We start from the raw sequence: 57,671 nt of genomic DNA, 5'->3' as shown, positions 1-57,671 counted from the left end.
AGTTTATCACAAGATTCAGTTGTTTTTGATAATGGAAAGTTGCTCATCTATGTACAGCAACATGATGCTGAAAAAAATAAAGTAGTATTGAAAAGATTTTATTATCAACAGTGTAAACAATTAGTGGAGCAAAGTGTTTCTTATTATCAACGCTATTTTAAAACCAAGCCGCGTTCTATCCGTATTACGGACAGTAAAACGACATGGGGAACCTGTGATAGTAAGCATCAATTAACCTTTAATTGGAGGCTGGCTATGGCACCTCGTGAAGTGATCGATTATGTAGTTGTTCACGAGATGTGCCATATGGTCCACCTAAATCACGACCGCTCCTTCTGGCGCCTTGTTGGAAAGATTGTACCTGATTTCAAAGAAAAAGAGCGTTGGTTGGCTTTAACAAACTGGAAAATGACTGTTTAATCAATATAAGATGAAATACGAAGAAGCTTAAATTCATGGAGGATTTAGGCTTTTTCTGTTCCTTATTAGTGAGACATGATACTTCAGTTTCAGATATTTTAACCAATGAATAAATCATAAGAACAGATAGAACACCTCGTTTGTGTTAAACTGTAGAAGTTGATCATTATTTGTCGATGAATGTAGATGTTTCTTAAAATGTTTTGGTTGGCTATGGAAAGGGTATTTTAACATTACTTTTCTGCTATAAGGTGTTTAAATAAACGAAGGAATTTTCAAAGTTCAGACTTACAAATAAGATGACATAAAGAAAATATTCTAAAAGTATCATAGGTAGAATATGAGATTAATAGGATTTTTCTTTGAATTTAAATTGAATAAAGAAAGGAACATTCGATGAAGAAAATATCAAACGTGTTTTGGATTACTGTGGCAATTGTCCTAGCGGCAGTAATATTTGGTGTTTCAGCACCAGAAAGTTTTGAAAAGGCTGCGGGCAATCTACAGGCATTTTTTACAACAGCCTTTGGATGGTATTATCTAATATTGGTAACGATTATTGTGATTTTTTGTGTTTTTCTTATTTTTAGCCCGGTTGGAGCAATTAAATTGGGTAAACCAGATGAAAAGCCTGAGTTTTCGAAAGGTTCATGGTTTGCCATGTTGTTTAGTGCTGGTATGGGAATCGGTCTTGTATTTTGGGGAGCGGCAGAACCCCTTTCCCACTATATAAATCCTCCATTAGCAGAGGGAGCTACAGCAGTTGCTCATAAAGAAGCAATGAGATACACTTTTTTCCATTGGGGGATCCATGCTTGGGCAATATACGCTATAGTGGCTCTGGCGCTAGCTTATTTTCAATTTCGCAAGGATGAACCAGGACTTATTTCAGCTACTTTAAAACCTGTATTAGGGAAAAGCATGGAAGGGTCTTTAGGGACGGTTGTAGATGTGCTTGCAGTTTTTGCCACAGTAATAGGGGTTGCAACAACTCTTGGGTTCGGGGCAGCGCAGATTAATGGTGGTTTATCTCTTTTATTAGGAGTACCTAATAATTTTACCGTTCAATTTTAAATTATCCTAGCTGTTACAGTTCTTTTTATGATTTCAGCGTGGTCGGGGTTAGGTAAAGGAATAAAATATTTAAGTAACACAAACATGGTTTTAGCCATCGCATTATTTATTTTAATGTTCATAGCAGGACCTACAATTCTTATATTAAACATGTTCACCGATACAATTGGTGGATATATACAAAATATTGTTTCTATGAGTTTTCGAATCGCTCCGCTAAATGAGGAACATCGCTCTTGGATAAATGGTTGGACCATTTTCTATTGGGCATGGTGGATTTCCTGGTCTCCATTCGTTGGGATCTTTATTGCTCGGGTATCAAGGGGTAGAACGATTCGAGAATTTATTATTGGTGTATTATTACTACCCGCACTTGTAAGCTTTTTATGGTTTGCCGTCTTCGGTAGTTCTGCGATTGAAGTTCAAAATGCTGGAAATGTAGATTTAACAAGCTTTGCTACAGAAGAAGTCTTATTTGCGATATTTAATGAAATGCCTTGGTCAACACTTTTATCAATTGTAGCGATAACACTTATTTGTACATTTTTTATCACATCTGCCGATTCAGCGACTTTTGTATTAGGAATGCAAACAACATATGGCTCGCTTACACCTCCAAATTCCGTGAAACTTACTTGGGGAGTTGCTCAGTCTGCTGTAGCGTTGATTCTTTTGTATAGCGGAGGACTACAAGCTCTACAAAATTCATTAATTGCTGCTGCGTTTCCGTTTTCGATTATCATTGTTTTAATGATGGTATCTCTGTACCGTTCATTATCAAAAGAAAAAAAGGAACTTGGTTTATATTTCAAACAAAAGCCGATTAAGAGTAAAAAACTTTAATAGATAGAAAGGGTGCAGTTCATGATGAACTGCACCCTTTTTATCTTTAATTTTTATTTATCTTACACCTTTCATGAAGACCTGAATTTTTGGTGAGAGTAGGAAAAGAATAATCGCAAGAAGAATTGCTACTCCTCCAATCGTCCCAAAGTAAAGGTTCTCAGTTTCTGGTGTGTAGAATCCTACAATTTGTGCATTAATAGCCTGTGCAGCTGCACTAGATAAGAACCATAAACTCATTGTCTGTGCTGAAAAGGCATTAGGTGCTAACTTAGTCGTTGCTGATAATCCTACAGGTGATAAGCATAGCTCACCAAGAACAACAATGAAATAACTTAGAACAAGCCATAGTGGACTAACTAATGCATCTTCTCCAGATAGGTAGCCCGGTACGAGAATAACGATAAAAGATAAACCTGCAAACAGTAACCCAAGTGAAAACTTTTGAGGAACAGATGGTTGGCGGTCCCCAAGTTTTACCCAAAGCCCTGCAAATACTGGTGCTAAGATGATGATAAACAATGGGTTTAATGATTGAAACCAGGCAGGTGAAATTGTAAATCCTAGAAATTCTAGATTAGTTCGTTTATCGGCATAATGGGCAAGGATAGTTGAACCTTGTTCTTGTATAGCCCAAAACATAACAGCAGCGATAAATAACGGAATATAAGCGATAATTCTTGAACGCTCAGTTTCAGTTGTTTTCGGACTACGATACATAACAATGAAATAAATTGTAGGAATTAAAATTCCTAAAATACCTATAAGTGCAATAAATGTCTCAATTGTAAGAATCCCCATTGAGATCGTAACTGCAATTAGTATCGCTAATACAATAGCACTGAAGCCTATTGTAGAAAAAACTTTTTTCTTTTCAGAAGCCGATAATGGGTTTGGGACCACTGTACCAGCAAGACCAAGGTTTTTCTTTTTAGTAAAAATAAATACTAATAATCCAAAAAACATTCCAATAGCCGCGATACTAAAACCTAAGTGGAAGTTATGTTTCAATCCAACTTCTCCAACAATTAGTGGCGATAGAAATGCACCAAAGTTAATGCCCATGTAAAAGATACTAAAACCTGCATCACGGCGGTGATCGCCTTCGCTGTAAATATCACCAACAACGCTTGATACGTTTGGCTTTAGTAAACCTGTACCAATTACAATCAACACCATGGAAACAAAGAACATCGACACACTTCCAGGTATTGCTAATGCAATATGACCAAGCATAATAAATATGCCACCATAAAAAATAGACTTAGATGTACCGAATATCCTGTCAGCAAGCCATCCGCCTATAATTCCTGACATATAAACGAGCGCTCCGTAAATAGACATAATGGCCAAAGCGGTGTTTTCGTCCAGTCCTAATCCGCCTTTTGACACTTCATAGTACATATAGTAAACGAGAATAGCACGCATCCCATAATAAGAAAAACGTTCCCAAAACTCAGTGAAGAAAAGAGTGAACAAGCCTTTAGGGTGTCCAAAAAAACCTTTTTGGGGAACGCTTGCCACAATTTTCTGTTTATTTATATCTGACATTACTATAACCTCCTTATTCTATTAATATAGTATATTTTGTGGTTTTAGTTTGTCAAAAGACAGAAAATTGGAAAATTATCTCGATTTTAACTTGTTTAAATACTTTTCTGGAAAAGTAACTGCCTTGGTGGTGTCCCAGGCTTGGACATCAAAGTACTTCCAAAATCTTATATAGTGCTTTCGGAATATTATATTAGTTTTTTGTTGAAAGCGTTTTACAATAAAGGTGCGGTAAATACTGAAAATATGAGGAGGTACTTATGTTTAAAAAGCATCTTAAAAGATTAATTTTGAATGTATTTTGTTTGTCCCTGGTTTGTTTTAGTTTTGCTTTTTTTGGGTCACAAGAAAGAGTAGAAGCATCATCATTTTCTTACGGAGCAGATATAGGCTGGATGAAACAATTAGAGGATGAAGGTGTAACTTGGGTAGATGATAATGGAAGCCTGGCAGATCCATTACAAATTCTCAAAAATCATGGAATCAACTCTGTGAGATTAAGAGTTTTTGTGAACCCTCCGAGTGACTATTATTGGTTAAAGGATGGAACAACTTGGACTATGCTTGGTTATAGTGATAAAGATGGAGTACTTGCAGCGGCAAAAAGGGCTAAGAATTTAGGTATGAGAGTTATGGTTGATTTTCATTATAGTGATGTTTTTGCAGACCCAGGACATCAGATAAAACCAAAGGCCTGGAGTAGCTACTCGCATACTCAGTTGCAAACAGCTGTATATAACCATACACATGATGTTATGAATGAACTAGCGAAAAATGGTATATATCCTGAATGGGTACAAATTGGAAATGAAATGAACTCTGGTATTATGCATCCAGATGGTAGCACAGATAATTTTAGTAAGTTAACTGCCTACCTTAATAAAGGTTATGATGCAGTTAAGGCTGTAAGTCCATCTTCAAAGGTTGTTAGTCATTTAGCTCATGGGACTGATAACAGTTTATTTAGATGGTGGTTCGATCAGTTTTTTAGCAATGGTGGAAAGACCGATGTAATTGGTGTATCTTTTTATCCATACTGGGATGGTCAACCTTATTGGGAAATTACAGATGAATTGTCCTATAACTTGAATGACATTGCTTCTCGTTACAATAAGGAAGTTATGGTTGTAGAAGTAGGTGGGGATGAGAGCAATCCTAATGATTCTTATTGGACGATTAACGATACAATTAATGTAGTAAAAGGTGTACCGAATGGGAAAGGGATTGGAGTATTTTATTGGGAGCCTCAGTCACACTCAAGTGTTCTCCCTGATGGTTATCCATTAGGTGCAAGCAAAGAGGTAGCAACAAATGTCTTACAATATACTACAGCAATTGATGCTTTTCTTGATGCGGCAACTAGTCAAGGGGTGAACCTTGTTATTAATCCTGGATTTGAAACTGATGGAGCTACACAGACTCCTTCAGGCTGGTCTACTTGGTCAAATTCAAATGATAATGCCAATTATACTGAATTTGGAGGGTATTCTGGAAGCTACAGGCTTTCTCATTGGAAAAGTACTCCTTATCAGGTCAGTACCTATCAGATTAAAGCAGGGTTAATGAACGGGACCTATACAATGAGAGCATGGGTAAAGAGTGGTGGGGGCTTTAACACGAGTCAAATGTATGTAAAGAACTTTGGAGGGACAGAAAAAAATATTGCAATACCCACAACAAATACTTGGACTCAACTTACTATAAATAATATTAATGTTACTAATGGTCAAGCAGAATTTGGATTTTGGACAGATGCTAATGCAAATAATTGGATTAATGTGGATTATGTTGAGTTCTATAAAAATTAATCATGGTATTCGGATATACATTTAAAAGGTAGAGGAGGTGTCGAGATTTTCGGCTCCTCTTTTTTACGATGTAGGGACATGGTACCTGTCCCTATTTATATAAAAAAATGAAAGAATTTCAAAGTAGGCTTATAAGAATATGAAATAGGGAATTACTGCTTTCATATTCTTATATTATTTAAATAGAATCTTATATTTTAATCTAAATGTAACCGTTTTATAATGAGATCAACCTTAATAAACAAGGGGTAATGAAACAGACGTTAGTAAGTTAGTTACCTTAAGTTTTTTATAGTTATAACAAAGAGGGGGAAGAAAGTATGAAAAAATTATCACCATTATTTAGTTTTATTTTAATTGCAATTCTTTTACTTGGTGGTTGTAGCAGTGGGTCTTCAGGATCATCTGAAGAAGGAAAAGGAGAAGGTGCGGAGGCATCTAGTGAAGAGCTTACAATTTGGGCAACAAATATCAATGTGCCAGTATTAGAAAAAGCTGGTGAGTTATATAAAGAAGAACATCCAGACTTTAAATTAAATGTTGTTGAAATGAATAATACGGATATTGATCAAAAATTAAAGATTGGCCTGCAAGCTGGTGGAGAAGGTTTGCCAGATGCAATGTTAAATGTTGATGATGGTTTATCAGGTTTATTTAGTAAGTTTCCAGATTCATTTGTGAACTTATCTGAAAAAGGCTTTGATGAGCATAAAGATCAATTCCCTGAATACAAACTGGGGAGTGTAACTCATGATGGAAGTATCTATGCATTTCCGTTCGATGCTGGCCCAGTTGGATTATTCTACCGCACAGATTTATTTGAAGAAGCTGGTGTAGATGCTAACTCAATTAAGACGTGGGATGACTACATTGAGGCAGGAAAGAAGATTAAAGAAAAAACAGGTGTAAGCATGTTAAGTTATGATGCTAATGAGTCTACAGTTTACACAATTTTATTAAGTCAACAAGGATTAGGTTACTTTGATAATGATGGAAATGTCGTATTAGGTTCTAAAGAATCAGTTAATGCTTCTACATTAATGAAAGATTTAGCAAAAAATGATCTATTACTTGGAACAAATGGTTGGAGCCCATGGGTTGCTTCACTTGCAGATGGACAAACTGCAACAGCAATGGCTGGTGCTTGGTTAATTGGTACGCTACAACAACAAGTTCCTGATTCAGCAGGAAACTGGGGAACGATGGCTCTTCCAACTTTCGGTGAGGGGGGAGCTGGAGCTGCTAACCAAGGTGGTAGTTCATTTACAATTACTTCAAATAGTCCAAATGTTGATTTAGCTTATGATTTTCTAGCATTTTTCACAACTTCATTTGAAGTTCAAGAGCTTGCTATGGAAGGTGGCTTATTCCCAACATACGCACCAGTTTATGAGTCTGAATTATTTAGTCAACCTCTAGAGTACTTTGGTGGTCAAAAGGCATGGGAATTCTTTGCTGGTCAAATGGAAAAAATTCCAACTGTAAATTATACGGAAAATGATGTTGTTGCTCGTGAAGAAGCAATTAAATCCCAGGCAGAAGTTGTTAATGGTTCAGAAGTAAAAGAATCACTTGAAGGTGCAAAACAAAGAGTTGAAACTCGTCTTCAATAGTTTGTTACTAAGTTAGTAAAGAAGTTATCAAAAGAGATATTTTCTTTTGATAACTTCCCTTTTATCTGTACGGTAATGGAGGATCTGATATGTCATCTAATAGGTATACACCTTATTTGTTCTTAGCTCCAGCACTCATATTGTTTCTCGTTTTCACGGCTTATCCTATACTGTCATCTTTATTATTAAGCTTTCAAACTTTAGAAAATGGAACATATGTCTTTGCTGGTCTATCAAACTATGCACGTTTAATGAAAGATACTGTCTTCTTTGAAGCGTTAAAGAACACTTTTATATTTTTAATCATTCAAGTTCCGATTATGTTAGGTTTAGCGTTAATTCTAGCAAATGCTCTGAACAGTAAGCTGCTTAAATTTAGAGGTTTTTTCCGTGTTGGTTTCTTTATGCCTGCTGTAACCTCTTTAGTTGCATACGCTATTTTATTTTCGATCATGCTGCAAGATTCAGGTTTGATTAATCAGTTTTTGTCTTATTTTGGGGTAGACCAAATTAAGTGGTTATCTCACCCGTTTTGGGCAAAGGTTTCTATTATTATGTCCATGACTTGGAGATGGACTGGATATAACATGGTTATTTATTTAGCCGCCATGCAAAACATACCAGATGAGCTTTATGAAGCTGCTTCTTTAGACGGTGCTGGTAAAGTAAGACAATTTATAAATATTACTGTCCCGCAATTAAAACCGGTCATTTTATTTACAGCAATCATTTCCACTATTTCAACACTACAGTTATTTGATGAACCATTTAACTTAACAAAAGGTGGACCTGCTGATTCTACCTTAACATTAGGATTGTATATTTATCGCGTAGGTTTTAGTTATTTTGAATTTGGCTACGCATCTGCTGTTGCCTATGTCATTGTATTGATCGTGGCAGCTCTATCAATTTTTCAGCTAAAAGTAATGGGAGATGAATAGAATGGCTGAGAACAACCGTAAAAACAAACAACGATTACAGAAGTTTTTCTTATATTTTTCACTTATCATCTTTCTAATCATATCCATCTTTCCGTTTTATTGGATGTTTGTTGGATCGACAAACCATACGAGTAAGATGTTCACGAACCCTCCGACATTAACAGTTGGTAATGAATTTATGACTAACTTAACAAATTTAAATGATGCTATAGGAATTAGTCGTGTTGTGTTCAATTCCTTGTTCGTATCGTTGGTATTTGTCTTCCTTTCTTTAATTATTAGTACATTAGCTGCATATGCATTATCAAAGTTTTATTTTAAAGGAAGGAATGTCATCTTTTTAGCCTTTATGTTATCAATGATGGTTCCGTATCAAGCAACGATCATTCCTTTGTTTCGAATGATGACACATTTTGAGTTACTTAATACTTATTTCGCTTTGATTGCACCACAATTGTGTTTTCCATTTGCGATTTTCTTAATGAGACAAAACTTTTTGGCTTTTCCAAGCTCATTAATTGAGTCTGCACGTATTGACGGCGCAGGAGAGCTGAGAATTTTTTTAACAGTCGTTTTACCTTCTATGAAACCGGCACTAGCGGCTACAGCCATATATCTATTTATGATGCAATGGAATAACTTTATGTGGCCTTTAGTTGCAACTACATCTGAAGAAATGTACACCATCCCGGTTGCATTATCGAGTTTAATAGGTATTTCTATGATTGACTATGGACAGATTATGGTAGGAATTACAATTGCGACAATACCAATCATTATCTTTTTCTTGTTGCTGCAAAAACAGTTTATTTCTGGAATGCTTGGTAGTGCAGTGAAGGAGTAGTGCTTAACTAAATACAGAATTTTTAGCATGAGGAGACTTATATATGGTAAATAGATATCCAACCATTCATGAACGAGTAAAAGGTTTTATGCATGGTGGTGATTATAACCCGGATCAATGGCTACGTTATCCTGAAATCATTCAGGAAGACTACCGATTAATGAAACTTGCAAAATGTAATACATTTTCTTTGAATATTTTTGGTTGGAGTGCAGTTGAACCAGAAGAAGGTGTCTATAACTTTGCGTGGCTTGATCGAATCATGAATGATTTGGCAGAGCAAGGCTCTAATGTGATATTGGCAACTCCAAGTGGAGCAAGACCAGCTTGGTTATCACAAAGGTATCCAGAAGTGTTGCGTGTTGAAAAAAACCGCAAGAGAAACTTACATGGATTAAGACATAATCATTGTATAACATCACCCGTTTACAGAGAAAAAACATTGCAATTAAATAGACTATTAGCGGAGAGGTATAAAGATCATCCAGCCCTTGTGATGTGGCATGTATCCAATGAATATGGTGGGGAATGTCACTGTGATATGTGTCAGGAGGCATTTAGAAATTGGCTTAAGGAAAAGTATAATCATGATCTAGATGAACTAAATCATGCCTGGTGGGCCGGCTTTTGGAGCCATGCTTTTAATGATTGGTCACAAATTGAATCACCTGCTCCGCATGGAGAAAACCAAGTACATGGACATAATCTAGACTGGAAACGATTTGTATCTGATCAAACAATTGATTTTTACAAAAATGAAATCATACCACTAAGAGAGATCACTCCGAATATTCTAGTTACTACTAACTTTATGGGGAATTATCCCGACATGGGGCCATATCTTGGTTTGGATTATAATAAATTTGCAAAAGATGTTGATGTTGTCACATGGGATAGCTACCCTGCTTGGCATGGGGATTATCAGGAAACATGGGAGCTTGCAGCAGATGTTGGTTTTGTTCATGATATTTTTCGTTCTTTAAAAAATGGAAAGCCATTCTTAATCATGGAATCCACGCCAAGTTTAGTAAATTGGCATGATGTGAACAAAGCGAAGCGACCTGGCATGCACTTGTTATCTTCTATGCAATCAATTGCACATGGTGCAGACTCTATTCTTTATTTTCAATGGAGAAAAGGTCGTGGTGGTTCTGAAAAATTTCATGGGGCGGTTGTAGACCATGTTGGAAATGAGTATAACCGAGTATTTCGTGAAGTTGCTGAGTTAGGAGATGCTTTATCCCGAATTCAGGAAGTGGTAGGAACATCCGTAAAACCAGAGGTAGCCATCATTTTTGACTGGGAAAATCAATGGGCTATTGATGATGCGCAGGCTTTAAGACGAGCTAACAAAAAGTATATAAAAACTTGTCAAACTCATTACCAATCCTTCTGGAAAAAAGGAATACCTGTAGATGTGATCTCAATGGATAAAGATTTCTCGCAGTATAAGCTATTAATTGCTCCAATGCTATACATGGTTAAACCAGGCGTTGCAGAACGAATTGAAGAATTTGTAGCAAATGGTGGGACATATGTAGCAACGTACTGGAGTGGCGTTGTCAATGAAAATGATCTTTGCTTCTTAGGTGGCTTCCCAGGTCCTCTTAGAAAGGTGCTTGGGATCTGGTCTGAGGAAATTGATACACTCTATGAAAATGATTATAATGAAATTAAATTTGTTTCGGATAACTGCCTTGGTTTAGAGAATATCTATCAAGCTAAAGATTACTGTGAAGTGATTCATACGGAAGGGGCTCAAGTTTTAGCCAAATATGAGCATGATTTTTATATGAATACACCTGCTGTTACAGTGAATCAATTCGGTAACGGTCAAGCTTACTATCTGGCATCAAGAAATCAAAGTGATTTTTATGATGCATTCTACGGGAAGTTAGTAGATCAACTAGGAATAAATTCAATAGTCGGTGAAGATCTTCCAAATGGTGTAAGTGTACAAGTGCGAACGGATGGAAGCGAAGCTTATATTTTTGTTATGAATTTTAACAATACAGTTAAAAAGCTTACTTTAGTAGATGATCATAAATATTATGATTTACTAACACAAAAATATATAAATACAACTTTTGAAATTAAACCATATGGTGTTTATGTTTTAAAGAAAAATAATTAGAGATTATTAAAAAGTAAGAACTTCTATGAACTAAGCTTCCTATTAGTTCTTGCTTTTTGTTTATTTTGTAATCGGTTACTTTTGGGAGGGGCTATTATGAAGCAAGGTAAAATACGCTATACATTCTCTTCCTTTGACAAATCATTACCTTTATTTATTGAGAGTATTGGCTATAATCCACAAGAAGAAGATTTTGCTCGACCAGAAGGATATCCATATTTTCATTGGTTGCAAACAGTAAGAGGGGAAGGGACTTTTTCATTTTTAGGGGAAAGACATTTATTGACACCCGGAAGAGGCATTTTATTAACACCTTTCACTCCTCATTCTTATTACTCCACGCACACAGAGTGGTCAACTTTATATATAACATTTGGAGGCGCTTCAGCTGAGTCTATATTAAATTCTTTGGACATAAATTTTAATGCGTTATATTCAGAATCAAAAGAATTACCGTTTTCTAAACAGGTTGAAGGGATATTAAAAAATGTCGAAAGAGATACAGAATTTTCGAAGCTGGATCTATCAAGTGATTTATATAGTTTTATTATTATGCTAAAGAAATATGGAAAACTTAAGAATCAACAATCATTATCAAATAATTATGATAAGGTAAGGCCGGTTGTTGAGTGGTTAGAGCATGTTTATCAAGAAAATATCGGGCTTAATGAGATGGCTAAAAAAGCAAATATGAGTCCGCAAAATTTAAGTGCTTTATTTAGGAGTACATTCGGTACAAGCCCATATTCTTTTCTTATTAACCTTAGAATTCGTGAAGCAAAGAAGAAATTAGTATCTAATTCAGAACAGTCACTAAAGGAAATTGCCAGTTCAATTGGTTTTAACGATGTTAGTCATTTTGTGGCAACGTTTAGAAGAGTAGAAGGAATAACCCCGAAGAAATATCGAAACTTATACAATGAAAAGCTAATGTAAAAGAACATAATAAAGGAGGAAAGGAATTTAAGGCCTTTCCTCCTTTTATGTTTGGAGGATTCGTTTCATCTGTACAATTTTTGTGCTTGTAATATCATTGCATTTTGGTAAATATCGCTTTAAGAATGGTAGAATAGCGTTTACATATTCTTCAACATTTTTATTTTGATGATCCTCTGGAATGTATAAACAGAACTTTGCTAGTACATTTGTTTCAAGAGCTTGATTTTTCGGATTTATCTGTGGATCAGAAATGGAGACAATTTTTTCTGTGATAATTTCGTTTGAAAGATTCATCAACATGTTTGTTACCAATTGTTCATAATTTTCTTTTATGTTTAATCGTAGAACACACTCTGCATAGGTAATTACTTCAATCATCAAGATCCCCTCCGACACTTTGTCTACTGCTTATTATACTATATATTGAAGCATTTTCTAACAAAAAAGAAAAAAGTGATAACGTTTCTCACCTCTTTTTTATTTGTTGGTAATTATCGGGAAAATATATAGGTATGCCACTAAGCAGTGAAAAATATTATCTCTAGTATGTATACAATATATTAAAATAGCAGGTTAATTATCCGATATAATAAATAGATTTATATGAGCTTACTTATAAATTATGAAGACTAGGAGAGTACATCTGTGAGATTAGCAATAAAAAATACAATCGTTATTAGTGTGTTAATTACAATTTCAATGATTAGCATCTCGGTATTTGGCTATATGAAGGCAAAGGATATCATTTATGATAGATTTGAAGACCAAGCATATAGTCAGCTTGAGTCAGTTAAAGCAAATATTGATATTTGGATTAAAGGGAAGCAGGAAACGATGCAGTACATAGCCGAAGCAGGTGGATTAAAAGTGGGAAATGTGGAAGAAGCTGACTCGCTAGGTACTAGAATCGCAGAAAGATTGGATAATCCAGATGCATTTGCCTTTATGGATGCTGCAGGATTTCTTTATCTTGGAGGAGCGAAAATCCCTGTTTCAGATTATGAACATTATAAAGGTGGAATGAGTGAGCTTACAAAAACTTATAATCCAGTTCCATCTCAAACACCGAGCTTAAATGGAGCTCCAATTGTTTTATCATCATCACCAATATACGGAAATGACGGAAAGGTTGTTGGGGTTGCTTCGGGTGGCCATCAAATTGAAAGTTTAATGAATATTATTTCGAACGTGTCTTTAGGTGAAAGTGGATATGTCACGATTTTCACAAAGGATGGAACGATTGTTGCGGGGCAAAATAAAGAAGATGTTCTTAATAAAAAAATAGCAGACTATAAAAATAGCGACTTAGACAAGTTGGTTGAAACAAGCATGAATGGCGAAACTGGTGTAACCGAGACTGATTTTAATGGTGAAAATAGTTTGGTTTTCTATAGTAAGGCATCAGAAATGGACTGGGGAATCATGATTTCAGTACCAACAAAAGAAGCTTATGCTGATGCGCAGTCACTGTTGAATTATTTCATTATTATTACTCTTATCTTTATCGTGATAAGTGCCGTCATTAATTATTTTATTAATAATAAGTCATTAAAACCGATAAAAGAAGTTAATGAGAAAATTGAAGAGCTAGCCAACAATGAGGGAGATTTAACGCAAAGATTAAATATAAATAGAAGAGATGAAGTAGGTAAATTAGCAACTAACTTTAATACATTATTAGATAGTTTACAAGATTTAATGGGTGATATTCTTAACAAGGGAAAAGTTGTTTCTGAAAGCACGTTAATTTTATCAGAGAGAGCTGAAGAAATGGTGCAAACATCTGGTATTGTAACGGAAAATGTGCAACAAGCAGCAGAGGTTTCAACTGAGCAGGAAACAGGGAATAAAAAGAATCTGGAATCTATAAATGATATCACAAAAGGTGTGTCAGACATTAAAGACCACTCTTCTATTGTTTCAGTTAAAACTAAGAATGCATATAAAGAAGTTGAGCAGGCAAATGAACAGATAAAAACATTGATGCATCAAATGACTGATATTCAGCAGTCTGTTCTTAGTTCATCTATGATTGTGAAGAAATTAGGTAATAGATCTTCTGAAATTGGGAATATTGTTGAGATGATTACTGATATTACGTCACAAACTAATTTACTCGCACTAAATGCTTCAATTGAGGCCGCTAGAGCAGGTGAACATGGGAAAGGTTTTGCCGTTGTTGCAAATGAAGTGAAAAAACTAGCAGAACAATCAGCTCAATCAGCAAATCAAATTTCTGAGTTAGTAAATGAAATAGTAACTGAAACTTCAAATGCTGTAGTTCAAATAGAATCGAGTACAGATCAGTTTGGAACAGGAATGCAAAAGCTAGAGGGAGTAAATGACCGCCTGCAGCTTGTTCACCAATCCTCTGAAGAGAGTTCATATGAAGTTGACAAGATTTTCATTGAAATTGAAAATCTGCTTTCGAAAGTTAATGATGTGGAACATGTTATTAAAGACAATTCTCAGAAATCAATGGAGTCATCAAACTATATTCGCGAAGTTGCTGCTTCTTCAGAAGAACAGTTACTATCTATTCAAGATATTACGACTTCTATTGAAAAGACAGCCCAATTTGGCGAAGAATTAAGAGAGTTACTGAATCGATTTAAGATATGATGTTTTCATAAGAGAGATGAAGACCACAATAAGGTGAAAAGTCAGCTGAGATGGTCTTCATGAGAGAGATGAAGACCACAATAAGGTGAAAAGTCAGCTGAGATGGTCTTCATGAGAGGGATGAAGACCACAATAAGGTGAAAAGTCAGTTGAGATGGTCTTCATAAGAGAGATGAAGACCACAATAAGGTGAAAAGTCAGCTGAGATGGTCATCATAAGAGAGATGAAGACCACAATAAGGTGAAAAGTCAGCTGAGATGGTCATCATGAGAGGGATGAAGACCACAATAAGGTGAAAAGTCAGCTGAGATGGTCTTCATAAGAAGGATGAAGACACAACAAGGTGAAAATGGTCTTTTTAAAAGTGCTTGCAAATTTGCAGGTGCTTTTTTGTATGTATGAAAATTTTTCTTGTATATTAATCGCTTACAAATCCGATTAAGCAAAAGGAATGATATTATTAGAATATTTAAATATTTAAGACTTTTTAAAATTGACCAAAAAGTATTGTAATATATCAAAAAACTCACTATAATACTACTTATTGAAAAGACATTTGTCTTTGTGCAGTGGAATATATTTCTGAAAGTCCACTTTAAGAATAACAAGGTAATAGATTTTAAAAGGATTTTCAATTTTATAGTGGGGGATTATTGTGAAAAATTTATTAAAAAACTGGAATCGGTTAAGTCTAGTTAAACAAATCATTATCGGCTTACTCATTGGAATTATCTTGTCTGTTACAATTCCAGATGTAGCACAGCCTGTTGTTATTTTAGGTTCGTTATTTGTAGGTGCTTTAAAGGCGATCGCACCTGTTTTAGTTCTTTTCTTAGTTATGTCTGCGATCACTCAGCATAAAAGTGGTCAGCAAACAAATATGAAATCGATCGTAGTACTGTATCTTGTTGGAACGTTTTTAGCAGGATTAGTGGCAGTTATTGCAAGTTTCATCTTCCCGGTCGGCTTAACACTAGCGAATAGTCCTGAGGGTTTCACAGCTCCAGGTGGTGTGTCAGAAGTTCTTAAAACGTTGCTTTTAAACATAGTGGATAATCCGGTTAATGCTATTGCCAATTCAAACTATATTGGGATCTTAACGTGGGCTATTCTAGTCGGTTTAGCATTAAGAAGTGCACCTGAAACGACAAAAACAATGATCTCTAACTTCTCTGAGGCAGTATCTAAAATTGTAACTTGGGTGATTAAGTTCGCTCCGTTAGGTATCATGGGTCTAGTATTTGAATCAATTTCAACAAATGGAATTGACTCATTATTAAGCTATGGAAAATTACTTGCTGTTTTACTAGGATGTATGGCTTTTGTTGCATTAGTTGTTAATCCAATTATTGTGTTTTTAGCTATAAGACAAAATCCGTATCCACTAGTTTTGAAATGTATAAAGGAAAGTGGAATTACAGCTTTCTTTACTCGTAGTTCTGCAGCAAATATCCCTGTTAATATGAAATTGTGTGAAAACCTTGGCTTAAATAAGGATAGTTATTCAGTATCGATCCCACTAGGAGCAACAATCAATATGGCTGGGGCAGCAGTAACAATTTCCGTATTAACATTAGCGGCAGTTCATACTTTAGGTATTGAAGTAGATTTTGCTACAGCCTTAATTCTTAGTGTATTGTCAGCTGTATGTGCTTGTGGAGCGTCCGGAGTTGCTGGTGGATCTCTACTACTCATTCCTCTTGCATGTAGTTTGTTCGGAATTCCTGCAGAAATTGCGATGCAAGTGGTTGGTGTAGGCTTTATCATTGGTGTTTTACAAGATTCTTTTGAAACTGCTCTTAACTCATCAACTGACGCCATTTTTACAGCAGCTGCTGAATTCAAGGAATGGCGTAAAGAAGGCAAGAAAATAGATATTTCAAAAGTAGCATAAAAATAGAAAGCACTTCATTGTAGCAAAAGAGCTAGCAGTGAGGTGCTTTTTTAATTGGGGTTCCTTTTACCTCTGTGCGACGGTCATAAAGATCATACATTTAGCTTATATTTAAATATACTGATAGTATGATAGATAATAACTGAATCGAAAATGAGTTTAAACTGAGGGAATGAATACATGAATGAAAAAATAATGTTTGATACTGATAAAACTTATCAGAAGGCGGAACGAAAGGCTTTAGATTATTACCAATCTCTTTATGAGCAAATCACCCGCAAAACCTATATTCCTGCTTTAACAAAAGATTTTCAAACCTGGAAGCAAAACCATGTTTACCGAAAATCACTATTCTCTGTTTTTACACGTAAAAATAACAAGCCAGAGGCACATGATTATGACATATATATTCAATGGCTCAAATATACAGGCAAGCTAACTCCCTACTTAGAACGAAGCATTTCTTACCTTTTTTTGCGTGATCTAGGAAAAGACTTAAGCTCAACTAAAACACAGGAAAGAGTTAACCGAGTAGTTAAAAGTTTAACAAAACATCTAACGAAAAAAACAGATAAGACAGATACGTTCAACATGGCTGGATTATACCGAATAGCTCAAAAGGAAAGCATTGAAACGACCATGATCTGGCTCGTCAATAAGTTAAAGACAGTAACATCAAATATTCCTGAGGAAATTGACCCTGAGCAAGCACGGAGAAAGTTAATGAAAATCATTGCAGGGGTTGTCATGCATGTTGTGGAAGAAATGGATGATGGGGTTAAACCTACTGAACGTGCTCTGAAACTCGATCAGGCCATTCGCTTAGGGTATTGTTATGGTTTAACTTATCCTTTTATTGATGATTTGCTTGATGTGAGTCTGTTATCGCTTGAGGAAAAGAAGAGATATTCAAACTTGATACGAACAACACTTATCACTGGTTCTGTGCCAGAACTAGGGCAATGGGACGGAAATAATGCCGGGTTACTAAAATATATTCATTCAGAACTACGAGAAGCCTTTGAATATATTAAAGGAAATCAGCAGTCGGAAAATGTGCAATCATTTTTGGAGCAAGCATATATATTTTTTCAATCACAGGAAGTGGACCGTGTAAAGGACCTTTCTAACCCAGATTACACAAATGAAGACCTTTATATTCCAGTTATTCTAAAATCCGCATCTTCACGATTAATTGTTCGTTCGGTTCTTAGTGCCTCTGAAGACGAGGGTTTCAATGATCGAACGTTTTATTATGGAATTTATAATCAGCTTGCTGATGATTTCGCTGACATGTTTGATGACTTAGAGGCAGGTGCTGTTACTCCTTATACGTATTATTTGAAATATCATGTTCAACGTCCCGACCTTATTAATCCGTTTGAATTATATTGGACGGTTATATCAAACTTAATCCACAATGTATACAAATCAGATTTCAAGACACGTGAGGTAATCCTTAATCGGGCAATAAACGGTTTAAAACGATATAAAAGTAAAATGGGAGCGGAAAAATATAATGAAGTGATGGAGTTATTTTCAACCAATTCTTCAAGTTTTACACAGCTAATTCAGAAGATGGTGAAAAAAGCAGATGATGTAGATTTCTTTGATAAGCTACTACGCGACCATATGTTGAATAATATGAGAAATGAACGGAACGAACAGGAAGAATTTTTAGAAACAATTAAATTTGTTCGTAACCAATTAAATGCTACATTGCATGTTTCTGAGGGTGATAAAAGGTTATATAGTTCCATTGTTGAGGCTGCAAACTATAGTCTTGAAGGTGATGGAAAGCGATTGAGGCCAATTGTGACTTGGATAATGGCAATAAAGGTATACGGTTTAGATCAATCTGTGATTATGCCATTACTTAAATCATTAGAATACATGCATACAGCGTCTTTAATCTTCGACGATCTCCCATCACAGGATAATGCATCGATTCGAAGGGGGCGTCAAACACTGCATCAGGCTTATAATACTGCCATTGCCGAACTAACCGGTCTTTTTTTAACTCAGAAAGCTACCTGGGAACAAGCATCACTTACAAAATTTGATCCAAATACTGTCCTGAAATTAATACAATATTCCTCATATATGACAGCCGAGATGTGCAAGGGACAGGCAATGGACTTGGAATCGAAAGGCAAGCTGTTATCTCTAGATCAATTAAATTTAATGTGCTTTTATAAAACTGGAATGGCATTCGAAGCATCTATTATTATGCCGGCGATCCTAGCACATGCTGATGAAACAGAGATAGAGGCATTAAAGAAATATGCGTATCATGCGGGTATTGCTTTTCAGATTAAGGATGATTTACTCGACTTTGAAGGAGATCCTGCACTGCTTGGAAAAACAGTTGGAAAAGATAGAGAAAATCAAAGTTCAACATTTGTGTCGATCTTAGGCCGAGAAGAAGCGAGAAAAAAGATGTGGGAACATTACTGTCAAGCAATCGAAGTTCTACAGAAAGTACCACGAGACATTCCTTTTCTAAAGCATTTTTTGAATTATATTATCAACCGAGATCATTGAGGATAATAACGTTTATAAAAGTAGACAATATGGATATGTTTAAACAACGAAAAGAAAAATATATATAAGGTAAAAAGGAGATCACATGACAAAGGAACAAGACTTAAAAACAGGTTGGAAAATAGACAATAGCTATGCTCGCCTACCAAAAAAGTTTTTTACTGAACAAAAGCCAACTCCTGTTAGCAATCCTGAGTTAATCATACAGAATGATCAGCTGGCATCATCGCTAGGTCTAAATGTCGAAGAGTTACGAAGTCATGAACAAGTAGAGGTTTTTGCAGGTAATCGAATTCTAGAAGGTTCAACACCTCTAGCACAAGCATATGCGGGACATCAATTCGGTCATTTAAACATGTTGGGAGATGGTCGTGCAGTTCTGCTTGGGGAACAAGTAACACCTCAAGATGAGCGGGTTGATATCCAACTTAAAGGCTCAGGAAGAACACCTTATTCACGAGGTGGAGATGGAAGGGCTGCACTTGGCCCAATGCTTCGAGAATACATTATTAGTGAAGCGATGTATGCCTTAGGAATACCGACTACGAGAAGTTTAGCTGTAATAACAACTGGTGAGAATATTCTCCGAGAAACAGAACTTCCCGGTGCCATTTTAACTCGTGTTGCTGCAAGTCATATTCGTGTTGGAACGTTCCAATTTGCTGCACAATTAGGAACAGATGAGGAGCTTCAAGCTCTCGCTGATTATACAATAGAGCGTCATTATCCGGAGATTGAAAGAGATGATAACAGGTATTTTTCATTGCTTCAACAAATGATACAAAGGCAAGCTTCATTAATTGCAAAGTGGCAACTTGTTGGTTTTATCCATGGAGTAATGAACACTGATAATATGACAGTTAGTGGAGAAACGATTGATTATGGTCCTTGTGCCTTTATGGATACGTATGATCCTGAGACTGTTTTTAGCTCAATTGATGTTCAGGGCCGTTATGCCTATGGTAACCAACCATTCATAGGTGGATGGAATTTAGCACGATTTGCCGAATCTCTTATCCCGATTCTTCATGAAGATCAAGATAAAGCAGTTGAAATAGCTCAGGAAGAAATATCTAAATATATGGATATTTATGAAACAAATTGGATTAGTGGAATGAGAGCTAAGTTAGGTCTTTTTTCTGAAGAAAAAGACGATAAAACATTAATAGATGACCTTCTTACCTTAATGCACAAGCATAAGGCAGATTATACAAATACCTTTGTTGCTTTAACGTTCGACAAACTGGACGGAATGGAGCTTTTCCGTTCTTCTGAATTTGAACAGTGGAAAGAGCGTTGGCATGAAAGATTAAGTAAGCAAAAAGAACCTAAAGTAGAATCACAAAAGTTAATGAGGGATCATAATCCTGCAGTAATTCCTCGTAACCATCGTGTGGAAGAAGCACTGGAAGCTGCGGTAAAACATGGGGATTATACTGTAATGGAAAGATTATTAGATGCTCTTACCAAACCTTTTGCACACACTACTCAACAGGAAAAATACTGCAGTCTGCCTCCTTCAGGTCAGCCTTACCGGACTTATTGTGGGACTTGAGCGGTGAGAGTAGAGGAATTGATAGGGAGCTTGTCATTCAGATGATTATGAACGACAAAAGTGAAATAGAAGATAGAAGAAATGTCGTTCATCGAGCTTATGAACGACATTTTCAATGTAGATAGCTTTTAAAAGGAGTTTAAGTTATCCTATCAAATTATATTTCAACTAAATAAGCAAAAAGATTTGACATTACCAATGCTACTCTAATAACATTATCTAGACCGGTTGTTATAATTTTGTGAGGTGCAAACGTAAAAATGGCAAAAAAGGAGAGTACAAAGGAAATTATCCTTAAAACAGCAACATGCTTATTTCAGCGCCAAGGCTATCATGGAACTGGATTGAATCAAATCATTGAGGAAAGCGGGGCACCAAAAGGCTCCATCTATTATCACTTTCCAAATGGTAAAGAGGAAATTGCCTTGGAGGCTATTCATCAAATGAAACGGGATATATTGGAGCGGGCACAGGAAGATTTGAGTGGGGGAGAAACAGCTGCTGAAGCATTTCAATTTTATATTAATAAGATTGCGTCTATTTTTGATCACCCTAAAACAATGGAAGGATTATCAATAGGTCTTATTGCTTCAGAAATATCATCAACACACGAAAATCTAAGGTTAGCATGTGAAGCTGCTTTTATGGATTGGCAAGCTTTGTATATTAATAAGCTTAAAGCTTATGATATGGAAACAGAGAAAGCAGAGGAAGTAGGCTTAACAATAACTGCATTGATTGAAGGAGCCTGTACACTATCTGCTACGTATAAAAATGGGGAACCTTTACGTGTAATTGCAAAACAGTTGCCGTTATTGCTTTCATAAAGAGAAAAGATAGAAATAAGTAGGAGGAAACAAAATGGAAATGAATGCACAAGCAAATGGTAAGGGAGTAACTGCGGCAAATGAGTTGAAAGTTGTTCCTATTATCATTTCTTTTGTTGTTGCTGGTTTTATTGGTTTGTTTAGTGAAACAGCCTTAAACATGGCATTAAATAATTTGATTATAGGTTTTGGTATTAAAGAAACCACTGCTCAGTGGTTAACGACAGGTTATTTACTTACACTTGGAATATTAGTTCCAGTTTCAGGACTTATTTTACAATGGTTTACGACGAGGCAGTTGTTTATAACTTCACTAATTGCTTCTATTATCGGTACATTCATTGCGGCGGTCGCTCCAACCTTTAGTGTACTTATGATTGCCCGAGTTGTTCAAGCGGTAGGAACAGCATTACTCCTTCCTCTAATGTTTAATACAATTCTATTAATTATCCCTCCGCATAAACGTGGTAAAATTATGGGGATCATCGGGCTTGTGATTATGTTTGCTCCTGCGGTAGGACCTACTATTTCAGGGTTAATACATAGAACTTTATCATGGCATTGGATCTTTTGGATTTCATTACCATTACTCATTGCAGCACTTATTTATGGTATTATTTTTATGCAGGATGTAACAAAGCCAACCAAACCTAAAATTGATATCTTATCAATTATCTTATCTACTATTGGATTTGGTGGAATTGTATTTGGTTTTAGTAATGCCGGAGAAGGTGGCGGTTGGGGAAGCCCAACTGTTATTGTTTCAATGGTTGCTGGAGGAATAGCCTTAGTCTTATTCTCTATTCGACAATTAACAATGAAACAACCTATTTTAAATTTACGAGCTTTTAAGTATCCGATGTTTACAGTTGGCTTACTAATGGTCGTTGTATGTATGATGGCCATTCTTTCTTCAATGATTCTATTGCCACTTTATTTACAAACATCGTTGGCTCTAAGTACGTTTGCAGCTGGTCTTCTATTACTTCCTGGTGGAATCATTAATGGAATATTATCACCTGTAATGGGAGGACTATTTGATCGTTTTGGTCCTAAATGGCTAACGATTATAGGAATGACCATAGTAACAGGCTCAATGTTTGGTTTTTCTACCATATCAATGGAAACATCTTCATCCCTTATTATAGGACTTCATATTGTCATGATGGTTGGAATTTCTATGGTTATGATGCCTGCGCAGACGAATGGATTAAATCAATTACCACCTGAGCTTTATCCAGATGGAACGGCTATAATGAACACACTACAGCAAGTAGCCGGAGCAATTGGAACAGCTGTTGCAATTTCAATCCTATCATCTGGAACAAGTAACTTTATGGAAACAGTAGAAGATAAACAAAATCCATTAAACCAAGTACTTGCCTTCACTGAAGGTGTCCAAGATGCTTTTGTATTTGCGATTATCTTGTGTATTGTAGGGTTTGTTATTTCGCTCTTTATTAAGCGAGTGAAGGTGGAGCATCAAATGTAGGCTATAGAGGTGCCTGTCACCACCCGAATTTTCTTGTTTCACATGTGAAACAGTGTGATCAACTGCTACCCAGCTCTGGGTAGCAGTTTTCGAGTTGAATAGGGTTAAGAGAAAACTAGAGTAATAAATAAAGGGAGGAAATTTTTACCTTGACTAAAGCAGAAACAATGATTGCTGAAATACGTCATTTAGATGACAGGGGTTCAGGACAAGCTGTTATTTGGCGGGAAAACGAACTTGGTAATCCGAAGAAATTAAAACTAACTATTCCACAAACGCTTCCAGGGGAGAAGGTACGTGTAACGGTTGATCAACCAGAAAGAAGAAGAAGAAAGGTTCTACCTGAGGAGATCTTAGAAGCTCATTCTGATAGATTGGCACCACCATGTCCTCATTTTGATAAATGTGGTGGATGTGTGTGGCAGCATTGGCAATACACAGCCCAATTAAAACAAAAAACTGAGCATGTAAAACATGCAATCGAGGAACAAGGATTTAATCCTGTGCTAGTTAAAGAAACAATTGGGATGGATCAGCCTTGGCACTATCGCAATAAAATGGAGTTTACATTTGCTCCTGATGGTTCTCTTGGGTTACATGAGCAAGGGAATTTCCGTAAAGTAATCTCGCTTGAATCATGCTTAATTGCAAGTAAAGAAATGGTCGAGGCTGCTATGGAAGTAGCAGTTTGGGTAAAAGATTATCAATTAAAAGGCTACAATAAAGATACCCACGAAGGATTGCTTCGTCATTTAATGGTTCGACAATCTTTCGCAACTGGAGAAATGATGCTAGGGCTTTTTGCAACAGAAGGACCAAATGATACCCTTCAAAAGGCTGTGGAAGATTTGGTTTCGAGAATTGAGGCAAAGTATCCACAAGTAAAAAGCTTGTTATGGCTTGAAAATACGCAATGGGCAGATCGTACACAGTCCGAAAAAAGTCATACTTTAGCAGGAAGAGATTTCATTTATGATGAAATGGATGGCTACCGTTTCCGTCTGTGGTTTGATACATTCTTTCAAACAAATCCAACTCAAGCTCAAAAATTAGTTGATTTAGCAATCGAAATGGGTCAACCGAAAGAATCAGAAAGCATGATTGATCTTTTTTGTGGAGTTGGGACATTTTCTTTGCCATTTGCAAATAGAGTCGGAAAGCTTGCAGGTATTGAAATTGTAGAGAGTTCTATTGAATCAGCTAAAAGAAATGCAAGTGATAATGGAATATCTAACACGTATTTTTTAGCTAAGGATGCAAGAAAAGGGATTGATTCAATATTAGAAACGTTTGGCAGTCCTGAACTTCTCCTTTTGGATCCTCCTAGATCAGGTGCTGGCGGAAAAGTCATGAGAAGAATTGGACGTTCTAAACCAGAAAGAATTGTGTATGTATCTTGTAATCCTGATACATTTGCGACAGATATTAAAGAACTTGAACAATTTGACTATGAGTTAAAAATAGTACAACCTGTTGATCTATTTCCTCATACAGTTCATGTGGAATGTGTAGCATTATTAGAGCTAAAATAAGAATCTGTTTTGTTTTTAAGGTGGATACCCATAGCGGGTTGTCTGCCTTTTTTGTGGTGCCTGTCACCACCCGAAATTTGTAGAATCATGTCGTTTGTTAAATAATATTATCCAGTACCTTGCATTGTTCACTAGGATGGTATATTATGTTAATTGTAGTTATTGAATAATGTCTACTACCTTATAATGTTCAGTACCGGGTTATACTGCTTAGGAGGAATATAATGAATGTGCAATTTAAAAAAGGAGCATTGGAGCTATGTGTGTTAATTCTAATTTGTAGAAAAGATCAATACGGTTATGAATTGGCTCAAAATATATCGAGTAAAATTCAAGTGGCAGAAGGAACGCTATACCCTTTATTAAGAAGATTAACAAAAGAAGAATATGTGACAACGTATCTAGCCGAATCATCAGAGGGACCTCCAAGAAAATACTATTCACTAACTGATAAAGGTAAGGGGTATATGAATATTCTTATTGAAGAGTGGACTCAATTTTCAAATGCTGTGAATGAATTTATTTTGGAGGGTACCAAAAGTGAAGAAAAATAACTTTATGAGGAAATTAGAGGAGCTTTTATCAAGTGTTCCAGAGGTAGATCGAAAAGAGATGCTCTATGATTATGAAGAGCATTTTACTGTAGGCCTAGAGGATGGCAGAACAGAGGCTGAGATTGTCAATGAATTAGGTGATCCACATTCTATTGCTAGGGATTTGCTTTCGGAATACAAGTTAACAAGATTGGATCATCAAAAACAAGGAACGAATACATTAAATGTCATTTTAACGGCAATTATGATGGGCTTTTTAAACCTGGTTTTTGTTTTAGGGCCTGCGTTGGGTATTTTTGGAGCATATATTGGTTTAGTTGCAGCATCATTCATACTTATTATTTCACCTTTAGCTATTATAGGATCAGTTATATTTAATGGACTTGAAGATCTTGCAATTGTTTTCTTTTTATCTATGATTACATGCGGATTAGGTATTTTACTAGGGATTGGCATGTTGAAAACAGGGAAGTTCCTATTAAAAGCATTCCTTAAGTATATGAACTTTAATAAAAAAGTAATTTACGGAGGAAAAGGGGTAAAAGCGGCATGAAAAAAGCGGTGATGTTTGCATTTTTCTTAATTGTTGTTGGTATTGCAGGTTCTGTTGTTACGGCAGCTACGACCGATGTATTTTCACTTGAAAAGAGAGAGATTGTTCAACAGGAAGAGGTAAAAGGGACTGAAATTCAGCAAATAGAGGTTGGTACATCTTCAACAAACATAAAAATGGTTCCTTCAAAGGGAGATTCTATCGAAGTAAAATTAACTGGGAAAGTTAGTGAGAAGCTTAAAGATAAATATAAGCTGGTTATTACAGAAGAAGGAGATAAAGTAAACATTCATGTGAAAAATCAGGATTTATACTTCTATGTTGGTTTTTCCTTTATCGAACTGAATTTAGAGATTGAAGTACCTGAAAAGGATTACCAGTCCTTAGTTGTTGAAAGCTCTTCAGGAGATATAGACATTTCTCAGCTTAAGGTTGAAGAATTTAGTGCAGAAGCTAGCTCTGGTGATATTACGATTGATCAAATGTCAGTTAGCACTAATAATAAAATGGAAGCAAGCAGTGGAACAATAAATGTGAAAAATTCATCAGCAAAAGCTTTTGATGTAGGAGCTAGCAGCGGAGACATTATTCTCCGGAACGTTGACGGTCATGTTGAAGCTGAAACCTCTTCAGGTAGTATTGAGATGAACAATAAACAGGTTACTGGTAATATAAATGCAGTGGCATCAAGTGGAGATGTTATTATAGGTTTTGATGAATCTCCTAAGTCGCTTTCTGTTGACTTTAGGGGAAGCTCAGGAGATGGAATCATTGAGCTGGAAGGCTTCAGTTATGAAGACAAATCAGAGAATAGTATTAACGGGAAGATTGGTAGCGGGGAATATGAGCTTAAGGTAAGAACATCATCCGGTGATTTTCAATTGAAGTAAGGTATTTTTTATAAAGGGGTGCTACTATGCGTGGCATCCTTTTTGGGTCATGTATCACTTAAAATAGGCTATTATTTAGTTCACAATCATACTGGACTTTCATACTTTAAATTAGTTATTACCCTAGGGATTAAAAAGCAAAGAACAGCGCTGTTTCTTTTAAATGTTGGAGGCCTATTAATGAGTAAAACGTATGCTTCATCGAGATATTGTTCGTTACTAAGTTTAGTAGAAACAGAAGAGGCAATAAGGAAGCTTAAGGATTTTTTTGTTATGAACCTTTCCCAATCGTTAAATATCATGAAAGTTTCTGCCCCGATCATGGTTAAATCGGGAAATGGAATAAATGATAATTTAAATGGAATAGAACGTGTCGTTTCCTTTGATGCCTTAGATTCTGACAGCAGCATTGAAATTGTGCAATCTTTAGCAAAGTGGAAAAGGATGGCAGTAACTCGCTATGGCTTTCAAAATGATGAAGGCTTATATACGGATATGAATGCGATTAGAAGAGATGAAACCTTGGATAACACTCATTCTCTATACGTTGATCAGTGGGATTGGGAAAAAGTAATCTCAGAGGGACAGCGGAATGAACAAAAATTAAAGGAAGAAGTCCAAAAAATTTATGAATCAATTAAGATAACTGAACAATATATGTTCGGTTTATATCCAAAGCTTACTCCGACTCTACCAAACAATATTGCGTTTATTACAGCTCAGGAGCTTGAACAACTATATCCTCAAATCTCCCCGAAAGAAAGGGAGGATGAGATTGCTAGAAAATATGGGGCTGTATTTATTATGGGCATTGGTGGAGATTTGCCTTCAGGTGAAAAGCATGATGGGAGATCACCAGATTATGATGATTGGACTTTAAATGGCGACATTATCCTTTGGAATCCTGTATTAGAAAGAGCGTTTGAGGTATCTTCTATGGGGATTAGAGTTGATCGGCATGCACTTTTAAAGCAATTAAAAGAATCTAACTGTGAAGAACGTAAATCACTAGACTATCATAAAGCCATCTTGAATGAAGAACTTCCTTCTACAATTGGAGGAGGAATTGGGCAATCAAGATTATGTATGTTCTTATTGAAAAAAGTTCATATTGGCGAGGTGCAAGCTTCTGTTTGGAGTGAACAAATAATAAAAGAATGTGAGGATAACAATATTCCATTACTATAAATTAAATGAACGTGCCTTAATAGGTACGTTCATTTAATTATTAACTTTTAACGGAGCAAGGGATATAATAATGTATTGAACGTCTTTGTGAAAATTAACTAGACGATCAAATTATGTGTTAGTTAACCTCTTTAAGGAAATACTTAATGAGGTCAAATAATCAAAAAGGTGTTTTTATGAAGAAGTTAAAATTACATATCAATAAAACTTTATACTATATTTCAATTCTAATAATTATTCTAGTTATGGTTACGGGGCTGATGGTCGGAAACACTCATCTTGATACTTTTAACTCTGGGATACTGTTACATATAATTCTTGTTACTATGTTTTCAATTTGCTTGATACTCTACCCGAGCTTTGAAACACACTATTTTAGAATGGTGATCATGCTAACAGCTTCTGCATATTTCTATGGTCTCTTTTTCATATACCCGGAAACCTGGTCAACATTTGTGTTTATTTGTTTAATTCCAGCAATCTCAATTTTATTTTTTGATGCAAGACTTTTTTATTTCTCACTTTTTTTAAATGTAGTGCTAACATCAGCAACATTTGCTTATATTATTTTTATTGATCAAGGTAAATTATATCCTCATATAAAACTTGATATTGTAGGAAATGTTATTAATTTTGTTGGTATACAGGCAGTTCTCTATCTACTTTTTTACATTTCCTATTTTAGAATTAAGCAATTAAAAGGCTATTACGAGCAAGTTCAGCAGTCTGAACGGTTAAAGACGGCGGGTCAACTTGCTGCTGCGGTAGCCCATGAAATTAGAAACCCTTTGACCGTTGTAAAAGGGTTTCTACAGTTGTATAAAAAAGAGGAATCATTCGATGAACAGGTAAAGAGAAATTTTTCTTTAATGATTGATGAATTGGATGCTGCTGAGCATGTTATTTCTCATTTTTTAACGATAGCTAAACCAGACAAAGAGGTTAAATTAGAGAAAATAGATGTAAGGGATGCCCTTCAAAGTGTGGCTGATTTACTAAATTCCTATGGCCTTTTGAATGATAACAAAATTGAGTTGCATGTAGAAGACAACTGTTATATTGCTATTAATTTAATAGAATTTAAACAGTTAACAATCAATTTAATGAAAAATGCAATAGAAGCCTCCAGTCATGGTTCCAAGATTTCTGTAGTAGGCAAAAAGGTAAAGAATTCAGTTGAAATAAGGATTGTTGATGGAGGGATAGGTATGTCTGAGTCAGAAATTAAGAATCTCGGCACACCTTTTTATTCGTTAAAAACGAAGGGTACTGGATTAGGGTTGATGATATGCTTTAACATAGTTGAGAAGTATAACGGAACAATTGAGTTTGTGAGTGTTGAAGGGGACGGAACAACTGTTATCATTCGTTTTCCTTTCGTTCGTATAAATTAAAAAGGAGGGTGAAGACAATCACCCTCTTACCTTGACATTAAATTTGGAATCGTCGAATTTGTTCTGAGAGTTGATCAGATATCTGTGATAATTCACCCGCTCTATTTGATACTTCTTCCATTGAGCTTGTGGATTGCTGTGAAGAAGCTGCTGTTTGTTCAATACCTGCCGCTGCTTCTTCTGAGACAGAGGCAATTTCTTCAATAGAATTGTTCATTTCACGGCTGCTATCAACAATTATTTTTAAATTAGTCGAGATGTGTTTAATATTTGTGACCATTTCTAATACAGATTGAGAAATGGTTTCAAATGTTTTACCTGTTAACTCAATTTGTCTAGAACCCTCATCAACCTCTTTATATCCTACCTGAAGTGATTGTACAACATGAGAAGATTCATTTTGAATTTTATTTACGATGTTTGTAATATCAACGATAGATGCTTTTACTTGCTCTGCTAGTTTTCTTACTTCATCGGCTACAACGGCAAATCCCTTTCCGTGTTCACCTGCTCTGGCTGCTTCAATCGCAGCATTTAGAGACAATAGATTTGTTTGTTCTGCAATTTCTTGAATGACTAGAACTAATTTTGAAATTTCTTTTGATTGTTGATCTAGACCTTGTACTTTATTGACAGCATCCTTAACAATACTGTCAATTGTCCCCATTTGATCAACAGACTGACTCATTAATAGGCTTCCTTCCTTTGTCATAGACAGAACTTCATTTGATGTTTCAGAAACATTTTCACCACTTATGTTTGCTTCTTGTATTTTTCCAACGAAAGTTTCCATCATTTCTAATAAGTTTGTTGAGCTTGTAGCTTGGGATTCTGCTCCAAATGAAAGCTCTTGCATTGTTGTAGCAATTTGCTCGCTTCCCTCTTTTACTTCATTTGCTGAGTGGGTTAGCTCAATACTTTGATTGGATAAATTCTCTGTCACATGTGTAACGCTCTCAATCATTTCCTTTAAGCTTCTTTGCATTTCATTTAAAGCAATAGCCAATTGGCCAATCTCTGTTTTAGGATTGAAATTTAATTCATTGTTCGTTAAATTTCCATTAGCTATCTCTTGGATATGTTTCAGGATCTTCTTAATCGGCTCAGTAATGGAACGACTAGTAAAGATTCCGAATAAAATAAGAGCAACTGTTATCACTAGTAAAACAACAATGTACGTAATTAACTCAGCTTTTGCACTGCTTTGAAGGTTATTGGATTGATCTGTAAGGGATTCGGCAATCGCATCTTCAACCTCTTTGAAAAGATTGATTTTAGTTGTCATTTGTGTGTACCAATTCTCACTATCAACATTAAAATTTTCAGAAGTATTAAATGCTTTTTCCCTCATCTGTTTAACATCTTCTACTACTTGATTGCTTAAATGCTGTTCAAGCAAAGATAATACTTTGTTATTGGTTTCAGCATTTTGAAACAAGGATAAATATGTATCCTGTTGAGCAATAAGTGAGATAAACTTTTGATATTCCCCGCTTGAAAATGAATCTCTTGCAAAAACATTACTCATTAGAGCACGTTCAATACCTGTTTTTTCCTTAGCATTCATAAATAACACATAAGCATTTACTGATTTTGCAAGATCAGCATTAGGTGAAATTTTAGAAATATAGCTCATAACACTAAGCATTTTTTCGTTATGATGAGTGTAGTAGCTAATCCCTATCGAATCCTCAATTTGTTGATTACTTACATTTTCCCTGTGCTCGGACAATTGATCTTTAATTTTTATCGCTTCTTGTAGTTCTTTTGTAAAATCTTCACCATATGGTTTTGGATCAAAGCTACCGAGGAATTTATTAAGATCATTTAGTTTTGTATCTGTTACTTTTCGCTGTTGGGCTACCTCTGAACTGAATTTCTGACCATCACTACCCATGAATACCCCGGTAGCACCTCGTTCTTTTTGCATTTCATGAACAAATGCACTGATTGTTGTTGAAAGGTTGATTAACTCACCTAACTGTGATGCTTCTTTGACTGTTTTACTTCGTTCAATTGTACTAATACCTGCTAGTGCTAATATAACAAGTAGAGGTATCGTAATAAGAATAAATAACTTTCTGCTGATTTTCATTGACTTTCCCCACTTATCGTAATGATATATGCATATTATAAATGCAATAAAATCATATCTGATTTATGTGTAAAAAGTAACGGGAATAGATTCCTATTATGAGGGTTAACTAGTAATAAGGTACTATTAATTCTTTAGGTGCATCAATAAAATTAGCAGAATAGCTGCTGCAGTTTCCGAATACAAAAAACGAAATCAGCACACTTAAGTTTTTGTCAGCATAAAAATTCGCAAACTCACTGTTATTCCAATTGGGTGCTAAAAATAATATCTAACTACCAGAGGGTGGGTTATGATTCTGAGAGGCGGATAAATAAAGCAACCTTCTTGAATTAAGTAACCATTATATAAATAAGCGGAATTTTTCTGGTTAGACTGAAGGATAGAACCGATTTTTGGGATATAAGCGGAGTTCTTCCGGTTAAGCAAAGGAAAATGGTCCATTTTCATCTTTTTTGATTAAATAGGCGGAATCTTTCCGTCTATTTAATCTGTTTTTCATGATATTTCCTCAATAAAAGGAATTTCTCCACTTATTTTCTGGAGATTGATGAAGGTTTGCAAATTGCTTTCTTTTTAATTTTAGTACGACGAAAAGCAATGTAAATTCGATTTTTGTACTTCATCATTGAACCTATTAGTGGCAAATACGACTGTTTTACTAATACAATATTAGTAATAAATAGAAAAGGAGTTGAATAAATGTCCTATCTTTTATTAATCGTAGGTATTGCTTTACTTATTAAGGGGGCAGATTTTTTCGTTGATGGGGCATCAAGTATTGCTCGTGCTTTACATGTGTCGCCATTACTAATTGGGTTGACGATCGTTGCTTTTGGAACTAGTTCACCGGAAGCAACTGTAAGTATCATTGCTGCATTAGAGGAAAATGCAGGAGTTGCAATAGGGAATGTAGTGGGAAGTAATATTTTGAATATCACCTTTGTTGTTGGGGTAACAGCACTTATAAACCCCTTAAAGGTAGAAAATGAAACAATTAGAAAGGAAATTCCTTTTACATTATTAGCGAGTGTGGCCCTCCTTATTTTAGTAAGTGATGTGACGCTTCAATCCTTAGAAGCTAATTTCATTACAAGAAGTGACGGATTAATATTCTTGTTATTTTTTGCAGTGTTTTTATATTACATTTTTGAGGTAGCGAGAAATAGTCGGGAAAAGATAAAAGAAGAAGCTTCAGTATCTAAAACAAGTCCACCTTCATGGGGGAAAAATAGTATTTACACAATAGGTGGCTTAGTAGCTATTATTATCGGGGGAGACTTGGTCGTTGATCATGCCACTGTTATTGCTTATTCATTTGGGATGAGTGAAACATTAGTCGGTTTAACGATTGTAGCGATTGGTACATCATTGCCTGAGTTAATAACTTCAATTACGGCTGCTATTAAAAAAGAAGGAGATATTGCACTTGGTAACATTGTTGGAAGTAATATTTTTAACATATTATTTGTCCTTGGTGCAGCCTCTGTTATTTCTCCATTAGCCGTGGATAGCAAGATATTTGTTGATCTTATCCTTATGATTGTCTTAACGCTTATTTTACTTGTGTTCTCAAGAACAAGCTTCAGAGTCGGCCGTCGTGAAGGGACATTTCTTGTAGTGGCATATATTCTCTATATGATTTATATCATAATTAGAAATTAAAAATTCAAAGAGGGGATTGATCCCCTCTTTGAACCTAAATTGAACGTAAAGCGTCATCTAAATTATCAAACCCGCTAACATCGTCAGTGTTTGCCTCATCTGTTTCAACAGTCCAGAGATCTCTACCAGGAGCTAATTGTCCTTCTTCGTTCTTAAGATACGGGGTATGTATCATATACGTTTTTCCTTCTTTTCGTATTGTGTAGCCCATATGATAAATATCTTTCTGTCCTTGCTCTTCAAACACACCAATATCCTCTATCCCATATTTAGTCATAAGAGGCTGAAAAGAATGCTGTAACTCTCTAACTACATCGTCTCGATTAGTATATTCCATCATCATTGCTCCTTTCATCTAGCTATTCTTAATATGTCTGACAAGCCTTGATTTCATAATGAAAACTTAGGTGTTTTAAGAAAAAAGAGTTGCCCATTCCAACACAGTTGATATAAAAGATTGCTTGTTTTCTGTGAATTGTTTTATTCTATGTCCATTTGCACCAGATGGATGGGGAAAATTAAATAAATAAATATGATCATTAAGCTTATTATTTTTTATTAGGTTTTTCAAAACCTCTTCCACCATTTTGCCTAAGGGAATGACTAATGCAGGTGCTTTTATCTGTGATAGCTCCTTGGGAAACATTTCATATGCGTAAGAAGTTAATAGTGAAGAATGGTTAATTTTGGGTCGATGTCCAGTATAGTTTCTCCCTTGATAGAAAACAGGGTATTTTATGATTGATGTTGTATGGAGAAAGTCGCGATTTTTGCTAAACAAATAAGAAGAGCTTTTTATTTGAAAAACATTTTGAATTCCACAATGATCGAGCATGTTGATTAAATTCTTCCTCATAGCTCCTGAAAAGCTTGCAGCTATTTTAGCTTTTTTTAGTGTCTGTTCGAGTGTGGAAGACTCTGAAATAGGTAAGCAGTCAATAACTTGTTCAAAGGCTGCCTTCATTTGAGTCCAACCTGGTGTAATTCCTATTATGACAATCTTAGCTTGATGGTTGATGTATTCATTATGTGGTGAATAGTACATGGTCAACTCGTTATCTCGGTCGTGATCAATCAAAAATGACGTTGTTAATAAATCTTGTTTTTTTAGTGGTTTAATAAGATTTGATGATTGGATAACAGGTAAGAAGGATTGTAGCTTGGATTCCATGATTTCTCTCCCATTTGTTATTGAAGTCTTATTTTATGTACTTTTCTAAAAGACATACATCCAAGGAATCTGGGGGAATTTGCTGTAGGGTTATTTCTGAAATTGTCGAAAAAAGGTTTTAATATAGGCTCGATGTGGAATGAAAGAAACAACACCCATAATAAAGGAGCTGTTGATATGAAAGCATTGTATTTAAATACATCATTAAAAAAGAGTAATCAGGAATCTAACACAAGTGCACTTATGAAAGAGTCAAGATATTGGTTGGAAAATAAAGGTGTTACAACCGAGGAATTAAGATTAGCAGATTATCAGATTGCATACGGTATGGAATCCGATATGGGTGAGGGAGACCAATGGCCTGAGGTATTAGAAAAAGTAAAAGAAGCAAATATTGTTGTCATTGGGACACCGATTTGGTTAGGTGAAAAAAGTAGTATTGCCACTTTATTAATGGAAAGATTATATGCTTCAAGTATGGAAAAAAATGATAAAGGGCAGAGTATTTTTTATAATAAAATTGGTGGAGCAGTTGTAACGGGAAATGAGGATGGTGCAAAGGAGTCTGCAAAATCACTTCTGTACGGACTTCAGCACATTGGTTTTACTGTTCCGCCAAATGTTGACGCCTATTGGGTAGGAGAGGCAGGTCCAGGTCCCTCATATATAGAAGAAGGAAGAGGTAATGACTTCACGAACGGAAAGGTCAAAACATTATCTTATAACCTTGTTCATTTTGCAAAGCTACTAGTGAATCATCCTATTCCAGCTGAGGGTAATACACTATAAATGAATTTTAAAAGGCTTCCGAATATATGGAAGCCTTTTAAAATTGAATAGAAGTTAGCGGTTAAAGTGGAAAGACAGTAAGAGTCCTTTACCCTCGTAAACAAAGCACTACCCCTCATTAAAGCTTCTTGTGCTTCTTGTAATTTTTCTTCTGCTTGTTGCTCATTCATTCCCAACCCACCATTTTTTAAATTAGTATAAAATTCCACCAATGAAATGCAGTGATAAACATCACTGTTTATATTATTGATTTATAGTAAAAAAGTATTAAGTGATAAATAAACCATTAGAATCATCAAGAGGAGAACATAATATGAAGAAATTACTGACACCTGCTATTGCCTTATTAAATCGATTTTCATTCTCAAAAAAGTTCCTACTACTGTTTGTTATTATCTTCTCGATAGTAGGCGTATTAGTTGGAAGTGTGGTTGTGAAAATTAATAGTGAGCTCTCATTCGTAAAACAAGAGCAAGTTGGTACCAAGGTGTTGTCGGAATTATATCCATTAATTCAACTAACACAGCAGCATAGGGGATTAACAGTTAATGTGATCTCAGGAGATCAATCAGCAGAGTCCAAGCTACAAGAGGTTCGAGGGAAAATCACAACACAAATGGATTCTTTTCAAGCAGCTTTGTCTAAAGAAACTTCTATGGAAAAAGTAAGTGATGATGTTAAAGGTGTTGTTCAAGAATGGGAAAAAACTAAAGATACAACACTTACTATGAGTGTTGGAGATTCAGTTGCACAGCACAATCAGTTGATTTCATTAATGCTCCAAATGCTTCTGGATATTGCAGACGAAACAAATCTTACTCTGGATTCAGATCTTGTTAATAACCATATGAATAATTTATTAGTTCAAACTCTACCACAAATAACAGAATTCATGGGGAAATCAAGGGCTGTTGGAGTTGGAGTTGCAACTAAGCAAACGATGACAGAGGATGAGCGAATTCAACTAATTTATTTAATGAGGATGATGGATGAATACATCATTACAGCAGACAGGACTTATCAAAGAATCTTTGAACTAGATCCTTCCATAAAAGACTCAATGGGACCGTATGTAACAGAGTCAATTACAAATGCAAAAGAAATTGTTGAGATTATTAATAAAGATATACTAGAAGCATCAAAGATTACAATAGAACCGAATGTTTATTTTGAAAAAACAACGATGACGATTAATAAGATTTATGAGTTATTATCGTATCAAACTGATGGATTAGATAAAGTTTTAGATGAAAAAGTAATTTCACTTAGTACTGAGCGTTTCGTGACAATTGGTGCGGCAATCTTTGTGTTACTTATCCTAATTTACTTAGTTACTGGTTTTTATTTTGGAATAAAAGATTCGGTGCGAAAAATACAGCATGCGACAAACAAAATTGCTCACAAGGATTTGTCTGCAACACTTGATATTACCTCAAAAGATGAATTTGGGATGATTTCAACTTCTCTAAATTCAATGATTGTTGCTGTAAGAGAAGTTATTCAGAATAGCCAGCAGGTTTCTCAAGAAGTTGCCTCAGCAAGTCAAGAGCTGCTTTCTATAACAGAGGAAACAACTCAGGCGACAAATACAATTACATCTTCTGTTGAAGAAGTTGCGATGATTGTTGAGCAGCAGTCCACTCAATCTAAGGATAATGTTGAATTAGTTCAAAACCTTTCAGAGAAACTAAACTCAATTTCTATTGTTACATCTGAAGTATCATCTTCCTCTACTACTTCAGCGGAAGAAGCAGAAAAAGGGAATCGTAATGTAAATGAGACGATTACACAGATGAAGGTCATTCAAGACGCAGTAAAAAGAACGTCTGATGTTATTCAGAGATTGGGAGAAAGATCAAATGAAATTGGTTCCATTTTAGACGCGATTACATCAATTGCCCAACAAACATGCGGTGGTTGCAGGAGAAGTGAAAAAACTAGCAGATGAATCATCACAATCTGCAAATAAAATCCGTCAAATTATTAGTGAAATACAAGCTGATACAAAGGATACCATGGGAGCAATGGAAAGTGTGGCTGCAGAAACAAATGAAGGAATGAACTTAGTAGAATTAACTGGTACTTCATTCTCGCATATCTTTGAAAGTACAAAAAAGGTAGCAAAAGAGATCGAAGAAATAGCAAATTCAGCAAACGGGATGCTAAACAGGGTAGATCAATTATCTTCATCAATACGAGAGTCAGCGAAACAAACAGAAATAACAGAAGAGAGTACACAAATGGTAGCTGCATCTACAGAAGAGCAGCTAGCATCAATGGAGGAAATTACTTCCTCAGCTAATGAATTAAGTACAAGAGCTCAACATTTACATGATATTGTTGAGGAATTTAAATTATAAAGGTGGGTGTCCAGAATTAGAAAACTAATTCTGGATTTTTTAATATTGACATGTGGTAAATTATGGTATATTATTTTATTGAACAGTGGTTAATAAAGAGTGAGGAGAGTAAAATGTCACCTAGAAAATCAGTGGATAAAGAATTATCAAGAGAAATGATCCTAGACGTAGCCAGAATTCTTTTCGTAAAAGATGGATATGAACATGTTTCAATGAGAAAGATTGCAAAAGAACTTGGGTATAGCCATGGAGCACTTTATTATCATTTTAAAAACAAGGCAGAGTTATTTTATGCACTAGTCGCGGATGGTTTTTTCTTGTTAGATCAAAAGTTAGAAGAAGTCATGGCAAAGGAGCTTTCAAAAGAAGATAAACTAAAAGAAGTATTTCTAGCTTATATTCACTTTGGAATAACCAATCCGAGTCATTATGAAACGATGTTTCTTACAAAAGACCAAGAATTAAAGAGCTTTTTACAAGAAGAGCCTAATAACAGTTTTGAAAACTTTGCACAGGCAGTTCATTCTTTAGTGAACACAAAAATTACACCGAAGGATATTTATTCAATCTTTTTGTCTCTCCACGGCTTTGTTACACATTTCATTTTTAAGGGTCAGGAATATGAGGATAGTAAAGATCTTGCAGAATCGCATATCCAATTAATTTTGCGTTCGATAGAGTCATAATTTTTTTTGGTATTAATTGAACAGTGGTTAATTAAAGGAGGATGAATAATGAAAAAAGCATTAGTACTTGGTGCATCTGGTGGTATGGGGAGTGCTATTACATTTGAGTTAATCTCTCGGGGAATTAAAGTAATTGCTTTTGCTCGGAATATAAAAAAGCTAAAAGCATTATATGAAGGAAACAACCTTGTAGAAATCAAAGAGGGAGATGTTTTTAACTATTCTCAATTAAAGGATGCAGCAAAGGGTGCAGAGTGTATTTATCATGCAGTAAATTTACCTTATCAGGAGTGGCAAACAAAACAAGAACCGATGATAAACAATATTTTACAAGTGTCAGAGAATGTTGGGGCTAAACTTGCAGTTGTTGACAATATTTACTCTTATGCTGAAAGTACAGGAGAAAAAGCATCTGAGGAGTATGAGAAAAATCCACAAACGAAAAAAGGGAAAATTCGTTTGAAAATTGGGAAGAAGGTAATGGACTCAAAGGTTCAAGCATTTATAGCGCATTTTCCTGATTTTTATGGACCATATGCTGAAAGTACAGTTCTCCACTATTTCCTTCAGTCAATAATCGATCATAAAAAGGCAATGTTTGTTGGGGATAAAAAAGTACCAAGAGAGTATATTTATACTCCAGATGGAGCGAAAGCACTGGTAGAGCTTTCTTTACATGAAAAAGCTTACGGACAATGCTGGAATATTCCTGGTACAGGAGTGATAACAGGTGAAGAAATCATTAAGATCATACAGGGAATAACAGGCTATTCAAGGAAGGTTTCAACAGTAACAAAAAATATGGTGCGTTTTATCGGGATTTTTGACCCTAGCATGAAAGAGTATGTAGAGATGTATGATCTGACTCAAAAACCGCTAATTTTAAATGGAGAAAAATTAGAATGTTTAATAGGACCAATTCAAAAAACCTCTTATAAAGAGGGTTTAGAAGGAACATTAAATACCATGAAGGAAAAAGGTCTAATTACTATATAATTCTGGAATAAAAAAGATGTCTTGAAATTTTGACATCTTTTTTAATTACATTGTTAGAATATCTTTCATTTTACTAGATACTGAGAGAAACATATTATAAGATTTTATATACATCATTAAAATTGTGTAAATTTTCCTAATTTTTTCACTAGTAAAGTACATATAGTGCTATTATATAAGTAAAATTCTGACAAAAATGAGGATAATTCATGAATAAGATTGGGCAAATTTCTCTAGTAATGATATCAATATTGTATACAGGAATTGAAAAGATTTTATACAATGAGGCATTTTTTTCATTGGATTTTTTCGTTTTTACTATTATTGCCTGGGTATGTGGAAGGCAATATGATGTAGCAAGATATTATACAAAAAAGGCACGTGCAAGTGAAGAGAGTTATAAACAATTGATTGACTCTTTACCTGAATCTATTATTATTCATCAAAACCAAAAGATTATCTATATAAACAATGCAGCTGCTCAGATGGTAGGAGCTAAAATTAAAACTGATGTTATTGGTAAATCCCTTTTTGACTTCATCACACCCAGATATCAGGAACGTGTATATGAGCGTATGAAATTGATTAATAAAGAAAAACAGCCATTAAGTAATATTGAATATGAAGTTCAACGTTTAGATGGAGTGAGGTTTTTCTTTGATGGTACATCTATGTCGATCACATTTGGTGAAAGAGATGCAGTGTTGACGATTGGAAAAGATATTACGGAGAAAAAAGAACATACAGAACGCTTGCTATTAAAATCAGAAAAGCTTGCCTTACTAGGTCAAATGGCTGCAGGAATTGCCCATGAGATAAGAAATCCCCTTACATCAATAAAGGGGTTTATTCAGTTATTTAAATCAAATCAGTTAGAAGAAACGTATTATAATATTGTTTTATCTTGACCGAATCAATTCAATCGTTGGAGAGTTTCTTGTTCTTGCTAAACCAAGTGCTTCTATTTTTGTAGAAAAAGATATAAAAGAGTTAATAAAAGACGTTATAACATTAATGAACACTCAATCAATTATCAATAACATTCAAATCTTTTCAGAGTTTGATCCTGATCTACCTAAGATATGCTGTGAAGAAGCTCAACTAAAGCAGGTATTTCTAAATTTATTTAAAAATGCAATTGAAGCGATGCCAAATGGAGGTCAAATTGAATTAAAAGTTAAGCTGATAGAAGCTGGAACAATATCTGTTCAACTTATTGATCAGGGGGTAGGTATTTCACCAGAAAGATTACCGACCCTTGGTGAGCCCTTTTATACCACGAAGGAAAAGGGCACAGGTTTGGGACTAATGACTTGTTATAAGATTATAGAATCACATAAAGGCGGTATGACTATTCAAAGTGAAGTGAATAAGGGCACGACCATTCAACTTACTTTACCGACTATGACTCAGTCCTTATTAAAAAGGGAATTTGTATAGGAAATGAGATAATAAAATAACAGAGGGTTACTTAAAGGCCCTCTGTTATTTTATTTATTTCTGAATTTCTTTTAATTGATTAACCAACTCATGAAACAGTTCTTCGTCTCGGTCATCCAATGCCTTATTGATCCTGCTTTTCAATAAAGCAATTTCAACAACTGAATCTGTTGCTTTTGCATCTTTTTCTGATTGTTCGTATTGTTTAATAGAATGAATTCGATGTGTTTCAACAAGCTGTGTATAGCGGTGATCAGAATGTTTACCAAAGTAGTGGAGGATGAGATAAACTTTTTCAGAAGGGCTGCTCATTAGTGAACCAAAAGCCCGTGAAACATCTTCTGTTTTTTGACCATTAGTGTAAAAGAGAAACCCAGATTCATCAGAATTAATACTTGAAACAACAATCGTACGGTCTTTTGAATGAACATAATCAGTAAAAGATAAGTTCTTAAGAATATGATGGTTTTTCTGAATATATTCTATAAGTCTCCGAGCTTCTTTATTTTTTAACTGATGGTTGTTCAAAAACCATTTTAGAAATTCGTCTTTCTTACTAGTTGAGATCCAGTTCATAATATCCTCCTTTCTAGCACTCTTTACTTCTATCATAACAGATCTATTATAGTAAATTACATACTTATCATGATAAAGGTATAATTTTTAACATGATGATGGTAAGTTTCCTTACATAAGTTGATTAATAACAGAATAGTGATCTTTGCAATTATATATCGGTTAGTTAATTATGTTATGATCGGGTAAAAGACAATCATTATAATCAGGCTTTAAAAGGGAGAAAAGAATGGAAGAGAAGGATTATGAACACTTGCTTAATATTTGTACGTCAGGAGATCAGAAGGGGTTTCACAAGTCCTTTCATTATCATCGTTATGAACCTACTCCTTATAATGGATTAAAGCAGTTATTTTCTCAATATCAGTTGCAAAGTAATGACCGAATCGTTGACTTTGGATGCGGTAAGGGCAGGTTGCCATTTTACGTTCACTACTTATTTGGGTCTTCTGTAGCCGGAGTCGAGATGAACAAGGACTTTTATGAAATGGCAGTAAAAAATCGTTCCTGTTATTTTAAAAAAACGAAAAAGAATGGTAACAATATTATTTTTCACAATTGCCTTGCCGAACACTACCCAGTTAAACAGGCTGACAATATTTTTTATTTTTTTAATCCATTCTCTATTCAAATCTTTATGAAGGTTATGAATAACATTATGTACTCCTTTGAGAAATGTGAACGACACCTTGAGTTGATCTTATATTATGCGGCTGAAGAATACATTTATTACTTAGAAAATCAGACTGCTTTTTCCCTTAAACAAGAGATTAAGATCAATGGACTATATGAACTAAATCAGAATGAGAGATTTTTAATATATGAACTGTAACTAAGATCGTCCTTTAAACTTGAACGTATTTAGAGATTTCTACTTGATACGTTATAATCAGTATATAACTGTTTATTTTAAGGGTTGAAGAAGCGTTATGGATACCATTAGAAAAGCAAAGTATTTGGTTGGCGGAAGGATCATCAAAACAGGAATAGCAGTTTTTCTGACTGTTATGATATGTGAATGGTTAAATTGGCCGGCAATGTTTGCTGCCATTACGGCTATAATTACAATTGAACCAACTGCCGCTAATTCAATAAAAAAAGCATTTGTACGTTTTCCAGCAGCAGCGATAGGAGCGGCATATTCAATTGCATTTAATGTTGTGCTTGGGGATCACTCATATACTTATGCATTAGTAGCAATAGCAACAATTATGACATGTCATAAGCTACGTTTAAACGAGGGAACACTTGTAGCAACTCTTACAGGTGTCGCGATGATCTCAACAGTCCATGATCACTTTATTGCTTCTTTTTTCATTAGATTAGGTGCAACAAGCATTGGTTTGCTCGTTTCTACATTAGTAAACCTGTTTGTTATGAGTCCAAATTATTCTCCAGCCATTCTTAATAAAATACGTAATCTCTTTTTAGAAACAGGAGATTTTATTGAAAGTCGTGGATTAGAGTTAGTGGACTTACATTCGAAAACAAATAGGAATGAGTCGAGAAGTTGGTTTCAAAAATTAATGAAGAATATTGAAGCAATTGAGGTGCTTTGTCGCTATCAAAAGGAAGAATGGAAATATCACCGTTTTAGCCGTCAGGATATGAGAACGTTTCATTATGAGTATAAAAAGCTAAATATTCTACGGCAAATCCTTTACCACGCAGGAAACTTACTTACGAATTCAAATCAAAAGGTTAAGGTAAGTGAAAAAAATAAAGATCTTGTGGTAGCAATCGTTTGCTCAATAAAGGATATTCTTCATCATCCACAATATGAAATAGAGACCTCACATTTTGAGAAAATAAATCGGGTCACAGAGTTATTTTGGGATAGGAAACCTGATCATTATGATAGTCATCATTGTTTTGCGCCGGAAACTGTTATTTTTTACGAACTCATTTCGATTTCTGATTTATTAGAGGAGTTACATCATATCCAATCGTTAGAGCTTCGTCACCAAAAATTATATCAAAATGAATGATCTTATTAGGCTTGCCAAGTGGTGAGCCTTTTTTGATTTCTTCCTACATGATTGGTCATTTTTTTAGCAATACTAACTTACAATATTATGTTCAAGGAAGGGTGTACATATTGCCTGAGTTACCTGAAATGGAAAATTATAAACGTATTTTTGACCAAAAGCTTGTTGGTAGAACAATTGAAGCGGTTGAAGTTACAAGAGAGAAATCAATCAATAAGCCTGTTTTAGAATTTGTTGATGCTGTTCAGGGGAAAACATTAGTAGCAGTGGAACGACGGGCAAAGCATTTGATATTCAAGCTGAATTCTGGAGAAAATCTATTATTACATTTGATGCTTGGAGGTCTCATGTACATTGGAAGTGACCAGGATAGTCCAGATCGCACAAAGCAGGTCACCATTTCTTTCGGAAATGATTTATTATTTTTTATCGGGCTGCGTTTAGGATATCTTCATCTATTATCAAACGAAGAATTGGAAAAGGATTTTCATGATTTGGGACCTGAGCCACTTAGTCCAGACTTCACGCTTGAAGCTTTTGATCAAAGTATACAGAAGAAAAGAGGTGCTTTAAAAACAACCTTAGTCAATCAAAGTTTCATTGCAGGTATTGGAAATCTTTATTCCGATGAAATTTGCTTTGAAGCGAAGCTGTTACCATCTAGAAAAGGAAATGAGCTATCAGTACAGGAACGCTCTGCACTTTTTCATGCCATACAAACAATTTTAAATAGAGGTCTTACGTATGGTGGATATATTGATATGCCTGTATTTAAAACAGACAATTTAACAGGAAGTTATGATCATCACTGTTACGTCTATAATAGAGAAGGGGAGCCTTGCCCTAGATGTCAATCTTCTATCATTCGAGATGAGATATCATCAAGAAAAACGTTCTACTGCGTACAATGCCAAAAATAGAAGTGTTCTTTCATTGAGAGCTATATTCTTGAATTAATCATGGTTCTTAGATATGATAGATTAAGGGAATGAAACCGGTTTCCTAATTGTGGATAATGGGGTGTTTTAAATGAAATACAGACGTTTAGGAAGTACTGATTTAAAGGTTTCTGTAGTAGGGGTAGGAACATGGCAGTTTGGAGGAGATTGGGGAAAAGACTTTTCTCAAGCTGAAGTTGATGCGATTCTTTCACATGCAAAAGGTTTAGGAATTAATTTGATTGATACAGCGGAATGTTACGGACCGCATCATATGTCTGAAAAATTCATAGGTGATTTTCTCTCTAGAGATCGTCGTGAGGACTGGGTACTTGCCTCGAAATTTGGTCATAAATGGCATGACAATTGGGAGCATGCATGGAGTGCAGAGGCAGTGCAAGTACAATTAGAGGAATCGCTTAAAGCATTAAAGACAGATTATATTGATCTATATCAATTTCACTCAGGTCCTGATGACGTTTTTAATAATGATGATTTATGGACAATGCTTGATAAGCAGGTTCAAGCGGGTAAAATCCGTAATTTAGGAATTTCTATTGGTGCAAATGACAATATCTATCAAACATCAAAAGCTAGTGAGTTAAATGCTAAAGCAATACAGGTTGTTTATAACCGAATTGATCAAGTACCTGAAGAAGAAGTATTTCCTTCGTGTATAGAGCAGGATTTAGGTGTATTAGCAAGAGTACCATTAGCAAGCGGATATTTGAGTGGGAAATATAACCCTGGTGCAACATTTAGTGACAATGTCAGAAAAAATCATGAACAACAAGAAATCGATGAAAAGCTGAAACTAGTTGCAAAGATAAAGGAGCAAGAAGTGCCAGAAGGAGTAAACATGGCAACTTGGGCTTTAGCATGGTGTCTTCAGCATCCTGCAGTCACAACTGTTATTCCTGGATGCAAAAGCCCAGAGCAAGTGGAAGCAAATGCAAAGGCTGCAGATTTAATCACGGAAAACCATCCATCAGATATAAAGTAATACCGAGAAGGTAGGGGGATTCCCTATCTTTTTTGTTTTCAAAAACAATGATAAGGAAGGTATTCAATATATAAAGGAACCTGACAAACTTGGTTTAAATAGTCTATATAAAGGAGCCTAGGATAGTGTACAGGTGCTCTTTACAAAGTTTGAAGGGGGAGTACTATGGATCGAAACATTCATCATCAGTTTTCTACAAAAGCAATTCATGGTGGATATGACCCGAAGGAACATAAAGATAGCTTAACACCACCAATTTATCAAACATCCACCTTTACATTTCCTACATTAGAGCAGGGAGCAAAGCGGTTTGCTGGAGATGAAGAAGGGTATATCTATTCCAGGCTTTCAAATCCTACAGTTACGGTGTTAGAAGAGAGAATAGCTCAGTTAGAAGACGGGGAAGCGGCTCTTGCCTTTTCATCAGGAATGGCAGCAGTTTCTGCCGCTCTTATTGGTTTAACAAAAAATAATGACCATATTTTATGCTCAAAAGGAATATATGGATGCACCTTTGGACTACTCCAATTGTTGAAAAATAAATATCAGATCGAGTATTCGTTCTCAGATCTATCTACGACTGAAGAGATATGTTCGCAAATAAAAGAAAATACAGCGTGTATTTATATTGAAACACCAATAAATCCTACAATGAGATTAATTGATTTAGAAAAGGTAACTGCAATTGCAAATGAAAAGGGAGTCAAAGTGATAGTAGACAACACTTTTTCAACTCCTTATTTGCAAAAGCCCATTTCTTCAGGATGTGACCTTGTTATTCATAGCGGCACGAAATATATTGGTGGTCATGGGGATGTTGTAGCGGGTGTAGTTGTTGGCAGTCACGATCTGATTAAGACTTTAAAGAGTACGGTACAAAAGGATATAGGCGGCGTTATTGCACCGTTTGATGCTTGGCTGTTGTTAAGAGGAATAAAAACATTAGCTGTTAGAATGGATCGACATAGTGAAAATGCCGAGAAAATTGCTTTAAGCCTTAAGAAACACTCTAAAATTAAGAATGTCTATTATCCTGGAGATTTAGATCATCCTGACTATCACATTATGAAAAAACAGATGAGAAATGGTGGAGGATTACTTTCTTTTGAAATTAAAGGCACATACGAAGATACGGTGAGATTTGTTAATCATCTTAAGCTTATCCCAATAGCAGTAAGCTTAGGTGATGCGGAAACACTTATTCAGCATCCTGCATCGATGACACATTCTGTCATACCTGATGAAGTGAGGATTAAAATGGGTATAACAAATCAGCTATTAAGACTATCTGTTGGTCTGGAGGCTTGGGAGGATATTTGGGAAGACATAAATACTGCCTTAAAGGCTATTTAAAGACTAGTAGTGATAAGCTGCTAGTTTTTTATTAATGATATCTCACGGTTTTGTGGTATCACATTCAGCCAAGAAAACACAAGAGTTAGGCTAGTAAAAAGGACAGGTAATTTCTAGATTGGATACACATGTAGCTACTGTCCTTTTTACCTAGCTGCAGGATTTTAGTAGTAATTGTGTTTCGAAAATTAGACGATCCAATTCTTGGCTATATTTAATTGTTTCAGGACTATTTATTCCTTTTGTTTGTGCCGAAGCAATCATCAACTTTCTTACTAAGTCAATTTTATGGCCGAGTTCTGGATTTATCGTATCATTCATTATGCATAACCCCTATACTAAACAAATCTTATATTTCTATTATTATAGATAATTGCTAATTATGGATTGCCTTCGACAATCAATCTATGTATCAGACAAAATTTTTATTTCTTTTGACAAAATTTTAACACCCAACTTCTTGTCTAGTTCTATTTATTCAACTAAAAACTTAACTAGATCATACTAAAAAATTCTCTTTTGACCATAATAATCCATATATCCAAATACAAATATGGATGTAGGATGTGTTGTGATGAGAAATCTAATGTTATTTACAATTTTTACAATCTTAAGTATATTAGTCGCACAAATTGACGCAGTGCTCTATAAAACAGATCTTTGGACGGAGCTTAAAACATTGTTAGGAATAGATCCAGGATCTAATAAATGGATGGTTTATGCTTTTTTACTGATAGGATTTATCTATTCTATCGCAAATGGAATAAAAGAAAAGCTTCAAAAACTCAAGAAAATTGGAAGTTTTAAATAGGTATGAAACAAAATGTAGAAAAAATCTCACTTTGGCAGTTATATATCCTTATCATTTGTTTTCAAATTGGAAGTGCAGCACTTGTTAGTATTGGAGATGAGGCAAGGCAGGATGCTTGGATTGCGATTATATTAGCTACTGTTATTGGAGTTGGTCTCATTTTTTATTATTTCTTTTTGCTTTCAAGATTACCGGGAAAGAACTTATTTGAGATATTTCACTTTTGTTTTGGGAAATGGATTGGAAAGTTTTTGACTTTGTTGTACGTTATTTATTTTTTTTATATTTCCGCAAGGGTTTTACGTGATTTTGGTGAGCTTCTTGTTTCAACGATTTTTGAAGTAACACCATTGGAAGTCATCTCGATCACGATGATGTTGGTGATCATTTATATGCTTCAACATGGACTGGAAGTGCTTGGTAGAACGAGTGAGGTTTTTTTTCCTTATGTTGTAACGTTTATATTAGTAACCGGTATTGCTATTTGGCTTTCAGGGGGCATAGAAATTAATAATTTAAAGCCAGTGTTGGGGGATGGATTTCAACCGATTATGAAAGCATTATTTCCACAATTAATAACTTTTCCATTTGGTGAAGTTATTACATTTATGATTGTTGGAGCTTATATAGGTACTAAGAAGGGTGTAGGGAAAGTTAGTGCTGCTGCTGTTATAACTAGTGGACTTATTCTTACATACGGTTCATTTATTCAAATTGCCACATTAGGAGCAGATTTAAAGGAAAGAGCAACATTTCCTTTATTAAGTGCATCAAGGGAGATTTCATTACTTAACTTTATAGAAAGAGTGGACTTAATTATTGTCTTCTTTGTCATGTTCGGAATTATTGTAAAGGTAAGTTTGTTTTTTTATGGGGGACTAAAAGGGCTTGAGTACATCATTAATAAACCGTATCGAAGTATGACGTTACCGATGGGGGCATTAGTTGCTTTTATATCTGTGGTGATTAGTCACAATTTTATTGAGCATATAGAAGAGGGATTAGTATTTGTCCCCTTTTATTTACATCTTCCATTTCAGTTTGGAATCCCGATTCTCATTCTTCCTATTTTGTTGTGGAAAACAAAGAAAAAGGAGACGACTAGCTTATGAGTATACTTTCGACACTATTTAGAAGAAAAGTTAATAAAAATAGTGGGAAAACATCAGAGAAGGAACTCTATGATAAAGAAGGTATACCAAAGCAATATGATTTTTCACTAGAGAAGAATAAGAAAAGTATAAAAGAAATATTTAATTCAACGTCCGATTATGAGGTAATTAACATAAAGGTTGGAAACCTTGAGGGGTGTGTTTGTTACTTAGGAACGACTTTAAGTAAGAGTGATTTGAATTCTCTAGTCTTAGAACCACTGAGGTCTGCCTTTCAAAAGAATGAGGAAACTTATCAAGATATGAATTCATTAAGAGAAGCATATTTTCCAGCAGTATCTTATGAATTTGCAGAAACACTGCACCAGCTTATTTGGCATATGCTGAATGGTTTTGCAATTGTGATGGTTAACCAACATACGAAAGCTTTAGCTTTAAATATTGGTGGTACCGAGAAGAGGTCAATAGTAGAACCGAGCACACAGACAATTATCCGTGGCCCTAAGGATGGCTTTGTTGAGGATCTTCAAACAAATATTGGACTGGTCCGTAGAAGAATTAAAAATCCCAGATTGATATTTGAAGAGTTCAATGTAGGAAGAGATTCTAATACACAATTGGTCATTGGCTACATGAAGGGAATTGTGAACGAGGATATTCTGAGCGAGGTAAAGCAAAGAATTAATAAGATTAATGCTTCTGGTTTATTGGACACAGGAAATGTAGAGGAGTTTATAACAGATCAAACTTTTACCTTTTTTCCACTAGTTTTTAATACAGAAAGACCAGATAGCATAAGCGGGAATATCCTTGAGGGGAAAATTGCTATCTTTTTAGATGGAACACCCTTTGTCTTAGTTGTTCCCAGTGTCTTTACTGATTTTTTTCAGTCTACTGAGGATTATTATCAGCCGTTTTTCATGACAAGCTTTATCAGAGTAATTCGTTATATTGCGTTTATGATTACACTAACATTTCCTTCTTTATATGTTGCCATTACAACTTTTCACCATGAATTACTTCCCACACCCTTATTGATAAGTGTGCAAAGTCAAAGAGAAGGAGTTCCATTTCCAGCTGTTATTGAGATTTTACTTATGGAGCTTACATTTGAAGTGTTAAGAGAGGCTGGTGTTCGAATGCCTCGTGCTGTTGGTCAAACATTATCAATTGTTGGTGCTTTAGTTATTGGGCAAGCTGCTGTTGAAGCTGGCCTCGTTTCTAATGTGTTAGTCGTTGTTGTTGCATTTTCTGCCATTGCAAGCTTTGTTACACCAATCTATAATTTTTCAATTGCGGCGCGGCTAATTCGATTTATCTTAATATTAATGGCTGCTTCTTTAGGGTTATATGGTATTTTCTTATCACTCATTGTAATGGTTATCCACTTGGTAAGTTTACGAACGTTTGGAATTCCTTATTTAACACCAGTGGCTCCATTTAAATTGAGAGATCAAACAGATGTGTTTTTTCGTATTCCTTTATGGGCAGATAAATTTAGGCCATCTTATTTAATGTCGAAATCACCAGTGAAAATAAAGGATACTAGGAAGCCGTCACCTCCTAAACAACAATCAGAAGGGGAAAAGGAAAATGATTAAGAAATGGATATATTTATTTCTCATTCTGTCTTTTTTTATGACAGGTTGTTGGGATCGTGAAGAATTGGATGAAATATCAATTGTGTCAGGTATTGCAGTAGATCCAGGGGAAGAAAAAAAGTATCGCTTGACAGTAGAAGCTATTATCTCGTCTGAATTTGGAAAACAAAGTGCTCAAGGTAATACACCGGTCGTTACGTATACTATGGAGGGGAATTCTCTTTCGGAGCTATCAAATAAAATGAATAAGGGACTAACTCGTAAGATGGTTTATTCCCATACAAGGGTATTATACATAAGTGAGGAGGTTGCGAGGGAAGGTCTATTTGGTTTCCTAGACTTTTTGGATCGCAGTGGACAATTCCGAAATGATTTTAACATTATGATCACAAAAGGAAGCCCTGCTTCTGAGTTCACAAAAATTACCTATCCAACACAGAAAAGTCCTTCCCTAAAGGTTAATTCTCAAGCGGAGACATTTACTGAGGAGTGGGGAGGAGATCCTAATGTTAAGTTATATGATTTTATATCTACAATTATTTCAAAAGGAAAGAGTCCAGTTGCTGCATCGCTCTCAATAAAAGGTAATGCAGAATCAGGAAAAACAGTTGAGAATAATAAGTCTCTAGATCCTGAAGCGCTAGTTGTTATGGACGGTATGGTAGTTTTTGATGATGAGAAGATGATTGGTGAGTTATCTCTAGAAGAAACAAGGAACTATTTATGGACTCAAGATCTAATGCAAACCAGTCTAAGTATCCCATGTGGAGAAAATTCTGAAGAAGCTAAAGGTTATTTTTTAGATGCGCGAATAACAATGTCTAAGTCAAGTCTAGAAGCTGATTATAAGAATGGTTACCCACATATTAAAGTAAATATAAATGGTGAAGCAAGAATTCAAGGGCTACATTGTCCTCAGGATTTAACAAAGTTAGCTGTTTTTACAGATTACGAAGAGAGAATTGAAGATTATATAAAGAAAGAAATGAGCTCTCTCATAACGAAAGTACAGGAAGAGTATGGAGTTGACATATTTGGGTTTGGTGATGCTCTAAATCGTCAGAACCACAAGAAATTTCTAGAAGTACAAAATCAATGGGATGAAGAGTTTGCCAAAGCTGAACTGGATGTATATGTTGATATGCATCTCATGAGATCTGGAATAAAAAATAAAAGTTTTAATGAGGATATTGAAAAAAAAGAAAAAGAAAAATAAATAGAAAAGCCAACCCCTTCGTCACGCCACAAATGAAAGTGTTACGCCGAAGAAGGTTGGCTTATTAAAATTGTATCATGTTTTCATTGCATTTATACCTTGCTTAAAACAGATTGAATAAAGTGAGCAACACCATTTTCATCATTTGTTACTGTCACCAAATCGGCTGCTTCTTTAATAGAATTTTTTGCATTCCCCATAGCTATACCTATTCCTGCACGAGATAGCATGGATAGGTCATTCATGCTATCACCAATTGCTGCAGTATGTTCTAGAGCAATACCTAGTTTTTCAGATAGTAATTCAAGAGCAATTCCTTTTGATGCATGCTGATGCTCTAATTCAAAGTTATGATTGGCTGAAGATACAATCGTAAGACCCTCAATTTGACCATATTTTGACCAGCCTTCTTTTAATCTCTCTTCAAAAAAGGAAAACGCAAGAATGTTATAAACGGGTGTGCCAGCTTCTTTAATATCTTTGTAAGAATCAATAAATGTAAATCCCGTTTGACTAAATTGCTTTGATAGAGCTTCCTCTAGAGAATCAATAGAAACATCAGGGTTAGCACTTTGGATGCGATCTATTTCAATCTGTAATAGCTTGCGCCCGCTAGTAGGAGTATAAATACATGAAGAACTAAAAACCTCATAATAAAAGCCATCCTGTTCTAATGCATGTAGCACTTTATAGGCAGTTGTAGGATCAATTGGTTGATGGTGATAAAGATTACCTTCCGGATCATAGATTGTTGCTCCGTTCGCTGCAATGATCCATGTTTTTATGTCTGTATCCTTAAAAATTGCCTGAACATCGAAATGGGCACGACCTGTTGCGATAACAATCTCAATACCAGCATTTTGCGCTTCTTTTATCGCTTGGATATTTTCAATGCTGATTTCATTCTTACTACTTAGCAATGTTCCATCAAGGTCAATAGCTATAAGCTTAGTCATTAAGTATTTCCCCTTCCTCATTATGAGATGTAATGAATATTTCAACTCCATGAGAATCTAATAAATCTTGAAATTCCTTATTGGGCTCTCGATCAGTGATAAGTAAATCAATCTCGTTAAGTTCCGCACATCGAAAATACCCCGTAATACCGATTTTTGTATGATCTGCTAGTAAAATAACCTGCTCAGCTTGCTGAATCATTTTTTGCATCACTTTCCCATCTTCCTCATGAGCTACTGTGACACCTTTCTCGGATATTCCGGCGCAACCTACAAAGGCCTTATCAACATGGTAATAAGATAGTTTTTCGATCACAGAACTTCCATATAAATAGCGGTGTTCTTTATGGAGTTCTCCTCCAAGCAGTTGAATATGTGCTTGTGAATTTTTAATTAGTATGTCTGCCAGATTAATTGAGTTTGTAATAATCGTACATTTTACATCTTCCATCTGCTCCGCACATGCCTGAACAGTTGTTGAAGTGTCAAGAATAATGTAATCACCAGGATGAATAATAGATGCTGCTTTTTTGCCAATTTGTCTTTTTTCTTCTGATACCATGCTTAAACGATTAACGTAATCTTTGATTTCATGTTTAGGTGAAGGAAGGATGGCACCACCCCGAGTACGGATAATAGCTTTATCTTCTTCTAATTTCACAAGATCTCTTCTGGCTGTATCTCTAGATACGTCAAACAACTCGCATATTTCTTCAATTGAAATGCGCTTGGATGTTTTTAGGTGTGCAAGGATTGATCTTAATCGTTCTTCTTGGAACATTATGTTACCCCTTCTTTAAGTGTTTATAAGTATTTGTAAGTTATTATAAGTTATTGTAAGTGGATTTTCAATTACTTATTTCATCTCTAAGTATTTTCGTGTTTATATTAAGAGGTATATTGTCTGTTATAATAAATTTCTGGGAGGTGAAGACATGATAAAGCAAAAATATAAGCTAAGTACAATCATTATTTTGTTCGTTTGTTTAGTCGTGCTTCTTTCGCTGCTCCTGACTGATTTGTTAATAAGTCATACAGTAAGCAAGACCATACGAGAAAATCAAGAAGAAAAGGCAAAGATTGTCTCAAGAACAGTTGCGAAGTCTGTGATTGTAAAAAATGGACTAGAAAATAACCAACCTTATTCGAGTGAGATTCAAGATTATACTGTTGACATTCAAAAAGCAGCAGATGTTATGTTTGTCGTTGTAATGGATATGAAAGCAGTAAGAAAATCACACCCTAACACTGATTTAATTGGAAAAAAATTTAAAGGGGGAGATGAGGAAGCTGTTCTTAACGGTAAAGAGCATGTTTCGGTTTCAGAAGGGACGTTAGGACAATCATTAAGAGCTTTTACACCTATATATAATCATGAACAAGAACAGATAGGGGCAGTTGCTGTTGGTATTTCATTGAATAATGTGGAACAAGCATTAGAAAGAGGGCATCGTACCATCATAATTGCCTCTATTATTGGTGTTTTAGTTGGGATCTTAGGTGCAATATTATTAGCTCGATATATAAAAAAGATTTTATTTGGTCTTGAACCATTTGCCATTGCTAAAATACATGAAGAAAGAAATACGATGCTGCAATCTGTTCATGAGGGTATTATTGCGGTTGATAATGAGGCGAATATTACTCTAGTAAATAGATCGGCTTTACACATTTTTAAAAATACTGGACTACCAGCACAGCCTATTGGGATGAAGATAACAGAGTATTTACCATCTTCAAACTTGGATCGTGTACTTAAAACAGGAAAAGCAGAGCAAGATGTTGAGTTAACGATTAATGGGGTTTCAATATTGGTTAATCGAGCACCTCTAATAGTCAACGATCAAATTGTTGGAGCTATTTCCACCTTTAGAGATAAAACAGAGATGAATCAATTAGCTGAACAATTAACAGGGGTTCGTACCTATGCAGATGCATTACGAGCTCAATCTCATGAATTTATGAACAGACTTCATGTTATTTTAGGTATGATTAAAATGGAAAGCTATGAAGAGCTAAGGAAGTTCATTGCTCAGGTTGTTAATCATGGTGCACATGAGGTTGGACAAGTGACAAAAAATATTAAAGATCCAGCACTAGCAGGCTTTTTACTTGGGAAGCTTAGCTTTGCAAGGGAAAATAAAGTAGAAATGATCATTGATTGTGATACGCTTATTCCTGAACCGGTTGATCCAAGAATTACCCATGAATTAATTACGGTTATTGGCAATTTAGTAGATAATGCGATTGAAGCGATGGCTCAATATGATAATAAAGTCTTGCAAGTCAAATTTCATTATGAAGACTCTTCTTTACAAATAAAAGTTAGGGATTCAGGTCCTGGACTTCATAAGGATCAATTTCCACATCTATTTACCAAGGGGTATTCCACAAAGGGAGATAATCGTGGGTTTGGATTATATTTAGTCAACAAAAGTATGGAACATATAGAAGGAACACTTCAAATTAATTTAAGTATCAAAACAGGAGCAGAATTTATTGTTCAAGTTCCTTATAAAGGGGGTACCGTCAGGAAAATGCGGATTTACAACGCTAAGCCTATTTTTCTGACGATTCCCACGTTTTTAACAACGTTATGAAAGTTTTAGTGGTCTTAAAGAATCTAATGAGACCATTTTCTCCGAATTAAAATGGTATTCTCCTAGTAAATTAATATGTTCCCAGCCTAAAGGTGACATATGGTGTAATAAGTCCTCATTAAAACTACCTGCCTGTTTTTGATATTCAACTGCTTTGGTCAGATGTAGAGTATTCCAGATACTGATGGCATTGATAATTATGTTTAAAGCACTGGCTCTTTGAAGCTGATGCTGTATGGTTCGTTCCCTAAGCTCTCCTTGTTTTCCGAAGAAAATAGCTCTTGCCAGTCCATTCATGGCTTCTCCTTTATTCAATCCTTTTTGTATTTTTCTTCTTAATGATTCATCCGAAATATAATTCAAAATAAAGATCGTTTTTTCTATTCGGCCCATCTCACGTAAGGCTGTAGCCAAGCTGTTTTGTCTTGAATAAGAACCTAGTTTCCCCATAATAAGGGATGCTGAAACTTTTCCTTCCTTTATAGAATGAGCTAATCGCAAAACATCCTGATAATTTTCTTTAATGACCTTTGTATTTATTTGTCCACGTAAAATGGCTTCTAATTTTGGATATTCACTTGCTTTATCTATTGTAAATAATTTCGAGTCTGATAAATCTCGTATTCTTGGAGCAAATTTAAATCCTAATAAATGAGTCAGCCCGAATATTTGGTCTGTGTAACCAGCTGTGTCTGTATAATGCTCTTCTATATTTAGATCCGTCTCATGGTGCAACAATCCATCCAAAACATGAATCGCATCCCTTGAATTTGTATGAATAATCTTTGTGTAATAAGAAGAGAATTGATCACTAGTAAAACGGTAGATGGTGGTTCCTTTTCCAGTCCCGTAATGTGGGTTTGCATCTGCATGCAGTGATGAAACACCTATCTGCATTCTCATACCATCTGACGAGGATGTTGTACCGTCGCCCCAATAGGAGGACAATTGTAATTTATGATGGAAATTTACTAATATGGCTTGGGCCTTATTCATTGCATCTTCATACAGGCGCCATTGAGATACATTGGCTAGTTGCTTATATGTAAGTCCGGGTGTGGCTTCGGCCATCTTGCTTAAGCCAATATTCATTCCCATTCCTAAAAGGGCAGCCATGATAATGATTGTTTCCTCCTTATCTGGTTTTCGAGTATTGGAAGCATGAGTGAATTGCTCATGAAATCCTGTTATATGAGCAACATCCATAAGTAAATCAGTTAATTTTATTCTTGGTAGCATTTGATAAAGGCTTGCACTAAATTTTTTTGCTTCTTCTGGAACATCTTTTTCTAAGCGTGCAAGTGACAGTTTTCCTTTTTCAAGAGAAACCCCATCTAACTTGTTGGAATTGGCAGCTAACCATTTTAACCTTTCATTAAGGCTACTGGTTCTCTCTGTTATATAATCTTCGAATGATAAACTAACTGATAATCTCGTATTCCCCTTCGATTGATTCCATATATCTTCCGAAAACAAATATTCCTCAAAATCCCTATATTGTCTGCTGCCAACAATAGAAACATCTCCTGCCCGAACATGCTCCCGAAGTTCTGTTAAAACAGCCATTTCATAGTAATGACGATTAATTGTTGTACCATCATCCTGGTATAAATGCTTTTTCCATCGTTTTGAAATAAAATCCACAGGTGAGTCATCAGGCACTTTTCGCTTTCCGGATTCGTTCATTCCTCGAATAATCTCAACAGCCTGTAAAAGTGGCTCATTTGCCTTTGTAGAATGGAATTCCAATACTCTTAATAGCGTTGGCGTATATTTTCTTAGTGAATAAAACCGTTTTTGCAGTAAGTCCAAATAATCATAGTCGGCAGGATGTGCAAGCTCCTGAGCCTCTTCTACTGAAGAGACAAAGGTATTCCATTCAATAATCGATTCTAAAACCTTAAAAACGTCTAATTTTTCCTCTCTTGCTTTAATTAATGCTTGTCCGATGTTCGTAAAGTGTATAACTTTCTCATTTAGTTTTTTACCGTTTTGTTTCTGGATTTCCTCTTGAGCCTTACGACCTTTTGATAACAAACTAAGTATTTGCCTATCATGAATTTCAAACGCATTATCTGTTAGCTCCTGAGTAAGTTGTAATAAATAGACGGTTAATATCGAATAACGTTTATTTTCTTGAAAGTCACGGAATGCATACGGCTCGTATCTTGAACCTAAGCGAGATAGCTGTAACAGACGATTGCGATGCAAATGGCTAATTTGTACCGTTTCTAATTCTATTTCTCGTATGTATTCAAGTCGTTCTATTACTTTTAGAAATGTTTCGGGCGAAGGATGACCCGGTGGTTCCTTTAACCAACCCAATATCGTTTTATTGGATTCGGATGGATGCTGCGAAGTAATGATCTCTTCAAGCTTTTCTTTTTGTTCATTTGTAAGAGATTTACTTACCGTATTAAATAGCTTCTTTTCAGCCATTGCCCTTGCTTCCCACACCATTCTTTCAAGTGTAGTGATAGCAGGGAGTATGATTTTGTTTTTTCTTAGAAAATCTATGCATTCATGCAGTAGATGAATGGCATCACCATTTTCCAAAGCTAATTGATGAAGGCGCTTAAATGTCATTCGATATTCACTCAGGGTAAAAGTTACAAAGTCGTATTCACTTCGAATTTCTTTCAAATGATCCCAAAGTGTATTTTCCCTTTGAGGATAATAGCTAAGCGAGGATGGACTAGCACTGATTTGTTTCGATATATATTGTATAACCGAATCTGGGATGCTTTTAATATGAGTGTATGGCCAACCGGGATACCGAAGAACAGCAAATTGAACGGCAAACCCTAAACGGTTTTCTTCCCTCCTTCGCTTATTAATTATTTCTAAATCACGTTTGGAAAAGGTGAAGTAGGTCCCCAATATCCATTCATCTTCAGGGATTTGCATAAAAGCCTGTCTCTGTTCCGGTGTAAGCAATTCTCTACCTCTCGCAATTTTCATTCAGTATCATCCCATTTCTGTATTTTTCAATTTATTAGCTCAATTATATATCAATAGAGTGTACTCTATTGATACAAGTATAGTAGACTGATAAAATCATAGTTAAGAGTGTCTCATAAGACTTGTCTCAAAAACGAGGTG

Annotated in this window: 47 protein-coding genes and 3 pseudogenes (1 of these 50 running past the window's edge); 38 read left to right on the top strand and 12 right to left on the bottom strand. The window is 35.3% G+C overall.

Annotated features, from left to right (window positions below; translation table 11 throughout):
• Positions 1 to 420, top strand: partial view of a M48 family metallopeptidase gene (locus COD11_RS14825; RefSeq protein ID WP_098797675.1) — the 3' portion only. Its footprint begins 291 nt before the window's first position; the window shows 420 of its 711 coding nt (coding positions 292-711); its start codon lies off the left edge, out of view; its stop codon occupies positions 418 to 420.
• 396 nt (positions 421 to 816) lie between these two features.
• Positions 817 to 2,337: pseudogene (locus tag COD11_RS14820) on the top strand (glycine betaine uptake BCCT transporter).
• A gap of 57 nt (positions 2,338 to 2,394) precedes the next feature.
• Here the strand turns inward: COD11_RS14820 and COD11_RS14815 are convergent.
• Positions 2,395 to 3,888, bottom strand: coding sequence for a peptide MFS transporter (locus tag COD11_RS14815; protein WP_098797674.1), 1,494 nt, complete (start codon positions 3,886 to 3,888; stop codon positions 2,395 to 2,397).
• A 260-nt stretch (positions 3,889 to 4,148) separates the two neighbouring features.
• Here COD11_RS14815 and COD11_RS14810 point away from each other — a divergent pair, with 260 nt between their 5' ends.
• From COD11_RS14810 to COD11_RS14785, 6 genes are all read left to right on the top strand, one after another.
• Positions 4,149 to 5,696: a glycosyl hydrolase 53 family protein gene (locus COD11_RS14810; RefSeq protein WP_098797673.1), complete on the top strand. Its 1,548-nt coding sequence runs from the start codon at positions 4,149 to 4,151 to the stop codon at positions 5,694 to 5,696.
• 320 nt (positions 5,697 to 6,016) lie between these two features.
• Entirely contained in the window at positions 6,017 to 7,309 is a 1,293-nt protein-coding gene (locus COD11_RS14805) for an ABC transporter substrate-binding protein (protein ID WP_098797672.1), read from the top strand.
• Between the two features lie 89 nt (positions 7,310 to 7,398).
• Complete coding sequence (locus COD11_RS14800) at positions 7,399 to 8,250, top strand: carbohydrate ABC transporter permease (RefSeq protein WP_098797671.1); 852 nt, start codon at positions 7,399 to 7,401, stop codon at positions 8,248 to 8,250.
• A gap of 1 nt (position 8,251) precedes the next feature.
• Positions 8,252 to 9,094 (top strand): carbohydrate ABC transporter permease, encoded by an 843-nt coding sequence (locus COD11_RS14795; protein WP_098797670.1) that lies wholly within the window; start codon positions 8,252 to 8,254, stop codon positions 9,092 to 9,094.
• A 43-nt stretch (positions 9,095 to 9,137) separates the two neighbouring features.
• Positions 9,138 to 11,228 (top strand): beta-galactosidase, encoded by a 2,091-nt coding sequence (locus COD11_RS14790; RefSeq protein WP_098797669.1) that lies wholly within the window; start codon positions 9,138 to 9,140, stop codon positions 11,226 to 11,228.
• Between the two features lie 96 nt (positions 11,229 to 11,324).
• Positions 11,325 to 12,164, top strand: coding sequence for an AraC family transcriptional regulator (locus COD11_RS14785; protein ID WP_098797668.1), 840 nt, complete (start codon positions 11,325 to 11,327; stop codon positions 12,162 to 12,164).
• Positions 12,165 to 12,209: 45 nt separating this feature from the next.
• Here COD11_RS14785 and COD11_RS14780 read toward each other — a convergent pair whose 3' ends face one another.
• Positions 12,210 to 12,545, bottom strand: a complete 336-nt coding sequence (locus COD11_RS14780) for a hypothetical protein (protein WP_098797667.1) — start codon at positions 12,543 to 12,545, stop codon at positions 12,210 to 12,212.
• A gap of 267 nt (positions 12,546 to 12,812) precedes the next feature.
• Here COD11_RS14780 and COD11_RS14775 point away from each other — a divergent pair, with 267 nt between their 5' ends.
• The 12 genes from COD11_RS14775 (at position 12,813) to COD11_RS14720 (ending at position 29,213) form a co-directional block, all read left to right on the top strand.
• Positions 12,813 to 14,789: a methyl-accepting chemotaxis protein gene (locus COD11_RS14775; protein WP_098797666.1), complete on the top strand. Its 1,977-nt coding sequence runs from the start codon at positions 12,813 to 12,815 to the stop codon at positions 14,787 to 14,789.
• A gap of 656 nt (positions 14,790 to 15,445) precedes the next feature.
• Positions 15,446 to 16,684, top strand: coding sequence for a serine/threonine transporter SstT (gene sstT / locus COD11_RS14770; protein ID WP_098797665.1), 1,239 nt, complete (start codon positions 15,446 to 15,448; stop codon positions 16,682 to 16,684).
• Between the two features lie 180 nt (positions 16,685 to 16,864).
• A complete protein-coding gene (locus COD11_RS14765; RefSeq protein ID WP_098797664.1) occupies positions 16,865 to 19,228 on the top strand; it encodes a polyprenyl synthetase family protein in 2,364 nt (787 codons plus the stop codon).
• A gap of 85 nt (positions 19,229 to 19,313) precedes the next feature.
• Positions 19,314 to 20,783 (top strand): protein adenylyltransferase SelO, encoded by a 1,470-nt coding sequence (locus tag COD11_RS14760; RefSeq protein WP_098797663.1) that lies wholly within the window; start codon positions 19,314 to 19,316, stop codon positions 20,781 to 20,783.
• A gap of 260 nt (positions 20,784 to 21,043) precedes the next feature.
• On the top strand, positions 21,044 to 21,610 hold the full coding sequence (locus COD11_RS14755) for a TetR/AcrR family transcriptional regulator (protein ID WP_098797662.1): 567 nt from the start codon (positions 21,044 to 21,046) through the stop codon (positions 21,608 to 21,610).
• Positions 21,611 to 21,650: 40 nt separating this feature from the next.
• Positions 21,651 to 23,102, top strand: coding sequence for a DHA2 family efflux MFS transporter permease subunit (locus tag COD11_RS14750; RefSeq protein ID WP_255301629.1), 1,452 nt, complete (start codon positions 21,651 to 21,653; stop codon positions 23,100 to 23,102).
• A gap of 167 nt (positions 23,103 to 23,269) precedes the next feature.
• A complete protein-coding gene (gene rlmD / locus COD11_RS14745) occupies positions 23,270 to 24,634 on the top strand; it encodes a 23S rRNA (uracil(1939)-C(5))-methyltransferase RlmD (RefSeq protein WP_098797721.1) in 1,365 nt (454 codons plus the stop codon).
• A 224-nt stretch (positions 24,635 to 24,858) separates the two neighbouring features.
• Entirely contained in the window at positions 24,859 to 25,188 is a 330-nt protein-coding gene (locus COD11_RS14740; RefSeq protein WP_098797660.1) for a PadR family transcriptional regulator, read from the top strand.
• Positions 25,175 to 25,741 carry an HAAS signaling domain-containing protein gene (locus COD11_RS14735; protein WP_176551099.1) on the top strand — a complete coding sequence of 189 codons (567 nt, stop codon included), beginning with the start codon at positions 25,175 to 25,177 and terminating at the stop codon, positions 25,739 to 25,741. The genes COD11_RS14740 and COD11_RS14735 overlap by 14 nt, the downstream gene beginning before the upstream one ends.
• Positions 25,738 to 26,631 (top strand): DUF4097 family beta strand repeat-containing protein, encoded by an 894-nt coding sequence (locus tag COD11_RS14730; RefSeq protein ID WP_098797658.1) that lies wholly within the window; start codon positions 25,738 to 25,740, stop codon positions 26,629 to 26,631. Before COD11_RS14735 ends, COD11_RS14730 begins: the two co-directional genes overlap by 4 nt.
• A gap of 180 nt (positions 26,632 to 26,811) precedes the next feature.
• Positions 26,812 to 27,819: an aspartate--ammonia ligase gene (gene asnA, locus COD11_RS14725; RefSeq protein WP_098797720.1), complete on the top strand. Its 1,008-nt coding sequence runs from the start codon at positions 26,812 to 26,814 to the stop codon at positions 27,817 to 27,819.
• 389 nt (positions 27,820 to 28,208) lie between these two features.
• Positions 28,209 to 29,213: a sensor histidine kinase gene (locus COD11_RS14720; RefSeq protein ID WP_231308864.1), complete on the top strand. Its 1,005-nt coding sequence runs from the start codon at positions 28,209 to 28,211 to the stop codon at positions 29,211 to 29,213.
• A gap of 37 nt (positions 29,214 to 29,250) precedes the next feature.
• On the opposite strand, the pseudogene COD11_RS28210 reads toward COD11_RS14720, so the two are convergent.
• A pseudogene (locus COD11_RS28210) lies at positions 29,251 to 29,931 on the bottom strand (methyl-accepting chemotaxis protein); the annotation flags it as partial.
• A 258-nt stretch (positions 29,932 to 30,189) separates the two neighbouring features.
• Positions 30,190 to 31,143 (bottom strand): annotated as a pseudogene (locus COD11_RS28205) (nitrate- and nitrite sensing domain-containing protein); the annotation flags it as partial.
• Positions 31,144 to 32,010: 867 nt separating this feature from the next.
• Between COD11_RS28205 and COD11_RS14710 the strand changes: the two are divergent.
• Positions 32,011 to 32,973, top strand: a complete 963-nt coding sequence (locus COD11_RS14710) for a calcium/sodium antiporter (RefSeq protein WP_098797656.1) — start codon at positions 32,011 to 32,013, stop codon at positions 32,971 to 32,973.
• Between the two features lie 34 nt (positions 32,974 to 33,007).
• Here the strand turns inward: COD11_RS14710 and COD11_RS14705 are convergent, their stop codons facing one another.
• Both COD11_RS14705 and COD11_RS14700 read right to left on the bottom strand, forming a co-directional pair.
• Positions 33,008 to 33,310: a DUF5634 family protein gene (locus tag COD11_RS14705; protein ID WP_231308865.1), complete on the bottom strand. Its 303-nt coding sequence runs from the start codon at positions 33,308 to 33,310 to the stop codon at positions 33,008 to 33,010.
• 75 nt (positions 33,311 to 33,385) lie between these two features.
• On the bottom strand, positions 33,386 to 34,144 hold the full coding sequence (locus COD11_RS14700; protein ID WP_098797654.1) for a uracil-DNA glycosylase family protein: 759 nt from the start codon (positions 34,142 to 34,144) through the stop codon (positions 33,386 to 33,388).
• Between the two features lie 177 nt (positions 34,145 to 34,321).
• Between COD11_RS14700 and COD11_RS14695 the strand changes: the two genes are divergently transcribed.
• Positions 34,322 to 34,933: a flavodoxin family protein gene (locus COD11_RS14695; RefSeq protein WP_098797653.1), complete on the top strand. Its 612-nt coding sequence runs from the start codon at positions 34,322 to 34,324 to the stop codon at positions 34,931 to 34,933.
• Here COD11_RS14695 and COD11_RS14690 read toward each other — a convergent pair.
• Positions 34,900 to 35,103 (bottom strand): hypothetical protein, encoded by a 204-nt coding sequence (locus tag COD11_RS14690; protein WP_098797652.1) that lies wholly within the window; start codon positions 35,101 to 35,103, stop codon positions 34,900 to 34,902. The genes COD11_RS14695 and COD11_RS14690 overlap by 34 nt on opposite strands.
• A 143-nt stretch (positions 35,104 to 35,246) precedes the next feature.
• Here COD11_RS14690 and COD11_RS14685 point away from each other — a divergent pair, with 143 nt between their 5' ends.
• From COD11_RS14685 to COD11_RS27555, 6 genes are all read left to right on the top strand, one after another.
• The gene (locus tag COD11_RS14685) at positions 35,247 to 36,881 is read left to right on the top strand and encodes a methyl-accepting chemotaxis protein (protein WP_098797651.1); all 1,635 of its coding nucleotides are present in this window, start codon (positions 35,247 to 35,249) and stop codon (positions 36,879 to 36,881) included.
• Entirely contained in the window at positions 36,862 to 37,293 is a 432-nt protein-coding gene (locus COD11_RS14680) for a methyl-accepting chemotaxis protein (RefSeq protein ID WP_176551098.1), read from the top strand. Before COD11_RS14685 ends, COD11_RS14680 begins: the two co-directional genes overlap by 20 nt.
• Before the next feature lie 113 nt (positions 37,294 to 37,406).
• A complete protein-coding gene (locus COD11_RS14675; RefSeq protein ID WP_098797649.1) occupies positions 37,407 to 37,979 on the top strand; it encodes a TetR/AcrR family transcriptional regulator in 573 nt (190 codons plus the stop codon).
• A 48-nt stretch (positions 37,980 to 38,027) separates the two neighbouring features.
• Positions 38,028 to 38,975 (top strand): SDR family NAD(P)-dependent oxidoreductase, encoded by a 948-nt coding sequence (locus COD11_RS14670; RefSeq protein WP_098797648.1) that lies wholly within the window; start codon positions 38,028 to 38,030, stop codon positions 38,973 to 38,975.
• Positions 38,976 to 39,184: 209 nt separating this feature from the next.
• A complete protein-coding gene (locus COD11_RS27560) occupies positions 39,185 to 39,883 on the top strand; it encodes a PAS domain S-box protein (protein WP_231308867.1) in 699 nt (232 codons plus the stop codon).
• Positions 39,870 to 40,415 (top strand): ATP-binding protein, encoded by a 546-nt coding sequence (locus COD11_RS27555; RefSeq protein WP_231308868.1) that lies wholly within the window; start codon positions 39,870 to 39,872, stop codon positions 40,413 to 40,415. Before COD11_RS27560 ends, COD11_RS27555 begins: the two co-directional genes overlap by 14 nt.
• Positions 40,416 to 40,469: 54 nt before the next feature.
• On the opposite strand, the gene COD11_RS14660 is transcribed toward COD11_RS27555, so the two are convergent.
• Positions 40,470 to 40,991 (bottom strand): YpiB family protein, encoded by a 522-nt coding sequence (locus COD11_RS14660; RefSeq protein WP_176551097.1) that lies wholly within the window; start codon positions 40,989 to 40,991, stop codon positions 40,470 to 40,472.
• A gap of 229 nt (positions 40,992 to 41,220) precedes the next feature.
• On the opposite strand from COD11_RS14660, the gene COD11_RS14655 reads away from it, so the two are divergent.
• The 5 genes from COD11_RS14655 (at position 41,221) to megL (ending at position 46,273) form a co-directional block, all read left to right on the top strand.
• Positions 41,221 to 41,823: a class I SAM-dependent methyltransferase gene (locus tag COD11_RS14655; RefSeq protein WP_098797646.1), complete on the top strand. Its 603-nt coding sequence runs from the start codon at positions 41,221 to 41,223 to the stop codon at positions 41,821 to 41,823.
• Between the two features lie 97 nt (positions 41,824 to 41,920).
• Positions 41,921 to 42,979, top strand: coding sequence for an aromatic acid exporter family protein (locus COD11_RS14650; protein WP_098797645.1), 1,059 nt, complete (start codon positions 41,921 to 41,923; stop codon positions 42,977 to 42,979).
• A gap of 110 nt (positions 42,980 to 43,089) precedes the next feature.
• On the top strand, positions 43,090 to 43,899 hold the full coding sequence (mutM, locus tag COD11_RS14645) for a bifunctional DNA-formamidopyrimidine glycosylase/DNA-(apurinic or apyrimidinic site) lyase (protein ID WP_098797644.1): 810 nt from the start codon (positions 43,090 to 43,092) through the stop codon (positions 43,897 to 43,899).
• 109 nt (positions 43,900 to 44,008) lie between these two features.
• Positions 44,009 to 44,920 (top strand): aldo/keto reductase, encoded by a 912-nt coding sequence (locus COD11_RS14640; protein ID WP_098797643.1) that lies wholly within the window; start codon positions 44,009 to 44,011, stop codon positions 44,918 to 44,920.
• A gap of 165 nt (positions 44,921 to 45,085) precedes the next feature.
• On the top strand, positions 45,086 to 46,273 hold the full coding sequence (megL, locus tag COD11_RS14635) for a methionine gamma-lyase (RefSeq protein WP_098797642.1): 1,188 nt from the start codon (positions 45,086 to 45,088) through the stop codon (positions 46,271 to 46,273).
• A gap of 150 nt (positions 46,274 to 46,423) precedes the next feature.
• Here megL and COD11_RS14630 read toward each other — a convergent pair whose 3' ends face one another.
• The gene (locus COD11_RS14630) at positions 46,424 to 46,594 is read right to left on the bottom strand and encodes an aspartyl-phosphate phosphatase Spo0E family protein (RefSeq protein ID WP_098797641.1); all 171 of its coding nucleotides are present in this window, start codon (positions 46,592 to 46,594) and stop codon (positions 46,424 to 46,426) included.
• 253 nt (positions 46,595 to 46,847) lie between these two features.
• Here COD11_RS14630 and COD11_RS14625 point away from each other — a divergent pair, with 253 nt between their 5' ends.
• From COD11_RS14625 to COD11_RS14610, 4 genes are read left to right on the top strand one after another with little or no spacing between them, the layout of a single operon-like run.
• The gene (locus COD11_RS14625; protein WP_098797640.1) at positions 46,848 to 47,084 is read left to right on the top strand and encodes a hypothetical protein; all 237 of its coding nucleotides are present in this window, start codon (positions 46,848 to 46,850) and stop codon (positions 47,082 to 47,084) included.
• A gap of 2 nt (positions 47,085 to 47,086) precedes the next feature.
• Positions 47,087 to 48,196, top strand: coding sequence for a GerAB/ArcD/ProY family transporter (locus tag COD11_RS14620; protein WP_098797639.1), 1,110 nt, complete (start codon positions 47,087 to 47,089; stop codon positions 48,194 to 48,196).
• Entirely contained in the window at positions 48,193 to 49,797 is a 1,605-nt protein-coding gene (locus COD11_RS14615; RefSeq protein ID WP_098797638.1) for a spore germination protein, read from the top strand. Before COD11_RS14620 ends, COD11_RS14615 begins: the two co-directional genes overlap by 4 nt.
• Positions 49,790 to 51,013, top strand: coding sequence for a Ger(x)C family spore germination protein (locus COD11_RS14610; RefSeq protein WP_098797637.1), 1,224 nt, complete (start codon positions 49,790 to 49,792; stop codon positions 51,011 to 51,013). Before COD11_RS14615 ends, COD11_RS14610 begins: the two co-directional genes overlap by 8 nt.
• 92 nt (positions 51,014 to 51,105) lie before the next feature.
• Here COD11_RS14610 and COD11_RS14605 read toward each other — a convergent pair whose 3' ends face one another.
• Positions 51,106 to 51,969, bottom strand: a complete 864-nt coding sequence (locus COD11_RS14605) for a Cof-type HAD-IIB family hydrolase (protein ID WP_098797636.1) — start codon at positions 51,967 to 51,969, stop codon at positions 51,106 to 51,108.
• Complete coding sequence (locus COD11_RS14600; RefSeq protein WP_098797635.1) at positions 51,962 to 52,750, bottom strand: DeoR/GlpR family DNA-binding transcription regulator; 789 nt, start codon at positions 52,748 to 52,750, stop codon at positions 51,962 to 51,964. The genes COD11_RS14605 and COD11_RS14600 overlap by 8 nt, the downstream gene beginning before the upstream one ends.
• A 154-nt stretch (positions 52,751 to 52,904) precedes the next feature.
• Between COD11_RS14600 and dcuS the strand changes: the two genes are divergently transcribed.
• The gene (dcuS, locus tag COD11_RS14595) at positions 52,905 to 54,569 is read left to right on the top strand and encodes a DcuS/MalK family sensor histidine kinase (protein WP_098797634.1); all 1,665 of its coding nucleotides are present in this window, start codon (positions 52,905 to 52,907) and stop codon (positions 54,567 to 54,569) included.
• On the opposite strand, the gene COD11_RS14590 is transcribed toward dcuS, so the two are convergent.
• On the bottom strand, positions 54,564 to 57,530 hold the full coding sequence (locus COD11_RS14590; protein WP_098797633.1) for a Tn3 family transposase: 2,967 nt from the start codon (positions 57,528 to 57,530) through the stop codon (positions 54,564 to 54,566). The two genes, dcuS and COD11_RS14590, sit on opposite strands and share 6 nt — an antisense overlap.
• Between the last annotated feature and the right edge of the window lie 141 nt (positions 57,531 to 57,671).

The sequence above is a fragment of the Bacillus sp. AFS040349 genome (assembly GCF_002577655.1).
Classification (GTDB): Bacteria; Bacillota; Bacilli; order Bacillales; family Bacillaceae; genus Metabacillus.
Note: the sequence above shows the minus strand (reverse complement) of the source record. Positions and strands in the feature narration are given on the sequence as shown.

Coding starts and splice junctions, on each gene's coding strand:
- COD11_RS14660 (WP_176551097.1), bottom strand. CDS start 40,991: ATGAACTGGATCTCAACTAGTAAGAAAGACGAATTTCTAAAATGGTTT.
- COD11_RS14815 (WP_098797674.1), bottom strand. CDS start 3,888: ATGTCAGATATAAATAAACAGAAAATTGTGGCAAGCGTTCCCCAAAAA.
- COD11_RS14755 (WP_098797662.1), top strand. CDS start 21,044: ATGGCAAAAAAGGAGAGTACAAAGGAAATTATCCTTAAAACAGCAACA.
- COD11_RS14800 (WP_098797671.1), top strand. CDS start 7,399: ATGTCATCTAATAGGTATACACCTTATTTGTTCTTAGCTCCAGCACTC.
- COD11_RS14805 (WP_098797672.1), top strand. CDS start 6,017: ATGAAAAAATTATCACCATTATTTAGTTTTATTTTAATTGCAATTCTT.
- COD11_RS14780 (WP_098797667.1), bottom strand. CDS start 12,545: ATGATTGAAGTAATTACCTATGCAGAGTGTGTTCTACGATTAAACATA.
- COD11_RS14730 (WP_098797658.1), top strand. CDS start 25,738: ATGAAAAAAGCGGTGATGTTTGCATTTTTCTTAATTGTTGTTGGTATT.
- COD11_RS14640 (WP_098797643.1), top strand. CDS start 44,009: ATGAAATACAGACGTTTAGGAAGTACTGATTTAAAGGTTTCTGTAGTA.
- COD11_RS14675 (WP_098797649.1), top strand. CDS start 37,407: ATGTCACCTAGAAAATCAGTGGATAAAGAATTATCAAGAGAAATGATC.
- COD11_RS14625 (WP_098797640.1), top strand. CDS start 46,848: ATGAGAAATCTAATGTTATTTACAATTTTTACAATCTTAAGTATATTA.
- COD11_RS14610 (WP_098797637.1), top strand. CDS start 49,790: ATGATTAAGAAATGGATATATTTATTTCTCATTCTGTCTTTTTTTATG.
- COD11_RS27560 (WP_231308867.1), top strand. CDS start 39,185: ATGAATAAGATTGGGCAAATTTCTCTAGTAATGATATCAATATTGTAT.
- COD11_RS14690 (WP_098797652.1), bottom strand. CDS start 35,103: ATGAATGAGCAACAAGCAGAAGAAAAATTACAAGAAGCACAAGAAGCT.
- COD11_RS14790 (WP_098797669.1), top strand. CDS start 9,138: ATGGTAAATAGATATCCAACCATTCATGAACGAGTAAAAGGTTTTATG.
- COD11_RS14650 (WP_098797645.1), top strand. CDS start 41,921: ATGGATACCATTAGAAAAGCAAAGTATTTGGTTGGCGGAAGGATCATC.
- COD11_RS14765 (WP_098797664.1), top strand. CDS start 16,865: ATGAATGAAAAAATAATGTTTGATACTGATAAAACTTATCAGAAGGCG.
- COD11_RS14615 (WP_098797638.1), top strand. CDS start 48,193: ATGAGTATACTTTCGACACTATTTAGAAGAAAAGTTAATAAAAATAGT.
- COD11_RS14695 (WP_098797653.1), top strand. CDS start 34,322: ATGAAAGCATTGTATTTAAATACATCATTAAAAAAGAGTAATCAGGAA.
- COD11_RS14760 (WP_098797663.1), top strand. CDS start 19,314: ATGACAAAGGAACAAGACTTAAAAACAGGTTGGAAAATAGACAATAGC.
- COD11_RS14720 (WP_231308864.1), top strand. CDS start 28,209: ATGCTAACAGCTTCTGCATATTTCTATGGTCTCTTTTTCATATACCCG.
- COD11_RS14785 (WP_098797668.1), top strand. CDS start 11,325: ATGAAGCAAGGTAAAATACGCTATACATTCTCTTCCTTTGACAAATCA.
- dcuS (WP_098797634.1), top strand. CDS start 52,905: ATGATAAAGCAAAAATATAAGCTAAGTACAATCATTATTTTGTTCGTT.
- COD11_RS14620 (WP_098797639.1), top strand. CDS start 47,087: ATGAAACAAAATGTAGAAAAAATCTCACTTTGGCAGTTATATATCCTT.
- COD11_RS14710 (WP_098797656.1), top strand. CDS start 32,011: ATGTCCTATCTTTTATTAATCGTAGGTATTGCTTTACTTATTAAGGGG.
- COD11_RS14685 (WP_098797651.1), top strand. CDS start 35,247: ATGAAGAAATTACTGACACCTGCTATTGCCTTATTAAATCGATTTTCA.
- megL (WP_098797642.1), top strand. CDS start 45,086: ATGGATCGAAACATTCATCATCAGTTTTCTACAAAAGCAATTCATGGT.
- COD11_RS14670 (WP_098797648.1), top strand. CDS start 38,028: ATGAAAAAAGCATTAGTACTTGGTGCATCTGGTGGTATGGGGAGTGCT.
- COD11_RS14630 (WP_098797641.1), bottom strand. CDS start 46,594: ATGAATGATACGATAAATCCAGAACTCGGCCATAAAATTGACTTAGTA.
- rlmD (WP_098797721.1), top strand. CDS start 23,270: ATGATTGCTGAAATACGTCATTTAGATGACAGGGGTTCAGGACAAGCT.
- COD11_RS14705 (WP_231308865.1), bottom strand. CDS start 33,310: ATGGAATATACTAATCGAGACGATGTAGTTAGAGAGTTACAGCATTCT.
- COD11_RS14740 (WP_098797660.1), top strand. CDS start 24,859: ATGAATGTGCAATTTAAAAAAGGAGCATTGGAGCTATGTGTGTTAATT.
- COD11_RS14750 (WP_255301629.1), top strand. CDS start 21,651: ATGAATGCACAAGCAAATGGTAAGGGAGTAACTGCGGCAAATGAGTTG.
- COD11_RS14605 (WP_098797636.1), bottom strand. CDS start 51,969: ATGACTAAGCTTATAGCTATTGACCTTGATGGAACATTGCTAAGTAGT.
- COD11_RS14700 (WP_098797654.1), bottom strand. CDS start 34,144: ATGGAATCCAAGCTACAATCCTTCTTACCTGTTATCCAATCATCAAAT.
- asnA (WP_098797720.1), top strand. CDS start 26,812: ATGAGTAAAACGTATGCTTCATCGAGATATTGTTCGTTACTAAGTTTA.
- COD11_RS14655 (WP_098797646.1), top strand. CDS start 41,221: ATGGAAGAGAAGGATTATGAACACTTGCTTAATATTTGTACGTCAGGA.
- COD11_RS14795 (WP_098797670.1), top strand. CDS start 8,252: ATGGCTGAGAACAACCGTAAAAACAAACAACGATTACAGAAGTTTTTC.
- COD11_RS14810 (WP_098797673.1), top strand. CDS start 4,149: ATGTTTAAAAAGCATCTTAAAAGATTAATTTTGAATGTATTTTGTTTG.
- COD11_RS14590 (WP_098797633.1), bottom strand. CDS start 57,530: ATGAAAATTGCGAGAGGTAGAGAATTGCTTACACCGGAACAGAGACAG.
- COD11_RS14600 (WP_098797635.1), bottom strand. CDS start 52,750: ATGTTCCAAGAAGAACGATTAAGATCAATCCTTGCACACCTAAAAACA.